At 64.6% G+C, this 57,671-nt stretch carries 50 protein-coding genes and 1 tRNA gene (1 of these 51 running past the window's edge); 25 read left to right on the forward strand and 26 right to left on the reverse strand.

All coding sequences use genetic code 11. The features are described from left to right. Positions 1–176: 176 nt before the first annotated feature. Together HWX76_RS03840 and HWX76_RS03845 are read right to left on the reverse strand one after the other, a co-directional pair. Positions 177–1,358, reverse strand: coding sequence for an enolase C-terminal domain-like protein (locus HWX76_RS03840; RefSeq protein ID WP_176015526.1), 1,182 nt, complete (start codon positions 1,356–1,358; stop codon positions 177–179). Between the two features lie 339 nt (positions 1,359–1,697). Continuing rightward, a complete protein-coding gene (locus HWX76_RS03845; protein ID WP_006496617.1) occupies positions 1,698–2,042 on the reverse strand; it encodes a cupin domain-containing protein in 345 nt (114 codons plus the stop codon). A gap of 200 nt (positions 2,043–2,242) precedes the next feature. Between HWX76_RS03845 and HWX76_RS03850 the strand changes: the two genes are divergently transcribed. Further along, positions 2,243–2,317 (forward strand) — tRNA-Gly (locus HWX76_RS03850). Between the two features lie 131 nt (positions 2,318–2,448). Further along, positions 2,449–3,234, forward strand: coding sequence for a tRNA (guanosine(46)-N7)-methyltransferase TrmB (trmB, locus tag HWX76_RS03855; RefSeq protein WP_050011635.1), 786 nt, complete (start codon positions 2,449–2,451; stop codon positions 3,232–3,234). Between the two features lie 93 nt (positions 3,235–3,327). Here trmB and HWX76_RS03860 read toward each other — a convergent pair whose 3' ends face one another. The 3 genes from HWX76_RS03860 to HWX76_RS03870 all read right to left on the reverse strand — a co-directional run bounded on the left by HWX76_RS03860 (position 3,328) and on the right by HWX76_RS03870 (position 5,133). After that, positions 3,328–4,158, reverse strand: a complete 831-nt coding sequence (locus HWX76_RS03860) for an undecaprenyl-diphosphate phosphatase (RefSeq protein WP_050011636.1) — start codon at positions 4,156–4,158, stop codon at positions 3,328–3,330. A 79-nt stretch (positions 4,159–4,237) separates the two neighbouring features. Then, on the reverse strand, positions 4,238–4,819 hold the full coding sequence (locus HWX76_RS03865; protein WP_089488226.1) for a DUF1439 domain-containing protein: 582 nt from the start codon (positions 4,817–4,819) through the stop codon (positions 4,238–4,240). Beyond that, on the reverse strand, positions 4,816–5,133 hold the full coding sequence (locus tag HWX76_RS03870; RefSeq protein ID WP_050011805.1) for a YkgJ family cysteine cluster protein: 318 nt from the start codon (positions 5,131–5,133) through the stop codon (positions 4,816–4,818). Before HWX76_RS03870 ends, HWX76_RS03865 begins: the two co-directional genes overlap by 4 nt. A 180-nt stretch (positions 5,134–5,313) precedes the next feature. Between HWX76_RS03870 and hemN the strand changes: the two genes are divergently transcribed. The 16 genes from hemN (at position 5,314) to ureG (ending at position 19,927) form a co-directional block, all read left to right on the forward strand. After that, positions 5,314–6,705, forward strand: coding sequence for an oxygen-independent coproporphyrinogen III oxidase (hemN, locus tag HWX76_RS03875; RefSeq protein WP_176015527.1), 1,392 nt, complete (start codon positions 5,314–5,316; stop codon positions 6,703–6,705). An 83-nt stretch (positions 6,706–6,788) separates the two neighbouring features. Continuing rightward, the gene (locus HWX76_RS03880) at positions 6,789–7,046 is read left to right on the forward strand and encodes a hypothetical protein (RefSeq protein ID WP_006488573.1); all 258 of its coding nucleotides are present in this window, start codon (positions 6,789–6,791) and stop codon (positions 7,044–7,046) included. A 104-nt stretch (positions 7,047–7,150) separates the two neighbouring features. After that, on the forward strand, positions 7,151–7,807 hold the full coding sequence (locus HWX76_RS03885; protein WP_050011639.1) for a protein-L-isoaspartate O-methyltransferase: 657 nt from the start codon (positions 7,151–7,153) through the stop codon (positions 7,805–7,807). Positions 7,808–7,821: 14 nt separating this feature from the next. Further along, the gene (locus tag HWX76_RS03890; RefSeq protein WP_006476692.1) at positions 7,822–8,145 is read left to right on the forward strand and encodes a rhodanese-like domain-containing protein; all 324 of its coding nucleotides are present in this window, start codon (positions 7,822–7,824) and stop codon (positions 8,143–8,145) included. A 357-nt stretch (positions 8,146–8,502) separates the two neighbouring features. Beyond that, positions 8,503–9,810 carry an urea ABC transporter substrate-binding protein gene (gene urtA, locus HWX76_RS03895; protein ID WP_089488223.1) on the forward strand — a complete coding sequence of 436 codons (1,308 nt, stop codon included), beginning with the start codon at positions 8,503–8,505 and terminating at the stop codon, positions 9,808–9,810. 148 nt (positions 9,811–9,958) lie between these two features. Then, positions 9,959–11,578 carry an urea ABC transporter permease subunit UrtB gene (gene urtB / locus HWX76_RS03900; RefSeq protein WP_050011641.1) on the forward strand — a complete coding sequence of 540 codons (1,620 nt, stop codon included), beginning with the start codon at positions 9,959–9,961 and terminating at the stop codon, positions 11,576–11,578. Position 11,579: 1 nt separating this feature from the next. Further along, positions 11,580–12,767 (forward strand): urea ABC transporter permease subunit UrtC, encoded by a 1,188-nt coding sequence (gene urtC / locus HWX76_RS03905; RefSeq protein WP_089488222.1) that lies wholly within the window; start codon positions 11,580–11,582, stop codon positions 12,765–12,767. After that, entirely contained in the window at positions 12,764–13,621 is an 858-nt protein-coding gene (gene urtD, locus HWX76_RS03910; protein ID WP_050011643.1) for an urea ABC transporter ATP-binding protein UrtD, read from the forward strand. The genes urtC and urtD overlap by 4 nt, the downstream gene beginning before the upstream one ends. Before the next feature lie 4 nt (positions 13,622–13,625). Beyond that, positions 13,626–14,318, forward strand: coding sequence for an urea ABC transporter ATP-binding subunit UrtE (gene urtE / locus HWX76_RS03915; protein ID WP_124638654.1), 693 nt, complete (start codon positions 13,626–13,628; stop codon positions 14,316–14,318). A 165-nt stretch (positions 14,319–14,483) separates the two neighbouring features. Continuing rightward, on the forward strand, positions 14,484–15,359 hold the full coding sequence (locus HWX76_RS03920) for an urease accessory protein UreD (RefSeq protein WP_176015528.1): 876 nt from the start codon (positions 14,484–14,486) through the stop codon (positions 15,357–15,359). Positions 15,360–15,594: 235 nt separating this feature from the next. After that, complete coding sequence (ureA, locus tag HWX76_RS03925) at positions 15,595–15,897, forward strand: urease subunit gamma (protein WP_006406310.1); 303 nt, start codon at positions 15,595–15,597, stop codon at positions 15,895–15,897. Between the two features lie 8 nt (positions 15,898–15,905). Then, positions 15,906–16,211, forward strand: coding sequence for an urease subunit beta (locus HWX76_RS03930; RefSeq protein ID WP_050011646.1), 306 nt, complete (start codon positions 15,906–15,908; stop codon positions 16,209–16,211). Between the two features lie 27 nt (positions 16,212–16,238). Then, positions 16,239–17,945, forward strand: a complete 1,707-nt coding sequence (ureC, locus tag HWX76_RS03935; RefSeq protein ID WP_050011647.1) for an urease subunit alpha — start codon at positions 16,239–16,241, stop codon at positions 17,943–17,945. An 18-nt stretch (positions 17,946–17,963) separates the two neighbouring features. Then, entirely contained in the window at positions 17,964–18,596 is a 633-nt protein-coding gene (ureE, locus tag HWX76_RS03940) for an urease accessory protein UreE (protein ID WP_124630646.1), read from the forward strand. Beyond that, positions 18,583–19,263: an urease accessory UreF family protein gene (locus HWX76_RS03945; protein WP_089488219.1), complete on the forward strand. Its 681-nt coding sequence runs from the start codon at positions 18,583–18,585 to the stop codon at positions 19,261–19,263. The genes ureE and HWX76_RS03945 overlap by 14 nt, the downstream gene beginning before the upstream one ends. A 16-nt stretch (positions 19,264–19,279) precedes the next feature. Next, positions 19,280–19,927: an urease accessory protein UreG gene (ureG, locus tag HWX76_RS03950; RefSeq protein WP_050011650.1), complete on the forward strand. Its 648-nt coding sequence runs from the start codon at positions 19,280–19,282 to the stop codon at positions 19,925–19,927. Positions 19,928–19,988: 61 nt separating this feature from the next. Here the strand turns inward: ureG and waaA are convergent, their stop codons facing one another. From waaA to HWX76_RS03970, 4 genes are all read right to left on the reverse strand, one after another. Further along, the gene (gene waaA / locus HWX76_RS03955) at positions 19,989–21,350 is read right to left on the reverse strand and encodes a lipid IV(A) 3-deoxy-D-manno-octulosonic acid transferase (RefSeq protein ID WP_176015529.1); all 1,362 of its coding nucleotides are present in this window, start codon (positions 21,348–21,350) and stop codon (positions 19,989–19,991) included. Between the two features lie 37 nt (positions 21,351–21,387). Further along, the gene (locus HWX76_RS03960; RefSeq protein WP_006485119.1) at positions 21,388–22,272 is read right to left on the reverse strand and encodes a Kdo hydroxylase family protein; all 885 of its coding nucleotides are present in this window, start codon (positions 22,270–22,272) and stop codon (positions 21,388–21,390) included. 23 nt (positions 22,273–22,295) lie between these two features. Further along, positions 22,296–23,339 (reverse strand): lipopolysaccharide heptosyltransferase I, encoded by a 1,044-nt coding sequence (waaC, locus tag HWX76_RS03965; protein ID WP_306427004.1) that lies wholly within the window; start codon positions 23,337–23,339, stop codon positions 22,296–22,298. Positions 23,340–23,466: 127 nt separating this feature from the next. After that, complete coding sequence (locus tag HWX76_RS03970; RefSeq protein WP_078040734.1) at positions 23,467–24,861, reverse strand: phosphomannomutase/phosphoglucomutase; 1,395 nt, start codon at positions 24,859–24,861, stop codon at positions 23,467–23,469. A 246-nt stretch (positions 24,862–25,107) separates the two neighbouring features. On the opposite strand from HWX76_RS03970, the gene HWX76_RS03975 reads away from it, so the two are divergent. The 6 genes from HWX76_RS03975 to glmS all read left to right on the forward strand — a co-directional run bounded on the left by HWX76_RS03975 (position 25,108) and on the right by glmS (position 32,622). Continuing rightward, entirely contained in the window at positions 25,108–26,364 is a 1,257-nt protein-coding gene (locus HWX76_RS03975; protein ID WP_124630642.1) for an oligosaccharide flippase family protein, read from the forward strand. Next, a complete protein-coding gene (locus tag HWX76_RS03980; protein ID WP_176015530.1) occupies positions 26,361–27,185 on the forward strand; it encodes a glycosyltransferase in 825 nt (274 codons plus the stop codon). The genes HWX76_RS03975 and HWX76_RS03980 overlap by 4 nt, the downstream gene beginning before the upstream one ends. Positions 27,186–27,236: 51 nt before the next feature. Further along, positions 27,237–28,373, forward strand: coding sequence for a glycosyltransferase family 4 protein (locus tag HWX76_RS03985; RefSeq protein ID WP_176015531.1), 1,137 nt, complete (start codon positions 27,237–27,239; stop codon positions 28,371–28,373). A 15-nt stretch (positions 28,374–28,388) separates the two neighbouring features. Continuing rightward, positions 28,389–29,411 (forward strand): UDP-glucose 4-epimerase GalE, encoded by a 1,023-nt coding sequence (gene galE / locus HWX76_RS03990; protein ID WP_176015532.1) that lies wholly within the window; start codon positions 28,389–28,391, stop codon positions 29,409–29,411. A gap of 27 nt (positions 29,412–29,438) precedes the next feature. Next, on the forward strand, positions 29,439–30,545 hold the full coding sequence (locus HWX76_RS03995) for a glycosyltransferase (RefSeq protein ID WP_176015533.1): 1,107 nt from the start codon (positions 29,439–29,441) through the stop codon (positions 30,543–30,545). Positions 30,546–30,804: 259 nt separating this feature from the next. Beyond that, positions 30,805–32,622, forward strand: coding sequence for a glutamine--fructose-6-phosphate transaminase (isomerizing) (gene glmS / locus HWX76_RS04000; RefSeq protein ID WP_176015534.1), 1,818 nt, complete (start codon positions 30,805–30,807; stop codon positions 32,620–32,622). A gap of 135 nt (positions 32,623–32,757) precedes the next feature. Here glmS and HWX76_RS04005 read toward each other — a convergent pair whose 3' ends face one another. From HWX76_RS04005 to HWX76_RS04060, 12 genes are all read right to left on the reverse strand, one after another. Continuing rightward, entirely contained in the window at positions 32,758–34,644 is a 1,887-nt protein-coding gene (locus tag HWX76_RS04005; protein WP_176015535.1) for a nucleoside-diphosphate sugar epimerase/dehydratase, read from the reverse strand. Positions 34,645–34,656: 12 nt separating this feature from the next. Then, positions 34,657–35,673 (reverse strand): glycosyltransferase family 4 protein, encoded by a 1,017-nt coding sequence (locus HWX76_RS04010; RefSeq protein ID WP_244137941.1) that lies wholly within the window; start codon positions 35,671–35,673, stop codon positions 34,657–34,659. Positions 35,674–35,678: 5 nt separating this feature from the next. Then, complete coding sequence (locus tag HWX76_RS04015) at positions 35,679–36,644, reverse strand: SDR family oxidoreductase (protein WP_176015537.1); 966 nt, start codon at positions 36,642–36,644, stop codon at positions 35,679–35,681. Then, positions 36,641–37,486, reverse strand: coding sequence for a glycosyltransferase family 2 protein (locus tag HWX76_RS04020; protein WP_176015606.1), 846 nt, complete (start codon positions 37,484–37,486; stop codon positions 36,641–36,643). Before HWX76_RS04020 ends, HWX76_RS04015 begins: the two co-directional genes overlap by 4 nt. 234 nt (positions 37,487–37,720) lie before the next feature. Further along, positions 37,721–38,494 carry a glycosyltransferase family A protein gene (locus tag HWX76_RS04025; protein ID WP_176015538.1) on the reverse strand — a complete coding sequence of 258 codons (774 nt, stop codon included), beginning with the start codon at positions 38,492–38,494 and terminating at the stop codon, positions 37,721–37,723. Between the two features lie 2 nt (positions 38,495–38,496). Beyond that, complete coding sequence (locus tag HWX76_RS04030; protein WP_176015539.1) at positions 38,497–41,703, reverse strand: glycosyltransferase; 3,207 nt, start codon at positions 41,701–41,703, stop codon at positions 38,497–38,499. Between the two features lie 9 nt (positions 41,704–41,712). Next, on the reverse strand, positions 41,713–42,660 hold the full coding sequence (locus tag HWX76_RS04035) for an NAD-dependent epimerase/dehydratase family protein (protein WP_176015540.1): 948 nt from the start codon (positions 42,658–42,660) through the stop codon (positions 41,713–41,715). 790 nt (positions 42,661–43,450) lie between these two features. Then, the gene (locus tag HWX76_RS04040) at positions 43,451–45,625 is read right to left on the reverse strand and encodes a glycosyltransferase (protein ID WP_176015541.1); all 2,175 of its coding nucleotides are present in this window, start codon (positions 45,623–45,625) and stop codon (positions 43,451–43,453) included. Positions 45,626–45,638: 13 nt separating this feature from the next. Next, a complete protein-coding gene (locus tag HWX76_RS04045; RefSeq protein WP_176015542.1) occupies positions 45,639–47,693 on the reverse strand; it encodes a methyltransferase domain-containing protein in 2,055 nt (684 codons plus the stop codon). 12 nt (positions 47,694–47,705) lie between these two features. Then, positions 47,706–50,045: a glycosyltransferase gene (locus HWX76_RS04050; RefSeq protein WP_244137942.1), complete on the reverse strand. Its 2,340-nt coding sequence runs from the start codon at positions 50,043–50,045 to the stop codon at positions 47,706–47,708. A 63-nt stretch (positions 50,046–50,108) separates the two neighbouring features. Continuing rightward, positions 50,109–50,822 carry an ABC transporter ATP-binding protein gene (locus tag HWX76_RS04055; protein ID WP_065494192.1) on the reverse strand — a complete coding sequence of 238 codons (714 nt, stop codon included), beginning with the start codon at positions 50,820–50,822 and terminating at the stop codon, positions 50,109–50,111. A gap of 3 nt (positions 50,823–50,825) precedes the next feature. Further along, positions 50,826–51,581 (reverse strand): ABC transporter permease, encoded by a 756-nt coding sequence (locus HWX76_RS04060; protein WP_244137943.1) that lies wholly within the window; start codon positions 51,579–51,581, stop codon positions 50,826–50,828. A gap of 463 nt (positions 51,582–52,044) precedes the next feature. On the opposite strand from HWX76_RS04060, the gene HWX76_RS04065 reads away from it, so the two are divergent. Then, positions 52,045–54,210: a glycosyltransferase family 2 protein gene (locus HWX76_RS04065; RefSeq protein ID WP_176015544.1), complete on the forward strand. Its 2,166-nt coding sequence runs from the start codon at positions 52,045–52,047 to the stop codon at positions 54,208–54,210. Positions 54,211–54,245: 35 nt separating this feature from the next. Here the strand turns inward: HWX76_RS04065 and HWX76_RS04070 are convergent, their stop codons facing one another. The 5 genes in view from HWX76_RS04070 to rfbB are tightly spaced (at most 21 nt apart) and all read right to left on the reverse strand, a layout consistent with a single transcriptional unit that may run on beyond the window. After that, positions 54,246–55,148 carry a glycosyltransferase family 2 protein gene (locus tag HWX76_RS04070; RefSeq protein ID WP_176015545.1) on the reverse strand — a complete coding sequence of 301 codons (903 nt, stop codon included), beginning with the start codon at positions 55,146–55,148 and terminating at the stop codon, positions 54,246–54,248. Continuing rightward, a complete protein-coding gene (gene rfbD / locus HWX76_RS04075) occupies positions 55,142–56,047 on the reverse strand; it encodes a dTDP-4-dehydrorhamnose reductase (protein ID WP_176015608.1) in 906 nt (301 codons plus the stop codon). Before rfbD ends, HWX76_RS04070 begins: the two co-directional genes overlap by 7 nt. 21 nt (positions 56,048–56,068) lie before the next feature. Beyond that, positions 56,069–56,620, reverse strand: coding sequence for a dTDP-4-dehydrorhamnose 3,5-epimerase (gene rfbC, locus HWX76_RS04080; RefSeq protein WP_176015546.1), 552 nt, complete (start codon positions 56,618–56,620; stop codon positions 56,069–56,071). Next, positions 56,605–57,498 carry a glucose-1-phosphate thymidylyltransferase RfbA gene (rfbA, locus tag HWX76_RS04085; RefSeq protein WP_176015547.1) on the reverse strand — a complete coding sequence of 298 codons (894 nt, stop codon included), beginning with the start codon at positions 57,496–57,498 and terminating at the stop codon, positions 56,605–56,607. The genes rfbC and rfbA overlap by 16 nt, the downstream gene beginning before the upstream one ends. Before the next feature lie 11 nt (positions 57,499–57,509). Next, on the reverse strand, positions 57,510–57,671 hold the 3' end of the coding sequence (rfbB, locus tag HWX76_RS04090) for a dTDP-glucose 4,6-dehydratase (protein WP_176015548.1). The gene runs 900 nt beyond the window's last position; the window shows 162 of its 1,062 coding nt (coding positions 901–1,062); its start codon lies off the right edge, out of view; it ends in the stop codon at positions 57,510–57,512.

Consider the following 57,671-nt stretch of genomic DNA (forward strand, 5'->3'; position numbering starts at 1 on the left):
GCAAGGAGCGGTGCAATGAGCCGCCCAAGCGCGGCCGTCGTACGGCAACGCGCCGGCTGGATCGCTCGCGAACGGTCCAGCTTCGGCGATTCGTTGGCAACTCGGCAGCCAAGCGCATACGAAATCCTTTTAAACAGTGCCCCAGTCATCAAAGCGAGGCGCTTTTCAACAGCCTGCTAGACGCCGCGAAACACCGGCACCGATTCCGATATCGCGCGGAACGCGTCGTGCGCGTGGGCATGCAGCTCGAATCCGATGCCCGGCGCCTGCGGTACGCGTGCGTGTCCCGCGTCAACGTTTTCGCCATCGGCCAGTCCGCTGAACGGATGGAATGCGAACGGGCTGACTTCCGCCCCGCCGAGCCCGAGCGCCGCGACGACGTGCAGCGAGAACAGATGACCGGCGTGCGGCCAGAACGCGTCGCGCCGCCAGCCGCGCGACACGAAGTGATCGACGATCTGCAGATAGCCCGACAGCCCGTAGCTGTGCACGGGATCGAACACCAGCACGTCGCGGTCGGCACGCAGGCCGCCGTAACGGTCGAGCAGCTTCGCTTCCGCGAGCGAGAACAGCGCTTCGCCTGCCGCGATCGGCGATGCGTATCGCGTGGCGACGTCTGCCTGGAGCGGCAGGTCGAGCGGATCGCAGATGTCCTCGAACCACCAGAGATCGAACGGCGCAAGCATGTTCGCCGCCTCGTAGGCCGTCGTCGCGTCGTACGTGTTCATCGCGTCGACTGCGAGATGCGAAGGGCTGGCGAGCTGTGCGGCCGCGGCGTCGATGCGGCGCCGGTCCTGCTCGAAATCCGCGCCGCCGATCTTGATCTTCGCGTGCGTGTAGCCGAGATCGACGATCCGGCGCATCTCGTCCGACAGGCGCGCGAGATCGTCATGCGGATAGCGGTAGCCGCCACCCGCGTAGACGCGCACGCGCGACTGCGGCGTGCGTCCGAGACGATCGGCGAGGAAGCGATGCAGCGGCAGGTCTGCGATCTTCGCGGCGGCGTCCCAGATCGCCATGTCCAGCGTGCCGACCGCGACGCAGCGTTCGCCGTGCCCGCCCGGCTTCTCGCCGGCCATCATCGCGCGCCATGCGGGGAACGGGTCGAGGTTCGTGCCGGCTTCGTCGGCGAGTGAGTCGGCGGCAGCCAGCAGGCGCGGCGCGAACCGTTCGCGGATCAGGCCGCCCTGCGCGAAGCGGCCGATCGACGCGTAGCCGTAGCCCGTCACCGGGCGGCCGTCGCGCACGACGTCGGTCACGACCGCGACGACGCTCGTCGTCAGGCCGCCGGACGGAATCGCCGGATCGGCATAGCGGGATACGGGAATCGCGCGTTCGTGGATCGCGGTGATGCGCATGGTCGGGGCTCCGGAGGGGCGTCCGGCGCAGGCGGAAGGTTCATGCGCGGCAGCGGAAGCGGTGGGCGGATCGCTGCATCTTAGGGGTTTGCGTGACGGTGTGCAGGACCGGTGGCGAGCGTCATCGTGTCGTCGCCGGACAACCGTGCGTTCAATTCGTCATGGATTGCGGCTGGATAACGAAGCGCGCCAAGCCTGTGGCTGCCCTCAGCGCGCTGTTTCCGAACCCGGGACGACTTTTATTGAACCGGAATCCTCGCTCGCCCCTCCCGGCTTCGTGAACCGCGAAGACGTGGGGCGATGACGGTATGCAGGGGTTGGATAGAATCGACCGCCCGCTCAGGCGAAGACGAAGTACTTGCGCACGGTCTCCACCACTTCCCACGTCCCTTTCATGCCGGGTTCGATCACGAACACGTCGCCGGCTTTCAGGTGCTGCGGCTCCTCACCTTCCGGCGTGATGATGCAGTAACCATCGAGGAAGTGGCAGTACTCCCATTTTTCGTAATTCACCTCGAACTTGCCCGGCGTGCAGATCCACGTGCCCATGATCTTGCTGCCGTCCTTCGAGACGTACGCGTTGAGGTTCACGGTGTGCGGATCGCCGCCAATGCGCTTCCACTTGGTCGCATCGAGAACAGGCGTCGGGCAGGTTTTGCGCAGAACGGTGATGAAATCGGACATGTCGGCTCCAGACTGACGATCGTATGAGAGGCCTGTCACGTTAGTTCGAAAGCTTTACCAGGGCTTGTACGCTTCCGACACCGACTCGTCCATTTTCGACATTGGCTGGCAGGCCAGTCGGGCCGCAGCAGTTTCGATACCGGCGGCCCAGACGCCCCGCTTGCCATCCCCACCCAAACCCCTGTAGAATTGCGCGTTCTGCGGGCGTCGTATAATGGCCATTACCTCAGCTTCCCAAGCTGATGACGTGGGTTCGATTCCCATCGCCCGCTCCACTTTCCGGCTGCACGACAGCCTGCGCATGAGCCGCCTCGTCGAAGGCGGCTTTTTTGTACCATGCGCCGAATCGCCCGGCAGCATTGCTGCGCAACGGGCCCTCGCCCGAACCGAGCCTTTCTCTGTACCGATGATGCACGACGATCCGAACGAAGCCGGCCTTCCGCCGCACGACGACGCCATTCCCGACGAAGCCGACCAAGCCGGCGAAGCCACGGAAGGCGCCGACGAAGTCAACCCGCTGCACCGCCGCCGCATCCGCAGCTTCGTGACGCGCGCCGGCCGCGTGTCGACCGGCCAGCGCCGCGCGCTCGACGAATTCGGCCCGCGCTTCGTCGTCCCGTATGCGCCGGAACTGCCCGACTGGAACGCGATCTTCGGCCGCAGTGCACCGCGCATCCTCGAGATCGGTTTCGGGATGGGCGCGTCGACCGCGGAAATCGCCGCGCACCGCCCGGGCGATGACTTCCTCGGCGTCGAGGTGCACGAGCCGGGCGTCGGCGCGCTGCTGAAGCTGATCGGCGAGCAGGATCTATCGAACATCCGCATCATCCAGCACGACGCGGTCGAGGTGCTCGAGCACATGATCGCGCCGGAAAGCCTCGACGGCGTCCACATCTTCTTTCCCGATCCGTGGCACAAGGCGCGTCACCACAAGCGCCGGCTGATCCAGCCGCCGCTCGTCGCGCATCTCGCGTCGCGCCTGAAGCCCGGTGCGTACATTCACTGCGCGACCGACTGGCAGAACTACGCGGAGCAGATGCTGGAAGTGCTCGGCGCGGAACCGACGCTCGAAAACACGGCCGCCGATTACGCGCCGCGCCCCGACTACCGCCCGGTGACGAAGTTCGAACGGCGCGGGCTGCGGCTCGGCCACGGCGTGTGGGACCTGGTGTTCCGCAAGCGCGCAAGCTGAGCGTCCCACCCTGCGCAGCATAAAAAATCCCGACCGGCGTCTCGCGCCGGTCGGGATTTTTTCATCGAGCGGCGCATCGACCGCTCGCCAGCCTCACGCCCAGTTTAGCCAGCCGCTGTAACCCACCAGCAACACGAACAGTCCGAACGCGATCCGGTACCACGCGAACACCGTGAAATCGTGCGTCGCGACGTAGCGCAACAGCCAGCGCACGCACACGAACGCGCTGACGAACGCCGACACGAGCCCGAGCGCGAACAGGCCGAGCGAATCGACGGTAAACGCCTGCCAGTCCTTCACGGTTTCGTAGAGCGTCGCGCCGAAGATGATCGGAATCGCGAGGAAGAACGAGAATTCGGTGGCCACGCGTCGGTCGAGACCGAACAGCATCCCGCCGATGATCGTCGAGCCCGAGCGCGACATGCCGGGCACCAGCGCGAAGCACTGCGCGAGTCCGACCTTGAGCGCGTCGAGCGGCGTCAGCGCGTCGACCGACATCACGCGCGGCGGCTCGCCGCGTTCGCGCTGCCGCGCCTCGGCCCACAGGATGATCGCGCCGCCCACGACGAGCGCGAACGCGACGGGCACCGGCGAGAACAGCACGGCCTTGATCTTCTTCTCGAACAGGAGGCCGAGCGCGATCGCGGGAATCGTCGCGATCACGACGTTCAGCGTGAAGCGCTGCGCATCGGGCCGGCTCGGCAGCCCGGACACGACGGACACGATCCGCTGCCGGTATTCCCAGCAGACCGCGAGGATCGCGCCGAACTGGATCACGACGTCGAACGTCTTCGCGTGCGAATCGTTGAAATTCAGGAAGCTGCCCGCGACGATCAGGTGACCGGTGCTCGACACCGGCAGGAATTCCGTCAGCCCCTCGACGACGCCGAGGATCAATGCCTTGCAGATCAGGATCCAGTCCATCCGTGGCCCAACTCCGAAATGGTCGAAAGAAAAGGCCACTCTTGCGCGCGCGGCCCACCCGGCCGTGCGCGCCCCGTCGTCACTTTTCGACGATCGCCACGCGTATGCCGTTTGTAAGGATCGTAATTGTACCGGGTTCGTAGTTCACTCCGGCAAATTGCAGTTGTTCCGGCTTGAACGTGTAGATCGGATAGTTGGTCAGCAGCTGCGTCGCGAGCAGGCCGGCGGCCGCGCCCACCTGCTGCGCGTACATCTGCGCGTCGCCGTCGAGCGCGAGGCTGTCGACGGCCGGCGCCTTCAGCACGACCGAGCGGCTCGGCGCGTCGTACGCGAGCTGGCCCGACACGGTGAACTTGCCGCTGACGGGCCCGCGCAGGAACGGGCTCACGAAGTTCGCGTCGAGCTGCACGGCGACGCGGTTCTGGTCCGGCAGCAGGTTGACGGCCGGATTCGCGAGCGACACGTCGACGACCTGGGCGACCGTCTTCTGGTAAGGAAACTTCCGCGCGACGGCCTTCTGCACGTCGCCGCGCGAGAACGTGTAGTGATCGGGGATGAACGGGAACGTCGACGCGCACGCGGCAAGCGATACGCACACGCCGACGGCGCCAATGGCGGCAGCGAGAAAACGGCGCCGGCCGGGCGCGCGAGGGACGGTCATGCTGATTTCTCTCCTGGATGCGCCGGCCGCGTCGCGGCCTCGAGGCGCGTGAGCCACGCGAGCGCGTCGTCGCGCGACGCGCCGCACATGTCGGCGGACGGCTGCAGCCCGGCACAGCACGCGGGGCGCTCGGGCCGGCCGAAGATCATGCAGCGCAGGTCGTCGCCGAGCTGCACGCAGCGCACGCCCGCCGGCTTGCCGTCGGGCATGCCCGGAATCGGGCTGGAAATCGACGGCGCGATGCAGCACGCGCCGCAGCCCTCGCGGCACGCATGCGGCGGCGGGACGTCGGCGGGCGCCGCGCGGACAGGCATTTCGACGGACACTCGGCTCTCTCGACGAACAACGAACAACCCAAAACGATGCGGCAACCGGACGCGGCGTCCGGCAGCCCCACCCCGCATTGTGCCATCGCCGGCTGCGACGTTATTACACAATGCAGCCCGACCGCGTGTTCCTATACTCGAAACCATCTAAAAAAGCGCGAGACCGCCATGCGTTCTGGATCTGTCGACCCGGTGTTCCGTCCCGATTTGCTCACGAAATACGGCGTGAACGGGCCGCGCTATACGTCGTACCCGACCGCGCTGCAGTTCCGCGAGGATTTCGATCCGGCCGACTACGTCCGCGCGGCCGGCGACCCCGGCGCCTCGTCGAGCGACCTGTCGCTGTACTTCCACATCCCGTTCTGCAACACCGCGTGCTTCTACTGCGGCTGCAACAAGATCGCGACCAACAACCGCCGCCGTGCGCGCCCGTATCTCGACCAGCTCAAGCGCGAAATGGCGCTGCAGGCCGCGCTGTTCGATCCGTCGCGCCCCGTCACGCAACTGCACTGGGGCGGCGGCACGCCGACCTTCCTGTCCGACGACGAAACGGCCGAGCTGATGGCGGCCACGCGCGAGCATTTCGCGCTCGCGCCGGACGCCGACGCCGAGTTCTCGATCGAGATCGATCCGCGCACGGTCACGCCGGCGACGCTCGTCCATCTGCGCACGATCGGCTTCAATCGGCTGAGCCTCGGCGTGCAGGATTTCGACCCGGTCGTGCAGCAGGCGATCAACCGCATCCAGCCGCGCGCGATGACGGCCGACCTGCTCGCCGCCGCACGCGCGACAGGCTTCCATTCGGTGAGCGTCGACCTGATCTACGGGCTGCCGCACCAGACGGTCGCCGTGTTCGCACGCACACTGGAGACGATCATCGAGCTCGCGCCCGATCGCCTGTCGGTGTTCGGTTACGCGCACATGCCGCACCTGTTCAAGATGCAGCGGCAGATCGACGATGCGACGCTGCCGCCGCCGGAAGCGCGCATCGCGCTGCTCGGCCTCGCGATCGACATGCTGACGTCGGCCGGCTACGTGTACATCGGGATGGACCACTTCGCGCGGCCGTCCGACGAACTCGTGCGCGCGCAGCGCAACGGCACGCTGCAGCGCAATTTCCAGGGCTACAGCACGCGCGCGGATACCGACCTGATCGGCTTCGGCGTGTCGTCGATCGGCAAGGTCGGCGACGTCTACGCGCAGAACGCGAAGGACCTGCCCGCGTACGGCGCCGCACTCGACGCGGGCCGGCTGCCGATCGCGCGCGGCGTCCGCCTCACGCCGGACGACCGGCTGCGCCGCGACGTGATCACGCAACTGATGTGCAACCTCGAACTGCCGTTCTCGCACGTCGAGGCCGCGCACGGCATCCGCTTCGCCGATCATTTCGCGCGCGAGCTCGACGCGCTGCGCCCGTTCGAGCGCGACGGGCTGCTGACGATCGCGCACGACCGGTTGACGATCCATCCGGCCGGCCGGATGGTCGTGCGCAACATCGCGATGGCGTTCGACGCGTACCTCGGCCAGACGTCGCGGCAGCGCTACTCGCGCACGGTTTAGGGCGGTTCACGCGGGCGCCGGCCGCACGCGGGCGACCGGTTTGATACAGTGTGAGGCTTACATCCGCTTCGCCAGCCCCCAAGATGCGCACCACCAAAGCGACCCACGCGGTCGAACGCCTGAAGACCCGCTCCGGCAACCCGCAATTCGCGGCCGTCGCGATGGCGGGCGGTCTGTTCTATCTCGTCGACCGCTCGGGCGGCACTGCCGAGAAGCGCTGCGAGCCGCTGCCGCTCGACGAATTCGTCAAGTTCGTCGACGAATTTGGCCCCAAAAAACCGCGCAAGGCGAGCAAGCTCGACCTCGCGTTCGAGGCGCAGATCAAGAAGAGCAAAGGGTAAAGGTCTGTTGCAGGCCGCCTGAAGGCTTCGCGGCCGTGCCGTTTGGTACAATCACGAAGTTTCTCTATCCCCGCTGATGGCCGACCTGGCTGCGTGACCACACCATGAATATCGAAAACGCGCGTTTCAACATGATCGAACAGCAGATCCGTCCGTGGGACGTGCTGGATCTGGATGTCCTGGGCCTGCTGTCGATCGTCAAGCGTGAAAACTACGTGCCGGCCCAATACCGCGATCTCGCGTTCGCCGATCTCGAACTGCCGCTGCCGGGCGGCGCGAGCAAGATGCTGTTCCCGCGCGTCGAAGCGCGCGTGCTGCAGGAGCTGGCGGTCAAGAAGCACGAGAACGTGCTCGTGATCGGCGCGGGCTCGGGCTACCTGGCCGCGCTGTTCGCGCATCGCGCGCAGCACGTGACGGCCGTCGAGATCGATCCGGCGATCGCGAAGTTCGCGGAAGACAACCTGCGCAACGACGGCGTGACCAACGCCGAAGTCGTGCTCGGCGACGGCTCGCGCGGCTGGGCGGCCAAGGCGCCGTACGACGTGATCTGCGTCGCGGGCGGCCTGCCGGTCGTGCCGCAGGACATGCTCGAACAGCTGAAGGTCGGCGGCCGCCTGGCGGCGTTCGTCGGCGGCCGTCCGGTGATGAAGGCGCAGATCATCACGCGCATCGACGACAAGCAGTACCGCGTCGCCGACGTGTTCGAAACGTACATCGACCACCTCGTCAACGCGATCGAGCCGTCGCGCTTCAAGTTCTGAGCGGCGGAGCCTCCATGCAGATCCTGACGCCCGCGATGCTCGCGGAATGGCTCGGCGACACGGCGCGCCCCGCGCCGGTCGTGCTCGACGTGCGCGAGCCGTGGGAAATCGCGACCGCGCAGATCGCCGGCAGCGTGGCGATTCCGATGCAGCAGATTCCCGCGCGCAGCGAAGAGCTCGACGACGAAGCGGAAATCGTCTGCGTGTGCCATCACGGGATGCGCAGCGCGCAGGTCGCGATGTTCCTCGAATCGCGCGGCTTCACGAAGCTGTACAACCTGCAAGGCGGGATCGACGCGTGGTCGCGCGACGTCGATCCGTCCGTGCCGCGCTACTGATCGATCCTTCCCGCGGCGCATCATGCGCCGCCGCGCCGCCCGGCACCCCGCCGCCGGCCGCACCGATCCGCCGAACGGGCGCGCACTGCGCGCCCGTTTCTCTTTTCCTCCCCCGGTTTCCCTGCGTTTCGACGCCGCCGCACCGTCGTGCACCATTTGTGCCCGTGCGTCTGCACCGCAACGGACCGCGCATGCTGCACGGCGCGTCATCCGCACCGCGCCGATGCCCGCTGGTGCCCGCCCGTGCCCCGCGCAGGCACGCCGGGCGTGCATCCGCGCGACTGGCACATGCCTTGCGTTACACGATGGCCGGCGCCGCCACGGCGCACGCGCATCCAACACGACAAGGGGATCCCGATGAAACGTCGCAGTCTGTTGAAGTTCGGTTCGATGGCCGGCGCGCTCGCGCTGGCGGGCAAGAGCCCGTTCGTGCACGCGGCCGATGCGGGCACCGGCCCGATCAAGGTCGGCATCCTGCATTCGCTGTCGGGCACGATGGCGATCTCGGAGACGTCGCTGAAGGACACCGCGCTGATGACGATCGCCGACATCAACAAGAGCGGCGGCGTGATGGGTCGCAAGCTCGAACCGGTGGTGGTCGACCCGGCGTCGAACTGGCCGCTGTTCGCCGAGAAGGCGCGCCAGCTGCTCACGCAGGACAAGGTCGCCTGCGTGTTCGGCTGCTGGACGTCGGTGTCACGCAAGTCCGTGCTGCCGGTGTTCGAGGAGCTGAACGGGCTGCTCTACTACCCGGTGCAGTATGAAGGCGAGGAAATGTCGCGCAACGTGTTCTACACGGGCGCCGCGCCGAACCAGCAGGCGATTCCGGCCGTCGAGTACCTGATGGGTGCGGAAGGCGGCGGCGCGAAGCGCTTCTTCCTGCTCGGCACCGACTACGTGTATCCGCGCACGACCAACAAGATCCTGCGCGCGTTCCTGAAATCGAAGGGCGTGAAGGACGCCGACATTCAGGAGGTCTACACGCCGTTCGGCCACAGCGATTACCAGACCATCGTCGCGAACATCAAGACCTTCGCGCAGGGCGGCAAGACGACCGTGATCTCGACGATCAACGGCGATTCCAACGTGCCGTTCTACAAGGAACTCGGCAACCAGGGCATCAAGGCGACCGACGTGCCGGTCGTCGCGTTCTCGGTCGGCGAGGAAGAGCTGCGCGGGATCGATACGAAGCCGCTCGTCGGCCACCTCGCCGCGTGGAACTATTTCATGTCGGTGAAGAACCCGACCAACACGAAGTTCAAGGACCAGTTCGCCGCATGGGTGAAGGCGAACAACCTGCCGGGCGGCGCGAAGCGCGTGACCAACGATCCGATGGAAGCGACCTACGTCGGCATCCACATGTGGAAGCAGGCCGTCGAGAAGGCGAAGAGCACCGACGTCGACAAGGTGCGCGTCGCGATGATCGGCCAGACGGTGGCCGCGCCGTCGGGCTTCACGCTCGCGATGGACGGCAACCATCACCTGCACAAGCCGGTGATGATCGGCGAGATCCGCGGCGACGGACAGTTCAACGTCGTGTGGAAAACGAAGACGGCCGTGCGCGCGCAGCCGTGGAGCCCGTTCATCGCGGGCAACCAGGGCAAGCCGGACGTCGTCAGCTCGATCCCGGCGTTCCTGCGCCGGCAGCGCGCGGCGCTGGCGTGATGCCGTGCGGCGCGTCGCGCTTCGTGTGCGACGTGCCGCACGCTTGCCCGCCCGCTGCCGATGCGCCGGCCGCGCTTGCCGTGACGAATCGCCCGCGCCGACGCAGCGTCGCACCGCTCCGCTCCCCCACGCCCGACAGGATTTCCCGATGCCTACACGCTTTCGCCGAGCCGCCCGCGCGATCGCGGCATGCGCCGCCCTCGCGGGCCTGCTGCCGCACGCCGCGTTCGCGCTGACGGCGGCCGACACCGCCGCGCTCGCCGGCGACGACTTCGACGCGAAGACGGCCGCGATCGAACGGCTCGCCGCCGACACCGATCCGCGCGCCGTTGCGGTGCTCAACGCGCTGTCGAGCGGCGATGCGCTCGCGACCGGCGACGGCCACCTGCTGATCCAGTCCGGCGACACCGCATACGACGCGCTCACGCAGGCCGCGACGCCGGCCGGCGATGCGCAGCCGGTGATGCTGAACAACCTGCTGCGCACGAAGATCGCCGGCGCGCTGTCGGGCCTCGCGCTCGCGTCGCCCGACGTGGCCACGCGCCGCGACGCGATCGACGCGCTGCTGAAGTCGCCCGACCCGGCGCTCAAGCCGATGATCGATCGCGCGCGCGCAAAGGAAACCGATCCGGCGTTGAAGCGCCGTCTCGATGCACTGTGGGCGATCGCCGCGCTGCACGATGCCGATCCGGCGAAACGCCTCGAAGCCGCGCAGGTGGTGGCCGCGCGCAGCGATCTCGACATGATCGAACAACTGCGCCCGCTCGTCGCGAAGAACGCCGACGGCAGCTTCGCCGAACCCGACGCGCGCGTGCGCGACGCCGCGCAACAAGGGCTCGATACGTTGCACGCGCTGCAGCGCCGCGGCGAGATCGTCGGCACGGTGTTCGCCGGCCTGTCGCTCGGCAGCGTGCTGCTGCTCGCCGCGCTCGGCCTCGCGATCACGTACGGGCTGATCGGCGTGATCAACATGGCGCACGGCGAATTCCTGATGATCGGTGCGTACGCAACCTATGTCGTGCAGACGCTGATCCAGCGCTACGCGCCCGGCGCATTCGACTGGTATCCGCTCGTCGCCGTGCCGGTGTCGTTCGCGGTGGCCGCGCTCGTCGGCATCGTGCTCGAGCGGCTCGTGCTGCGGCACCTGTACGGTCGCCCGCTCGAAACGCTGCTCGCGACCTTCGGCGTGAGCCTGATCCTGATCCAGGCCACCCGCATGCTGTTCGGCGCGCAGAACGTGCAGGTCGTGAACCCGTCGTGGATGAGCGGCGGCGTGACGGTGATGCAGAACCTGATCCTGCCGTACAACCGGCTCGCGATCCTCGCGTTCGCGCTCGCGGTGGTGTTCGTCGCGTGGGCCGTGCTGACGAAGACGCGGCTCGGTCTGTTCGTGCGCGCGGTCACGCAGAACCGCCGGATGGCCGCGTGCGTCGGCGTGAAGACCGCCCGCGTCGACGCGTATGCGTTCGCATTCGGCGCGGGCATCGCGGGCCTCGGCGGCTGCGCGCTGTCGCAGATCGGCAACGTGGGCCCCGATCTCGGCCAGAACTACATCATCGATTCGTTCATGGCCGTCGTGCTCGGCGGCGTCGGGCAGATCGCCGGCACCGTGCTCGGCGGTTTCGGGCTTGGCCTCGCGAGCAAGGCGATCGAACCGTTCTGGGGCGCCGTGCTCGCGAAGATCGCGGTGCTCGTGATGATCGTGCTGTTCATCCAGAAACGCCCGCAGGGCATGTTCGCGCCGAAGGGCCGCAGCGCGGAGGCTTGACGTGACTTCATACACCGATTCGATGTCGAACCCGGTCGCCGACACGTCGAAGCCCGCTGCCGGCGCGCGCGCGGCGGACGGCTTCGCGCTCGGCCTGCCGCCCCGCCCCGCGCTGCTCTCGCGTCGCGCGTGGCTCGCGCTCGTCGCGCTATGCGTGGCGATCGGCGTCGGCGTGCCGCTCGCCGCGCTCGTCGCGCCGGAAGCCAGCGCGTTCCATCTGTCCGCGTACACGATGACGCTCGCCGGCAAGCTGATGTGCTACGCGATCGCCGCGCTCGCGCTCGATCTCGTGTGGGGCTACTGCGGGATCCTGAGCCTGGGCCACGGCTTGTTCTTCGCGCTCGGCGGCTATGCGATCGGCATGTACCTGATGCGCGAGATCGGCCGCGAAGGCAAGTACGGCAGCGACCTGCCCGACTTCATGGTGTTCCTCGACTGGCACCAGTTGCCGTGGTACTGGAGCGGCACGCAGCATCTCGCGTGGGCGCTCGCGCTCGTCGTGCTCGTGCCGGCCGTGCTCGCGTGGGTATTCGGCTTCTTCACGTTCCGCTCGCGCGTGAAGGGCGTGTACCTGTCGATCATCACGCAGGCCATGACGTTCGCCGCGATGCTGCTGTTCTATCGCAACGAGACGGGCTTCGGCGGCAACAACGGCTTCACCGATTTCAAGCGCATCGCCGGCTTCTCGATCACGTCGCCGGGCACGCGCACGGTGCTGTTGCTGCTGACCTTCGCGACGCTCGTGCTCGCGTTCGTCGCCGCGCGCGCGATCGTCACGAGCAAGCTCGGACGCGTGGTGACCGCGGTGCGCGACGGCGAGACGCGGCTGATGTTCCTCGGCTACAGCCCGCTCGCGTACAAGCTGTTCGTGTGGACCGTGTCGGCCGTGCTGTGCGGCATCGCCGGCGCGCTGTACGTGCCGCAGGTCGGCATCATCAATCCCGGCGAGATGTCGCCCGGCAACTCGATCGAGATGGCGATCTGGGTCGCGGTGGGCGGGCGCGGCACGCTGATCGGGCCGATCGTCGGCGCGTTCGCGGTGAACGGCGCGAAAAGTTTCTTCACCGCGTACTTCGCCGAATACTGGCTGTTCTTCCTCGGCCTGATCTTCGTGCTCGTGCCGCTCTTGCTGCCGCGCGGGATCATGGGCCTCGTCGAAACCGTGCTCGCGAAGGGGAAACGCGCATGAACGGAACGGCTCTCTATCAGTTCACGCCGCCGCCCGAGGACGAGCTGCTCGCCGTCAGCGGCAGCGCGTCGATGGGGCGCGTCGTGCCGGCCGGCATCGACACGTCGCACGGCACGATCCTCTATCTCGAGGATATCGAGGTGAGCTTCGACGGGTTTCGTGCGCTCAAGAAATTGTCGCTCGCGATCGACGCGGGCGAGCTGCGCTGCGTGATCGGACCGAACGGCGCGGGCAAGACGACGATGATGGACGTCATCACCGGCAAGACGCGGCCCGATGCGGGCAAGGTGTTTCTCGGCCAGACGATCGATCTCGCGCGGATGAACGAACCCGAGATCGCGCGGGCGGGCATCGGCCGCAAGTTCCAGAAGCCGACCGTGTTCGAACAGCATCCGGTGTGGGAAAACCTCGAACTCGCGATGCAGACCGACAAGGGCTGGCTCGCGTCGCTGCGCGCGCGGCTCGACCGTACCGCGCAGGCGAAGATCGAGGAGACGCTCGCGCTGATCGGCCTCGAAAGCCAAGCGTATCGCGCGGCCGGCGAGCTGTCGCACGGGCAGAAGCAGCGGCTCGAAATCGGCATGCTGCTGATGCAGCGTCCCGCGCTGCTGCTGCTCGACGAGCCGGCGGCCGGGATGACCGACCACGAGACGATGGAACTCGCCGAGCTGCTGAACACGCTGCGCGGCACCTGCTCGATGATGGTCGTCGAGCACGACATGGAGTTCGTCGCGGCGCTCGCGGGCGACACGGGGCGCGTGACGGTGATGGCCGAAGGCGCGGTGCTCGCGCACGGCACGCTCGACCAGGTCAAGCGCGACGACGCGGTGATCGAGTCTTACCTCGGACGATGATGCGATGCTGAAAATCGAAGCGCTGAACCAGTACTACGGCGGCAGCCATATCCTGCGCAACGTGAACCTCGCCGCCGACGACGGCAAGCTCACCGTGCTGCTCGGCCGCAATGGCGTGGGCAAGAGCACGCTGCTGCGCTGCCTGATGGGGGTCGTCGCCGCGAAAAGCGGCAGCGTGTCGTGGCGCGGCACCGCGCTCGGCGCACTGCCGCCGTATGCGCGCGTCGCGGCCGGGCTCGCGTACGTGCCGCAGGGCCGCGACATCTTTCCGCGGCTCACCGTCGAGGAGAACCTGCTCGTGGGCGCGGCGAGCCGCAAGGCGCCGTCGAAAGTGCCCGATCGCATCTACGACCTGTTCCCGGTGCTGAAGGACATGCGTGCGCGGCGCGGCGGCGACCTGTCGGGCGGTCAGCAGCAACAGCTCGCGATCGGCCGCGCGCTGATGAGCGAGCCGCAGCTGCTGATCCTCGACGAGCCGACCGAAGGCATCCAGCCGTCGATCATCCAGGACATCGGGCGCACGCTGCGCCAGCTCGTCGACGAATCGAAGATGACCGTGCTGCTCGTCGAACAGTATTACGATTTCGCGCGATCGATCGCCGATCGATATTGGGTGATGAGCCGCGGTGAGATTGTCGCGGGAGGGGACGCGCGGGACATGGAGGCGAACGGCGTGCGCGAGTTGATCGCGGTGTGACGGTAGGCACGGCGGTAGGCACGGCGGTAGGCACGGCGGGGAACACGTACGGCCGACTCGCGGGACGCCCGCACGCGGCACTTCCTGCGAACGCGGCATCTGCATTATTGTTCCGGTAGCATCCACGTTCTTCGCACCCGCTTCCTCGTTTCCCGTTCGCCGCCGATGTCCGCCCCCGATTCGCACGCCCCGCTGTCCCGCCCCGCCGTCGCCAAGTCGTGGCGCGGCCGCCTCGAACTCGGCTTCGAGCGGCACGGTGCGCGCACGACGCTCGCGCACCGGCTGCACGACGGCCCGTTGCGCGTGCAGCGGCCGCTGTACCCGGAAGGCGACGCGGTCTGCCACGCGGTGATCGTGCACCCACCGGGCGGCGTCGCGGGCGGCGACCGGCTCGACATCGACATCGCGCTCGGCGACGGCACGCACGCGGTGCTGACGACGCCCGGCGCGACCAAGTGGTACAAGTCGAACGGGCTCGACGCGACGCAGCGCATCGGCATCGCGGTCGGCGCGCACGCGAAACTCGACTGGCTGCCGCAGAACAACCTGTTCTTCGACGCGGCGCACGCCGCACTCGACTTCACGGTGACGCTCGGCGCAGGCGCGAGCGCAATCGGCTGGGACGCGACGCAACTGGGCCGGCAGGCGGCCGGCGAAACCTGGTCGGCGGGACGCATCGTGTCGACATCGGCGCTCGTCGATGCCGACGGCCGACCGCTGTGGACCGAGCGCGCGCTGCTCGACGCGCACGATCCGCTGCGCGGCGCGCTGCAGGGCCTCGCCGGTTTTCCCGTGTACGGCACGCTGTGGGCGGCCGGCGCCGCGTGCGATGCCGCGCTCGCCGAATCGCTCGCCGCGCACATGCCGTTCGACGACACGCTGCGCGCGGGCGCCACTTGCGTGACGCCCGGCGTCGTACTCGTGCGCGCGCTGGCGACGTCGATGGAAGCGCTGCAGCGCCACTTCACCGACTCCTGGCTGCAGTTGCGACCGATCGTGCACGGCGTCGACGCGCGGCCGCTGCGTCTCTGGCAAACCTGATCGCGGTCGCGCCACGCACCGTTTCGGCGCAACGCCACCCCACACCGCGCACCCTGTACATGCATCGCGCACCATGAATGCGCACGACAGCACGCCGGATGCACATGGCACGGCCCTTGCTGCTTACATAAGCGATACACGACGCACGCCAAACAGCGCGGTGCTACGATGATCCGCCTCCTGCCCGGTTGCGTGCGCACCGATAAAAATTACGTTTTCCTGAACGCCTGCCTTCATGAAACTGACTCCCCGCGAAAAGGACAAGCTGCTGATCTTCACGGCGGCGTTGCTTGCCGAACGCCGCCGCGCGCGCGGCCTGAAGCTCAACTATCCGGAGGCGGTGGCCTTCATCACCGCGGCGCTGATGGAAGCCGCGCGCGACGGCAAGACCGTGGCCGAGGTAATGCATTACGGCACGACGCTGCTCACGCGCGACGACGTGATGGACGGCGTGCCGGAAATGATTCCCGACATCCAGGTCGAAGCGACCTTCCCCGACGGCACGAAGCTCGTGACCGTCCACCACCCGATTCCGTGAGGCCCCGCATGATCCCCGGCGAAATCCTCACCGACGACGGCGAACACGAATTGAACGCGGGCCGCGCGACGCTGTCGCTCGTCGTCGCGAACACCGGCGATCGCCCGGTGCAGGTCGGCTCGCACTACCACTTCTTCGAAGTCAACGACGCGCTGTCGTTCGATCGCGTGGCCGCGCGCGGCTTTCGCCTGAACATTGCGGCCGGCACCGCCGTGCGCTTCGAGCCGGGCCAGACGCGCACCGTCGAGCTGGTCGCACTCGCGGGCGATCGCGCCGTCTACGGTTTTCAGGGCAAGGTGATGGGGCCGCTGTAAGCCGCCCCGCTCTTCAGGAACAGCAACATGACACTACGCTTGAGCCGCCGCGCGTACGCGGAAATGTTCGGGCCGACGACGGGCGACCGCGTGCGGCTCGCCGATACCGAACTGCTGATCGAGATCGAACGCGACTTCACTACTTACGGCGAGGAAGTGAAATTCGGCGGCGGGAAAGTGATCCGCGACGGGATGGGCCAGTCGCAGCGCGTGGCCGCCGACGTGCCCGATACCGTCATCACGAACGCGGTGATCCTCGATCACTGGGGCATCGTGAAGGCCGACATCGCGATCAAGCACGGCCGCATCGCCGCGATCGGCAAGGCCGGGAACCCCGACATCCAGCCGGGCGTGACGATCGCGATCGGCGCCGCGACCGAAGTGATCGCCGGCGAAGGGCTGATCGTGACGGCGGGCGGCATCGACACGCACATTCACTTCATCAGCCCGCAGCAGATCGACGAGGCGCTGGCCTCGGGCGTCACGACGATGCTCGGCGGCGGCACGGGGCCGGCCACCGGCACCAACGCGACGACCTGCACGCCGGGCCCGTGGCACATGGAGCGGATGCTGCAGGCGGCCGACGGCTGGCCGATCAACCTCGGCTTCCTCGGCAAGGGCAATGCGAGCCTGCCGCAGCCGCTCGTCGAGCAGATCGCGGCCGGCGCGATCGGCCTGAAGCTGCACGAGGACTGGGGCACGACGCCCGCTGCGATCGACAACTGCCTGTCGGTCGCCGACGACACCGACACGCAGGTCGCGATCCACACCGACACGCTGAACGAGGCCGGCTTCGTCGAATCGACGGTCGCCGCGTTCAAGGGCCGTACGATCCACACGTACCACACCGAAGGCGCGGGCGGCGGCCATGCGCCCGACATCCTGAAGGTGTGCGGCGAGATGAACGTGCTGCCGTCGTCGACCAATCCGACGCGCCCGTACACGATCAACACGCTCGACGAGCATCTCGACATGCTGATGGTGTGCCATCACCTCGATCCGTCAATCGCCGAGGATCTCGCGTTCGCCGAATCGCGCATTCGCCGCGAGACGATCGCGGCCGAGGACATCCTGCACGATCTCGGCGCGCTGTCGATGCTGTCGTCCGATTCGCAGGCGATGGGCCGCGTCGGCGAAGTGATCATCCGCACGTGGCAGACCGCGCACAAGATGAAGGTGCAGCGCGGCGCACTGCCGGAGGACGGCGCGCGCAACGACAACTTCCGCGCGAAACGCTACGTCGCGAAGTACACGATCAACCCGGCGCTCACGCACGGCATCGCGCATGAAGTCGGCTCGATCGAGCCCGGCAAGTGGGCCGACCTCGTGCTGTGGGAGCCCGCGTTCTTCGGGATCAAGCCGTCGATGATCCTGAAGGGCGGGATGATCGCGCTCGCGCAGATGGGCGACCCGAACGCGTCGATCCCGACGCCGCAGCCGGTCCACTACCGCGAGATGTTCGCGACGCGCGGCGGCGCGCTCGCGCGCACGTCGCTGACCTTCGTGTCGCAGATGGCGGCCGATGCGGGCATCGCGGAGCGCTACGGCCTCGCGAAGCGGATCGTGCCGGTGCGCAACTGCCGCAACGTGACGAAGGCCGACATGATCCACAACGCATGGCGTCCGTCGATCAGCGTCGACCCGGAAACCTACGACGTGATCGCCGACGGCCAGTTGCTCACCTGCGAACCGGCAACGGTGCTGCCGATGGCGCAGCGCTATTTCCTGTTCTGATCCGGAATCCTCAGTGTCATGCGCACCCTCGACAAACGCATTGCCCCGAACGTGAAACTCGCCGCGTCGCTCGTCGCGCGCGCGCCGACGCTCACGCTCGCCTATGACGCCCGCTGCAAGAGCCGCCTCGCGGCGACGCTCGACACCGGCGAGGACGTCGCGGTCCTGCTGCCGCGCGGCACCGTGCTGCGCGACGGCGACGTGCTCGTCGCCGACGACGGCGCGCTCGTGCGTATCGCCGCGGCATCCGAAACGGTGCTGCTCGTGCGCGCCGCCGATCCGCTCACGCTGATGCGCGCCGCCTACCATCTCGGCAACCGCCATACGCCGGTCGAGATCGGCGACGGCTACCTGAAGCTCGAAGCCGATCCGGTGCTCGCGGACATGCTGCGCCGACTCGGCACGCAGGTCGAAGAGGCGCGCGCGCCGTTCCAGCCGGAAGCCGGCGCGTACGGCGGCGGCCACAAGCACGGGCACGACGCGACGTTCGCCGAGGACTATGCGCTGGCGCAGCAGGTGTTCGGCGAACACCATGGACATTCGCATTCGCACGATCACGATCACGATCACGATCACGACCACGATCACGATCACGGCCATCAGCATGGTCCCGGCTGCACGCACGGCCACCACGGTCATGACCACCACTGAACTCGTCGCGCTGCTGCACCTCGCGTCGCCCGCACTACCGATCGGCGCGTACAGCTATTCGCAGGGCCTTGAAGCCGCGCTCGACGCGAACCTGATCCGCGACGCCGATTCCGCGCGCGACTGGATCGCGAGCGGCCTGACCGACGTGCTCGCGCACGGCGAATTGCCGTTCCTCGCGCACCAGCTCGCCCGCTGGCAGGCGCACGACACGCACGCGCTCGCCGCCGACAACGCGTGGTTCGTCGCGAGCCGCGAATCGGCCGAACTGCGCCGCGAAACCGAACAGATGGGCTGGTCGCTCGCGCAACTGTGCGCGTCGCTCGAATGGGGCGACGCCGCACGCCGCGCGACGCTCGCGTCGCTGTCGCCGATCGCACTGCCGACCGCGTTCGCGTACGCGGCCGCCGCACACGACGCCAGTGCCGACGCGACGCTCGCCGCGTATGCATTCGGCTGGGTCGAGAACCAGACGTCCGCCGCGCTGAAAGCCGTGCCGCTCGGGCAGCTCGCCGGACAACGCATCATCGTCGCGCTGCGCGGCGCGATCGACGCCGCCGTGCGCCGCGCGCTCGCGACGCCGCCCGACGCCGTCAACACGTTCGCGCCGCAGCTCGGCATCCTGTCCGCGCGGCACGAAACCCAGTATTCGCGGTTGTTCCGCTCCTGAACCTCTTCGCCCGACCATGAACGCACCTGCTCCCTCCTCCGCCCGCCGCACGAAGAAACTGCCGCCGCTGCGCGTCGGCATCGGCGGCCCCGTCGGCTCCGGCAAGACCACGCTGCTCGAAATGCTGTGCAAGGCGATGCGCGACAAGTACGACCTCGTCGCGATCACGAACGACATCTATACGAAGGAAGACCAGCGGCTGCTGACGGTCGCGGGCGCGCTGCCCGAGGAACGCATCATGGGCGTCGAGACGGGCGGCTGCCCGCACACGGCGATCCGCGAGGATGCGTCGATCAACCTCGAAGCCGTCGACCGGATGCTGTCGCGCTTCCCAGATGCCGACATCGTGTTCATCGAGTCCGGCGGCGACAATCTCGCGGCGACCTTCAGCCCCGAGCTGTCGGACCTGACGATCTACGTGATCGACGTGGCCGGCGGCGAGAAGATTCCGCGCAAGGGCGGCCCCGGCATCACGAAGTCCGACCTGCTCGTGATCAACAAGACCGACCTCGCGCCGCTGGTCGGCGCGAATCTCGACGTGATGGCGTCCGACACGCGGAAGATGCGCGGCGAGCGGCCTTACGTGATGACGAACCTGAAGGCGCTCGACGGCGTCGCGGACGTGATCGCGTTCATCGAGAAGAAGGGTTTGCTGACGGTGTGAGCGGCATGGCGGCGGCTCACGTCGCCGCCATGCGTGCGGGCGGCATCGCGCCGCCCTTCGTCTATTCGTCTTCGGAAGAGGCGTCCTGCCCACCCGGCAGCGCACGCGCACCGGCTTCGCCGGCCGGCAGCAACGCGGCGAGCACGTCGACCGTGCGCGCGGTCGCGCCACGGTGACGCGACGCGAACGCCGCGCCGGCCGCGCCCATCGCGATGCGCCGCGCCTTGTCGGCGAACAGCGCATCGAGCACGTGCGCGAGATCGAGCGGATCCGCGACCTGCATCGCCGCACCGGCCGCGACCGCATCGGCGGTCGCCTGCGTGAAGTTGAACACGTGCGGCCCGATCAGCACCGGCACGCCGACCGCGCACGCTTCGATCAGGTTCTGCCCGCCGAGCGGCAGCAGGCTGCCGCCGATGAACGCGATGTCGGCCGCCGCGTAGTACGCGCCGAGCTCGCCCATCGAATCGCCGAGCAGCACCGTCACGTCGCCGGCCAACGGTTCGGCGGCCGGCCGGCCGGCCGCGAGCGCGGCCGCATCGGCCGCCCAGGCGGAGCGCCGCACGCACTTGAGCCCGCTGCGCGGGACGAGCGCCTCGACTTCGGCGAAACGCTGCGGATGACGCGGCACGAGCACCAGCAACGCGCCGGGCGTGCGCATTTCCGCGAACGCCTGCAGCACCAGCGCTTCCTCGTTCTCGCGCGTGCTGGCCGCGACCCACACCGGCCGCGCGCCGATCGCGTCGCGCCATGCATGGCCGCGTGCCGCAAGCTCCGGCGGCGTCGTCATGTCGAATTTCAGGTTGCCGAGCACGGTCACGTTGCGGGCGCCGAGCGACGTCAGCCGCTCCGCATCGGCCGGGCTCTGCGCGAGCACGCGCGAGAAGCCGCCGAACACGTCGCGCGTCGCCGTGCCGAACTTCGCCGCGCGCCGGAACGAACGCGCGGACATCCGCGCATTGGTCAGCACGAGCGGCACGTCCGCGCGGCGGCACTCGTCGATCAGCGTCGGCCACACCTCGGTTTCCATCACGAGGCCGAGCGTCGGCCGCCATGCGCGCAGGAAGCGCCGCACCGCGCCCGGCATGTCGTACGGCAGGTAGCAGCGCAGCACGCGATCGCCGAAGATCTGTTCGCCCGTCGCCCGGCCGCTCGGCGTCATGTGCGTGAGCAGGATGCGCGCATCGGGGCGCGCGTGCATCAGCGCATCGATCAGCGGCTGCGCGGCGCGCGTCTCGCCGACCGACACCGCATGCACCCAGATCAGCGGCGCGCGATCGTCCGGCGAACGGCCCGCGACGTGGCCGAAGCGCTCGCCGATATGCTCGCGATAGCCGCGCTCCTTGCGCGAACGCACATAGAGCCGGATCACGGCGGCCGGCGCGACGAGCCACCACAGCGCGCGATAGATCGCCCTCAGCATGCGGCCGCCCTCGAGTGACGTCGAAGCAGGTGCGCGCTCAAACCAGCGCCCTGCCCGTCAGGCGTTCGAGAATGCCGAGCGGCGCGCACTCGCGGCGCACCATCGCATCGACCGGCAGGAAGAAGGTCTGCTCGAGCATGAACTGGCCGGACATCACAGCGTGCGAAGTCTGATCGGAGAAACATATCCACACGCTGCCCGGCGGAAACGGCATCGTTTGCTGTGGACACGTCTTCTGGTAATCGAGGTCGGCCTTCATCCCGTCGTGCAGGTTCAGCATCAGGTGGTCGTATGCGCTGCGCGGCGACTTCGTCACGTGCAGCAGGTTCAGCAACCACGCCGAGCCCGGGAACTGCGGCCGGATCTTCGGCAGGAAGCGCTTCGCGACGTCCTCGAACGGCTCGCCGACGCGCCACACGCGCGGCGCGCCGGCCGGGTTCACGTTCGTGAACACGCGCAGGATCCGCTCGCCGTAGTTCGGCCGCGACGGGAATGCGTCGACGTGCAGGCGGCTGTCGTCCTTGCGCCACGACGTCTGGCGCGTCTCGACCTGCATCAGCCGCAGGCTCGTCGGCGCGACGCGCAGCTTGCCGCGATATTCGGGAAAGAGGCCGTCGACGAGCGTGCCGGCCTGCTGCTGGAAGCGCGCGACGAGCGCGCGCACGGCCGACTGCGTGACGCTGTCGCCGAGCACGCCGGCGAGCGCGCCGCCGTTCGGCGCGAGGCTGATGTTCTTGCGTTTCGGATCGGCGAGCGCCGGATCGAGCAGCGCTTCCTCGCCGCCTTCGATCGCGAAGCGCAGGTGCGGGAAATACAGCACCTTGCCTTCCTCGACCGCGGCGAGCAACTGCTCGCGCGGCGCCGACAGGTTGTGTCCGCTCCAGTCGGCGGACGGGACTTCGATGATCTGGGATTCGCTCATGATCGGTTCGCGTGTGGACAGCGTTACAGGAGACCGAAGCCCGCGAGCGTCGACTTCACCTGCGCGATCGACGGGGGCTGCCCCGCCGTGCCGAGATTGACGACGTTCGGCGACCAGTAGCCGCCGGTCCGCCAGGCCGTCGCGAAATTGTACAGTTCGACCGTCGGACGCTTCAGCGCGGCCGCGATGTGAACCAGACCTGTATCAACCCCGACCGTCGCGGCCGCGCCGTCGATCAGCCCGACCACGGCCGGCAGCGACAGCTTCGGCGGCACGATCGCCGCCGCGCCGAATTCCTTCGCGAGCCGCTCGCTGGTCGCGCGTTCCGCGTCGTTGCCCCACGGCAGCACGAGCGACGCGCCGCGCCGCACGAGCGCCTGGCCGAGCTCGATCCATGCGGCGTCCGGCCACTGCTTGTCGGCGCGCGACGTCGCGTGGACGAACACGACGTACGGCACCGGCAGGTTCAGGCCGAGCGCGGCCACCGCGAGCGCCGCCGCCCGCGTGTCGAGGCCGAATTCGACCGGATCGGCCGGGGTCGGCGCCGGGTCGTCCAGCGCGGCCGCGACGAGCTGACGCGAGCGCTCGACCACGTGCGTGCGCGGCGCGATCGGCACGCGCTTGCGGTAGAAGAAGCGCACCGGCCATTCGTAGCCGGCGCCGTCGGTCCGGTTGCCGAGCCCGACGAGCGGGCCGCGCGCCCAGCTCGCGACCCACGCCGTCTTGATGAGGCCCTGGCAGTCGATCACGAGGTCGTACTGCTCGGCGGCGAGGCGCCGGCGAAACGCGCGGATCTCGCGCCACGTCGCGCCCGAGAACGGCTTCTTGCGCCAGCGGCGCAGCGAGAACGGCAGCACGTTGCGCACGCCGTCGACGAGCCGCACGAGGTCGACGAAGCTTTCCTCGACGAGCCAGTCGATCTGCGCATCGGGGTGGCGGCGCCGGATATCGGCGATCACCGGCATGTTGTGCACGACGTCGCCCAGCGACGACACGCGCACGATCAGGATCTTTTGCACGCTGAAAAAACGCCGGCTGACAGCCGGCGACAGACATAAAGGGGGGATTTTATCCCGGCCGAAGGGCCGGACAGACAAAAAGCGGCCGCGCGCCTGGGGCGCGCGCCGCTTTTCGGGACCAGCACGGCCGAGGAACGGGCCGTCGCATGAGAGGCGGCCCGCCGGCCGCCAACGCTCAGAACGGCAGTTTGACGTCCGGCTTCGCGGCCGTCAGCACGCGGCGGAAGTCTTCCTGGATACGCTTGAGCCCTTCCTGCGTCTCGGCTTCGAAGCGCATCACGACGACCGGCGTCGTGTTCGACGAACGCGCGAGACCGAAGCCGTCCGGGTACTCGACACGCAGGCCGTCGATCGTCACGACTTCGTCGGCGCCGTCGAACTTCGCCTCTTTCTGCAACTGCTCGATCAGGCGGAAATTCTCGCCTTCGTCGAGCCAGAGCTGCAGTTCGGGCGTGCTCATCGCGTCCGGCAGGCTGTTGAGCAGCGCGCTCGGATCGGCCGTCTTCGCGAGAATCTCGAGCAGGCGCGCGCCGGTGTACAGGCCGTCGTCGAAGCCGTACCAGCGATCCTTGAAGAACACGTGGCCGCTCATTTCGCCGGCGAGCGGCGCACCCGTCTCGCGCAGCTTCGCCTTCACGAGCGAGTGCCCCGTCTTCCACATCAGCGGCTCGCCGCCCTTCGACTTCACCCACTGCGCGAGGTGGCGCGTGCACTTCACGTCGTAGATGATCTGGGCGCCCGGGTTGCGCGACAGCACTTCTTCCGCGAACAGCATCAGCTGGCGGTCCGGATAGATGATCTGGCCGTCCTTCGTGACGACGCCCAGGCGGTCGCCGTCGCCGTCGAACGCGAAGCCGAGCTCCGCATCGGTGTCCTTCAGCGCCTGGATCACGTCCTGCAGGTTTTCCGGGTGGGCGGGATCGGGGTGGTGGTTCGGGAACGTGCCGTCGATGTCGGTGAAGCGCTCGACGAGCTCGCAGCCGAGCGCCTTGAACAGGCGCGTCGCGAGCGGGCCGGCGACGCCGTTGCCGGCGTCGACCACGAGCTTCAGCGGCCGCGCGAGCTTCACGTCGCCGACGATGCGCGCGATGTATTGATCGGCGACGTCGATTTCCTCATAGGTGCCGCTGCCCGTCTCGAACCGCTCGTCGACGATGCGGCGATACAGCGCCTGGATCTGCTCGCCGTAGATCGCGGCGCCGCGCAGCACCATCTTGAAGCCGTTGTAGTCGGGCGGGTTGTGGCTGCCCGTGACGACGATGCACGAATCGACGCGGCGCTCGCCGCCCTTCAGCGCGAGCGGCACGTTCGCCGCGAAATAGCCGACCGGCGTCGGCACCATGCCGACGTCGACGACGTCGACACCGGCCGCCCGCAGGCCGTCGGCCAGCGCGCCGACGAGTTCCGGCCCGGACAGGCGGCCGTCGCGCGCGACGACGACCGCATCGCCGCCCTGCGCACGCACTTCGCTGCCGAATGCGCGGCCGATCCCGCGCGCCGTGTCGACGTCGAGTGTCTTGCCGACCACGCCACGGATGTCATATGCCTTGAAGATGGATTGGGAGATCATCGATTCTCTTCTCTCTCAGTTGCGTGCATGGAAAATTGTCTGGCTTGGCTGGCCGCCTCTCGCCGGTGCCGCGCATGATACAGGCGGCCCCGCAAAACAAGGAACGGAACGGCTGGAGCGGTCGCGATCCCACTTATAATCGCGGGTTTTGATGACGCGCATACCGCCTATTTTAATGCCTAGCCGTCCCGCCGCCGCCCACCCGCCGCTTTCGGCCGCCCCCCGCGCGCGCCGTCGCTGCCGCGCATGCTGAAGCGCTTCGGCAACCCGGACGTCGCGAAAGCCGTCGCGAACCTCGTCTGGCTGGGCCTCGAACGGCTCACGCAGATCGGCGTCGCGATCGCGATCAGCGGCCTGCTGGCCCGTTATTTCGGGCCAGATGTGTTCGGCAAATGGCAGTATGCGAATACGCTTCTCCTGGTACTGGCGCCGCTCACCTGGGTGTGCGGCGCGGAAATCCTCGTCCCGACCATCGTCCAGCGCCCGCCCGCCCAGCTCGGCGCGGTGCTCGGCAGCGCGTTCGTGCTGCGCATCGCCGTGTCGGTCGCCGCGCTCGCCGCGACCTGGATCGCGATCGCCGCGGGCGCCTTCGACCCGCTGGTCGGCGCGATGCTCGCGGGCCTCGCGGTCACGATGGTGTTTCGCGAGCCGTTCGTCGGCGTGATCAACGCGTGGCTACAGAGCATGACCTACAGCAAGCCGCAGCTCGTCGCCAGCATGGTCACCGCGCTCGCCAAGGCGCTGCTCGTGTGGCTGCTGGTGCGCGCGGCCGCCGGCCCCGCCCGCTTCGCGTGGCTGTGGGCGCTGGAAGCCGCCGCGATCGGCCTCGCGCTGCTGCTGTACTACCGCCATCGTAACGGCGGCGCGCTCGGCTGGAGGTTCGACACATCGCTGTTCCGGCACTTTGCCACGGCCGGCACCGTGTTCTGGCTCGGCCTCATCTGCATGTACCTGTTCCTGAAACTCGACCGCCTGATGCTCGAGCGCCACGTGTCGTTCGCCGATCTCGGCCGCTATTCGGCCGCGCAGCAACTCAACGAGAACTGGATCACGCTCGCGCTGATGCTCGCGCAGACCATCGCACCCGCGTTCGTGTACCGCGTGCAGGACGTCGCGCGGCTGCGCCGCAACATCGTCCGGCTGATCGCGATGACGGCCGGCCTGATGACGGCCGGCGCGCTCGTGCTCGACGCGGCCGCCCCGCTGATCGTCGGCAAGGTGTTCGGCCGCGGCTACGAGGCGTCGGTCGACATCTTCCGCTGGGCCGTCTGGCTGTCCGTGCCGGCCGGCATCGAGGCGATAGGCAATCTTATCGTTCTCAAATATCAAGCAAAATTCGTGTTGCTGTCGAAATGGCTGCTCGCGCTGGCGATCGCCGTGCTCGTCAACCTGTTCGCGATCCCGCGGCTCGGCCTGTACGGCGCGCTCGTCGGGCTGGCGGCCGGCTACCTGGCTGCTGCCGCCGTCAACTTTTATTACATCCGTTTCAAGCTGCGAACATGACGTCCCCTGATTGCCCGCCCCCGCTCGACGACGTGGCCGTGCTGATGCCGGCCTACAACGGGCACGACGATGTCGCCCGGACCCTCGCGTCGTTTCGCGAGGATGCACCCGTGCACGTGCTGATCGTCGACGACGGCAGCACGCCGCCGATCGTCGCGCCCGACCTGCCAGGCCTGTCGATCGACGTGCTGCGCATGCCGCGCAACGGCGGCATCGAACGCGCGCTGGCGGCCGGCATCGACGCGCTCGCCGCGCGCGGCTTCCGCTATGCGGCCCGCATCGATGCGGGCGATCTGGCCACGCCGCAGCGCCTGGCGAAAGAACGCGCGTATCTCGGCGCCCACCCGCGCGTGGCCTGCGTCGGCATGTGGACGCAGGTCGTGTCGCGCGCCGGCGAGCCGCGCTTCATGCTGACGCCGCCCGCCGACCCGCGCACGCTGCGCCGCACGCGCTTCCTGCGCTCGCCGCTCGTGCATCCGTCGGTCATGTTGCGCATCGACGCCGTGCGCGAAGTGGGCAACTATCGGGCGAAGTACCGCGCGGCCGAGGATCTCGATCTTTTTTTACGGTTAATGCAACGCTACGATTGCGCGAACCTGCCGGAACTCGGCCTGTATTACGAGCTTAACGAGGGCGGGATCAGTGCGACCAAACGCCGGCGCCAGCTGGTGTCGACGCTCACGCTGCTGCTGCGCCACTTCAACGTGCTGAACCCGTACGACTGGGCCGGCCTCGCCAAGAACCTGCTGCATTTCGTGACGCCGTACCGTACGCTGCAGCGCATCAAGCAGACGCTGTTCGCCGCGCGGCCGTCCGCCTGACGCGCATCCGGCCCGTCCGGCAATTACGACGCTTTATTTTTTCTTTTTTTCATGTCCACCACGTCCCCGCTGCGCATCGCGCTCGTCTGCAACACGGCCTGGGCGATCCATACGTATCGCCACGGGCTGATCCGTGCGCTCGTCGCGCGCGGCGCCGAGGTCGTCGTGATCGCGCCGCACGACCGCACGGTGCCGCTGCTCGAGCAGATGGGCTGCCGTTACGTCGCGCTTGCCGTCGCGTCGAAAGGCACGAGCCCGCGCGAGGATCTCGGCACGCTCGCCGCGCTCGCGCACCACTACCGCGCGCTGCGGCCCGATCTCGTGTTCCACTACACGATCAAGCCGAACATCTACGGCTCGGTGGCCGCGTGGCTCGCGCGCGTGCCGTCGATCGCGGTGACGACGGGCCTCGGCTACGTGTTCATCCAGAAGAGCCGCGCGGCGAGCGTCGCGAAGCGCCTGTACCGGTTCGCGTTCCGCTTCCCGCGCGAGGTGTGGTTCCTCAATCGCGACGATCTCGCGACCTTCACCGACGAGCGCTTGCTCGCGCATCCCGAGCGCGCGCGGCTGCTGCACGGCGAAGGCGTCGATCTCGAACAGTTCTCGCCCGTGCCGCTGCCGGGCGGCGACGCGCCCGTCTTCATCCTGATCGGCCGGCTGCTGTGGGACAAGGGCGTACGCGAATACGTCGAGGCCGCGCGTCTCGTGCGCGAACGCTTTCCGAACGCGCGCTTCCAGCTGCTCGGGCCGCTCGGCGTCGACAATCCGAGCGCGATCGGTCGCGCGGACGTCGACGCGTGGGTCGACGAAGGCATCGTCGAGTATCTCGGCGAAGCGCACGACGTGCGCCCGCACATCGCGGCGGCCGATTGCGTCGTGCTGCCGTCGTACCGAGAGGGTGTGCCGCGCACGTTGATGGAAGCATCGGCGATGGGCCGCCCGATCGTCGCGACCGACGTGCCGGGTTGCCGCGACGTCGTCGCCGACGGCGAAACGGGCTTCCTGTGCCGCGCGCGGGACAGCGCGAGCCTCGCGGAGCAGCTGATCCGCATGATCGAGCTGGGTACCGCCGGACGCGACGCGATGGGTGCGCGCGGGCGCCGCAAGGTGGCCGCCGAATTCGACGAGCAAACGGTCGTCGAACGTTACCGGCGTACCATCCATACGTTTACCGGATTCACATTTTGAAGGAGCACGTAAGCAATGAGCGCTAAAGGCACCATCCTCGTCACCGGCGGTGCGGGCTACATCGGTTCGCATACGACAGTCGAACTGCTCGACAACGGCTATGAAGTCGTAATCGTCGACAACCTCGTCAACAGTAAAGTCGAGTCAGTGCGCCGGATCGAGCGCATCACCGGCAAGACGCCAGCATTCCACCAGGTCGACGTTTGTGACGAAGCCGCGCTCGCCGCGGTGTTCGATGCGCATCCGATCACCGGTACGATCCACTTTGCGGCACTCAAGGCCGTCGGCGAATCGGTAGAGAAACCGCTCGAGTACTACCACAACAACCTCGGCGGCCTGCTGACCGTATTGAAAGTAATGCGCGAGCGCAAGATCAAACAATTCGTGTTCAGTTCGTCCGCCACCGTGTACGGCGTGCCCGAGCGCTCGCCGATCGACGAATCGTTCCCGCTGTCCGCGACGAACCCGTACGGCCAGTCGAAGCTGATCGCCGAGCAGATCCTGCGCGATCTCGAAGTGTCGGACCCGTCGTGGCGCATCGCGACGCTGCGCTACTTCAACCCGGTGGGCGCGCATGCGAGCGGGCTGATCGGCGAGGATCCGGCCGGCATCCCGAACAACCTGATGCCGTACGTCGCGCAGGTCGCGGTCGGCAAGCTGGAAAAGCTGCGCGTGTTCGGTTCGGATTACCCGACGCCGGACGGCACCGGCGTGCGCGACTACATCCACGTCGTCGATCTCGCGAAGGGGCACATCGCCGCGCTCGACGCGCTGGCGAAGCGCGACGCGAGCTTCGTCGTGAACCTCGGCACCGGGCAAGGCTACAGCGTGCTGGAAGTCGTGCGCGCGTTCGAGAAGGCGTCGGGCCGGCCGGTGCCGTACGAACTCGTCGCGCGCCGCCCGGGCGACATCGCCGAGTGCTATGCGAACCCGCAGGCCGCTGCCGACATCATCGGCTGGCGTGCGACGCTCGGCATCGAGGAAATGTGTGCCGACCACTGGCGATGGCAGGAGGGCAACCCGCGCGGTTTTGTATAATCCGCTGTCCATTTTTCGAGCGACCCCATGCTCAGCTTCGCGTCCGGCTTCATCGTCTCCTTGCTCGTCACGCTGTTCATCGTGCGCTACGCGCACCTTCACGAGAAATTCTCGATCGACAGCGACCTGGCCGGCGTGCAGAAATTCCACGTGCGGCCCGTGCCGCGCGTCGGGGGCATCGGGATCCTCGCCGGAGTCGTCGTGGCCGCGCTGCTCGTGTCGCGGCGCTATCCGACGATCGCCGGCAGCATTCTCGGGATCGTCGCCTGCGGGATGCCGGCGTTCCTGTCGGGCCTCGTCGAAGACCTGACCAAGCGCGTGTCGCCGCGCGCACGGCTGCTCTGCACGATGGGCGCGGCCGCGCTGGCGTTCTGGCTGCTGGGCATCGCGGTCAAGCGCATCAGCGTGCCGCCGCTCGATTTCCTGCTCGGCTACGTGGCCATCTCGGCGTTCATCACCGTGCTCGCGGTCGCGGCGCTCGCGAACGCGATCAACATCATCGACGGGTTCAACGGGCTCGCGTCGATGGTCAGCTTCATGATGTTCGCGTCGCTCGCGTATGTCGCGTTCCATGTGAACGACCCGGTCGTGATGTCCGCGTCGATCATCATGATGGGCGCGGTGCTCGGCTTCTTCCTGTGGAATTTCCCGGCGGGGCTGATCTTTCTTGGCGACGGCGGCGCGTATTTCATCGGCTTCATGCTCGCGGAGCTCGCGATCATGCTCGTGATGCGCAACCGCGAGGTGTCCGCGTGGTATCCGGTGCTGCTGTTCATGTATCCGATCTTCGAGACGTGCTTCTCGATTTATCGGAAGAAGTTCATCCGCGGGATGTCGCCGGGGATTCCGGACGGCGTGCATCTGCATATGCTCGTGTACAAGCGGCTGATGAGATGGGCCGTGGGGACGAAACACGCGCATGATCTGACGCGGCGGAATTCGTTAACTTCACCTTATTTGTGGCTGCTGTGCCTCGTCGCGGTGATTCCGGCGACGCTGTTCTGGCGGCATACCGTGCATCTGTTCGTGTTTGTTGTGCTGTTCGCTCTGACTTATGTCTGGCTTTATCTCAGCATCGTGCGGTTCAGGGTGCCGAAGTGGATGGTGGTGAGGAAGGAGCACCAGCGGCATTGATCGGACCAGGGCCAACAGCAACTCTGGGACCGTGCTCGAATGCGATATATTCGTCAGGTCGGAAACGCGATTTCTCGCGCCAGTTCGCCCATCGCTGCGGCTTGATGACCGCGCAATGTGGCAAGTGATGTCACCGATGGCGTGTTCCCACCAACGACAAGACGGAGACCGCAAAGGCGGCTCCGCGCCCAGGAAATATAGCTAAACCTTTTGCGGGCGCCCGCGCGGCGCCCGCTTCGACTGACAGGATTGACCATTCATGTGCGGCATTGTCGGCGCAGTTGCGCAGCGTAATATCGTTCCGGTGCTGATCGAAGGATTGCGGCGCCTCGAATACCGTGGCTACGATTCGTGCGGCGTCGCCGTGCTCGAACCGGGCGCGCCGAAGCGCGCGCGCAGCGTCGCGCGCGTCGCCGATCTCGATGCGCAGGTGCGCGACACGCACCTCGAAGGCACGACCGGCGTCGCGCACACGCGCTGGGCCACGCACGGCGCGCCGGTCACGCACAACGCGCACCCGATCTTCTCGTCGAACGCGCTCGCGCTCGTGCACAACGGCATCATTGAGAACTTCGAGACGCTGCGCGAAACGCTGCGCGCAAAGGGCTACGAATTCGTGTCGCAGACCGACACCGAAGTGATCGCGCACCTCGTGCACAGCCTGTATCGCGGCAACCTGTTCGACGCCGTGCGCGAAGCCGTGCAGCAACTGCACGGCGCGTATGCGATCGCCGTGACGCACAAGGACCAGCCGCACACCGTCGTCGGCGCGCGCCAGGGTTCGCCGCTCGTCGTCGGTCACGGCGACGGCGAGAACTTCCTCGCGTCCGACGCGCTGGCGCTGGCCGGCAGCACCGACCGTTTCACGTGCCTCGAGGAAGGCGACGTGTGCGAGCTGTCGCTCGACGGCGTGACGATCGTCGATCGTCACGGCGCCACCGTGCAGCGCGAGATCCGCGTGGTTAGTGCGTACAGCGGCGCGGTCGAACTTGGGCCCTATCGCCACTTCATGCAGAAGGAAATCTTCGAGCAGCCGCGCGCGATCGGCGACACCGTGCCGCAGACGGAAGCGTTCGACGCGACGCTGTTCGGCGACGCGGCCCCCGCCGCGTTCGCGGAGATCGACAGCCTGCTGATCCTTGCGTGCGGCACGAGCTACTACTCGGGCCTCACCGCGAAGTACTGGCTCGAATCGATCGCGAAGATCCCGACCCAGGTCGAGATCGCCAGCGAATACCGCTACCGCGAGTCGGTGCCGAACCCGCGCCAGCTCGTGCTCGTGATCTCGCAGTCGGGCGAGACGGCCGATACGCTCGCGGCGCTCAAGCACGCGCAGTCGCTCGGCCACACGCATACGCTTGCGGTGTGCAACGTCGCGACGAGCGCGATGGTGCGCCTGACCGAAATGCAGTTCCTGACGCACGCGGGCACCGAGATCGGCGTCGCGTCGACGAAGGCGTTCACGACGCAGCTCGTCGCGCTGTTCGTGCTGGCCGCGACGCTCGGCAAGCTGCGCGGGCACGTCGACGCCGCGCAGGAAGCGCAATTCCTGAAGGAGCTGCGCCACCTGCCGGCCGCGCTGAACAGCGTGCTCGCGCTCGAGCCGCAGATCATCGCGTGGTCGGAGGAATTCGCGCGCAAGGAAAACGCGCTGTTCCTCGGCCGCGGGCTGCACTATCCGATCGCGCTCGAAGGCGCGCTGAAGCTGAAGGAAATCTCGTACATCCACGCCGAGGCCTATCCGGCCGGCGAACTGAAGCACGGGCCGCTCGCGCTCGTCACGGAAGCGATGCCGGTCGTCACGGTCGCGCCGAACGACACGCTGCTCGAGAAGCTGAAGTCGAACATGCAGGAAGTGCGTGCGCGCGGCGGCGAGCTGTACGTGTTCGCGGATGCCGACACGCAGATCGTCAACGACGACGGCCTGCACGTGATCCGGATGCCGGAGCACTACGGGCAACTGTCGCCGATCCTGCACGTCGTGCCGCTGCAACTGCTCGCGTATCACACCGCGTGTGCGCGCGGCACCGACGTCGACAAGCCGCGCAACCTCGCGAAATCGGTGACGGTGGAGTAATGCCGACTTGCCGGGACGACAATCGACTTACCGTCCCGGCACCCTATCGATTCGAATCAGATCGTTCGGCCACGAGGCTGTCAGCTCTCGACTACACCACTCTGTTACCAGAACTGGCTCGACGGTAAACCAGGGTCATTCATTCGATACTGCTCGCATCCCAGCTGGCACGCTCTGCAGCACTGGCAAGACGGCCGTCTGATATTCCGGCACCCAACGTCGCAAATCCCGTCGAACCTCGTCGTCGCTAAGCACACGATGCTGCATTAGCCATGGCAACAATTCATCAAGCAGATGGTCTGGTACTTCCCGAGCGCGGGCTATCCGCAACTTGGGATGCGGCGTACGCGTGGTCGTCTCATCGTCCGCAAGCAGCTCCTCGTAGAGCTTCTCGCCCGGCCTCAGACCCGTGAACTCGATCCGAATCTGCCCTTCCGAGAATCCATATAAGCGAATCAGGTCACGCGCGAGATCGACGATCTTGACCGGCTCGCCCATGTCGAGAATGAAGATCTCGCCGCCGCGCCCCATGCTCGACGCCTGCAGCACGAGTTGCGACGCTTCCGGAATCGTCATGAAGAAGCGCGTGATCTCGGGATGCGTGACCGTCACCGGACCACCCTTCGCGATCTGCTGCTGGAACTTCGGAATCACGCTGCCGGCGCTACCAAGCACATTGCCGAAGCGCACCGTTTCGAACTGCGTGCGCCCGCTCGTCTGCTGCAATGCCTGGCACGCCATTTCGGCAAGGCGCTTGCTCGCACCCATCACATTGGTCGGATTGACGGCCTTGTCGGTCGAGATCAACACGAAGTGACGCACGTCGTGGCGAATCGCCGCGCGGGCCACGCGATAGGTTCCGAGCACGTTGTTGCGCAGCGCCTGCCACGCGTTGTGTTCTTCCATCAACGGCACGTGTTTGTACGCAGCCGCATGGAACACGATGTGCGGTGCGTGGCGCGACATCACCTGGTCGAGCAGCAGCGAATCCTTCGCATCGCCGATGATCGGCAGGACGGGCAGATCGGGGAAGCGCTCGCGCAATTCCTCGGTCAGCCGGTACATCGCGTATTCGGACAGGTCGAACGCGACGAGTTGCGCCGGAGCGAAGCGGAGGATCTGCCGGCACAGTTCCGAGCCGATCGAACCGCCCGCGCCCGTCACCATCACGACGCGGCCGCGCAGCAGGGCCTCGACATGCGGCGTGTCGATCGTCACCGCGTCGCGGCCGAGCAGATCCTCGAGATCGATGTTCCGTACCTGCGACAGAAAGCCCTGCCCCGGCATCAGTGCGGTCAGCGACGGCAGCACCATCGCCTTGATGCCGGCGCGCACGCATAGCGTCGCGACACGGCGCTGCGTTTCGACCGATGCCGACGGAATCGCGATGATCGCGTATTCCACCTTCAGCGCGTCGGTCCAGTGCTTCAGGTCGTTGAACGAGCCGAGCACCTTGTAGCCGTAGATTTCGCGGCCCTGCTTGGTCGGATCGTCATCGAGCAGGCCCACCAGACGCCATTCGCCCGAACGCGACAGCTCCCGCGCGAGGCTCGCGCCGGCCGTGCCGGCGCCGAGCACGAGCACCGGCTTGCCCTGCCCGACCAGCCCGCCGTACAGGTAGAACTCCTTCGTCGCGCGGTACAGCGCGCGGGCGCCCCCCATCGCGAGGAACAGCATCAGCGGCGACACGAGCAGCACCGAGCGCGGGATGATCGGGATCGGCTGGAACATCACCGCGCCGATCATCACGATCACGCCGCCGCCGATGACTGCCTTCGAGATCCGCATCAGATCGGGAAGGCTCGCGAACACCCACAGCCCGCGATACAGCCCAAACAAGTGGAACATCAGCGCGTAGACCGGCAACACCCAGACGAGCGCCGTCAGTGCGCCGCCCATGAAATCGGACGGAACGCTGCCGTTGAATCGGACAAGATAGGCGAACAACCACGCGGCGCTGACCGCCGTCAGGTCAAACAGGAAAGCGCTCAGCGAAAGCCATGATGCTTTGGATCGCAACATCGGCAGGAAACCTCAAGAGTTATTTTCGGCGGCGGACTGAAACCGGCGCCAACGCATGTCGATCAACAACCCGAACCATGCCAGGACGCCGTACCACGCGAAGAACGACAGCCACTGCTGCAGTTCCGGGCGGCCCGTTGCCCACACGGCGACGATTATGCCTGCGAGCATGATGAGGTACCAATAAAGAGCAGTCCGGCGGTGACCTACGCCCGCCCGGACCATCCTTTGATAATAGTGCTCCCGGTGCGCCTGCCAGAACTTTTCGCCACGTAACAGACGTCTCAAAAGTGTTACAGATGCGTCGGCAATAAAGGGCGCGAACACCAGCGCCGGAAACCAGATCGGCCACACGCCGCCGCGCCAGCCCCAGTAGCCGAGGGCGCCGGCCAGGAATCCGAGCGGAATCGAACCGGCATCGCCGAGAAACAGCCGGGCCGGGTGGAAATTCAGCAGAAGGAAGCCGAGCGCGGCGCCGGCGACGGCCGAGCCGGCCACGGCCAGATCCGGCGACGGCGTCGGGGCGGTCAGCGCCGCGACTGCGTACGCGCCGAAGCCGAACAGCGCCATGCCGCCCGCGAGGCCGTCGGCGCCGTCCATGAAGTTGTACAGGTTCGTCAGCCAGACCATCACGAAGCCGATGCCGACCAGCAGCCACCACGGTGCGTCGGCCGGAAACACGGCGATCAGCGCGACGACCGCCGCGAGGTGCGCCGAGAATCGCACGCGGGCCGGCAGCCCGCTCCGGTCGTCGATCTGGGACATCGCGGCAAGCCCGGCGGCGCCGATGGCGATCAGCCACAAGTGCGGCGCCAGCACGAGCAGCGCGACGACGCAGACCGGTACGATGCCCCACCCGCCGACGCGCGGCGTCGGCAGCGTGTGGAGCGAACGGTCGTTCGGAATATCGGTGGCAAGGCGCCATGCAAGGCCGGTCGCGAGCAGCATGCGCAGGATGGCCGTCGACGCGATGGCAGCAGCCAGCGCCACCGCGGCCGCGTCGGGCCAGGTGGATATCGGGAAATGCATGTCAGCTATTGTTGTGTATCGCGCGAACGATACCATGCGGCAGTCGCTTCGAGGCCCTGTCTCGTCGTATAGGGCGGATGCCAGCCAAGCACGCGCGTGATCCGGCCCGTATCCAGTTGGAGGCTGCCGGTCAGGCGGTCGATCGCCGCGCGGCGGCCGGTCAGCGTACCGAGCGCGCGCAGCACGGCGGACGGGACGGCGATCAGGCGGGCCGGCTTGCCGAGCGCGTCGCCGACCAGCCGTAGCAGGCCCGTGACCGACGGCGCATCGTCGTCGGCAACGTGGAAACATTCGCCGGCGGCACGCGGATCGATCGCGCATTGCAGGAGTGCGTCAGCCAGGTTGTCGACGTAGACGATGCTGCGACGAGCCGCGATCGAGCCGAGCGGCAGCGGCATCCCTCGCGCAACCGCGTCCATCATGCGCAGGAAGTTCGCGCGGACCGCCGGACCGTAGACCAGCGGTGGCCGAACGACCACGACGTCGAGCCCGTTCGACGCACCGAATTGCGCGAGTTCGCGCTCCGCACGCAGCTTCGAGCGACCGTAGGCGTCCTGCGGATCAGGACTCGCCGCTTCCGACAATGGCGCGCCGCCGTCGCTCTCGCCGACCGCCTTGATACTGCTCGCGTAGACGATGCGGCGCACGCCGTGCTGGCGTGCGGCTTTGGCGAGACGCAAGGTACCGGCGACGTTGGTCGCGTCGAACGCGGCGTCGGGATCCGGCGACTCGTCGCGCATCACGTGTACGCGAGCCGCGAGATGGATCACGCAGTCGGCTGCCAGATCCGTTGGCCATCCTTCGTCGAGGCCATCGAAATCGGCGGCGCCATGCACCCATTCACGCACGCCTTCGATGGATCCGCCCGGGCGCCGCACCATGGCGGTCACGGTATGTCCGGCCTCCAGCGCGCGGCGGCAGACCGCACGGCCGACGAAGCCGTTCGCGCCCGTGACGATGAGGTGGCTCACCACAGCCTCCAGCCGAAACGGTTGTAGAACTTGAAGGCCGACGCGGCGAACATGCGAATGTGGGCGAAGCCCTTGCGAGACGCGCCGCCGCCGTGGTGAATTACTCGTACTGCGGGAACGTAAGCGACGCGTGCGAGATCGTGCGTGCGAAGGCTCAGGTCATAGTCTTCGAAGTACAGAAAGTAGCGGGGATCGAATCCGCCCAGGCTTTTCAGGACATTGGTACGAAACAACATGAAGCAGCCGCTGACGATTGGGGGATCCCAGACGATGTCGCGGTCGTTGATGACATCGCGCATTTCGTAGCGCGCAAGGCGGTTCGTGAACGGCTGTCGGTACTGCGCCGGCAGGAAGCCACGCACGAGCAGGTCGATGATCGATGGATAGCGCCGGCAGAGATATTGCAGTTCGCCTGACTCGTCGCCGATACGGGGAGTGAGCGCACCTGCATCGGAATGCGAATCGAAGAACTGACGTGCGGCAACCAAGGCCTGAGCGTCTATATCGATATCCGGATTCAAGATCAGGTGGAGCGGACGCACCGATAGGTCGATCGCGAGATTGTGCCCGCGCCCGTAGCCGACATTGCCGTGCCCGGTCAGTATCCGGCATGTGACGCCCTGCGCGTCGAGCCGGTGTATCACGACGCTAACATCGCCCAACCCACCATTATCGACCAGATACAGGTCGATTGGACACCCGCGGGTTGCTTTGCGCAAGCGCGCGCACGCTGCGCCCAAGCTGACGAGCGTCTGCTCGAGTTGAGCGGCATCGGGACGATATACGACTACGGAAACCGACAGGCCGTCGGCATCTCGAGACTGCGCGCTTATTACATTCATCCGTGAGCAAAATCGTTGCGCGGCGATCGCGCGTGGCAAACCAGGCAGAGCGCCTAACTGCTAAATCTGTATGACGCGAAAAGCTCTGAACTCGATCGAAGATTGATGGGTGAGTCAGCAAATTTCTAACGACTCGCAGCGGCAGAATCGGCTGCAACAACGGTCGATACAGAGCAGTCCACCCTCCCGACTGAACTTACGATTATCGCAAAGGAGCGCGTTCACATAGCGCCACTAATCGGCTTGTTCTAGAAGGAGTCGCTCATCTTCCTTGGTCGCGCGGTTCCGGATCGCGTTGCGAAACAAATCGGACGGCCTCGGGATGCAGCCCGCAGCCGTCGTCTGCTTCACGAGGGACGTGTGCCGGGTCCGGATTGCATGCGACGTTTTTGGAACGATCTTATGGATGCCGCCACTATTAATGACGGAAATGTTCCACCCCCAGTCTTCATATCCGATGTGGTTCTTGAAGTCAGTGCCCGTATACGGCACGGACCTCAGGAAATCCTTGGATGTGAAGACGAGGGACGTCCACGCATTGGTAAATGCAAGCTGCGCGACATGGAAGCTGGGATCTTCCATGTCCACGTGCAGGAAGATGTTCGGCGTGGCGCCGAAACACACGTTCACTTCCGGATGCCAGGCGACGTTGCGAGGATCGGCCTCAGCGGCCTTGTACGCCGCGACGAGCCAGTCGGCACACCAGATGTCATCCGCGTCGAGAAACCCGATCCATTTCCCGTTTGCTTCGTCGGCCGCGGAATTTCGCGCATAGCCCAGGTCGCCATGCTCAACCCTCACGATTCGAAGATCTTCGCGCCGCGACGCGTATTCTTCGAAAATTTGCAGCGTCAGCGCATTCGGCTTGTCGAGAACGGCGAGCATTTCGACACGTAATCCGGCCGCAGCCGCAACGTCCGCGCTGCGCGAAAGACTGTTGAGCGAGGCATGCGCAAGCAACCCCTCGCCGTGGCCGTTGATAACAGCAGTGATATCGAACTTCGGCATAGTCAGTTGATAAACGACGGAGATACACGAAGGGTTGCGCAGAACTGCTCCCACGAGTGCTCGCTTTGCACCCAGTCAATCATGCGCTCTGCGCGCTGCCTTGCTTCATCGGGACGACGGATAATGTCCCGCAACGCGGCAACGTATGGATCGGCGTCCTTATACGACTGGATAAGCCAGCCTGTCCGCTCCGTCACGAGATCCGGAATTCCACCGACCGCGGACGCGACCATGGGAATGCCAGTGCACGCGATATCGGCCAGCGTGAGCGGCAAGCCATCCCAGAGGGACGTGTACAGGAACGCATTGTAATCACTGACCGGCAGGCTCGCCGTCGACGGGAAGGAGCCCTTGACCGTCAAATTGCCGAGCACACGTTCCGCCTCGGCCAGCTTCGTCGCATACGCGTCATCCCCATAGCCGTAAATGTCGAAGTGGAAGTCTGGCGCACGCCGGACGATCTCGATCAGGAGATCGACGTTCTTCTGCTTGCAGAAACGACCGGCCCACATCACCCGGTTGCCCGCTTGCGCCCCGCCCTTATACGTCCCGACCGCCACGTTGCTGACAGGCTGATGAAGCACGACCAGCCTCGATCGCATAATGGCCGGAACGCCGTAATCCGCAGCCAGCTCATCCATGAAACCGGCATTGTCGAAATAGACCTTCGTCAGGTACGGTACGCAGTCCCGAAAGTGTGTGTCGGCATAGCCAGCGGCGCGACCGTCCGGCGTATAGTCGCGACAGAACAGGCAGGCATACAACTCGGTCAACTTGCCCAACGCGGCGCCCTTCTTTGCGATGGCTTCCCAGCAAGCGCCACTATTGACGTTCATGACCGACTTCGGACGCAAGGCAAAGATCAGCGACTCCACTAACTGAACGCGATCCGCGCGTGTGAGCGATGGCTCAATTTCGGAGAGGATGCGCACATGAGTGCCGGCCGGTAGCCATTCGACTGCATCGCTACGATCATAATCGGTCAATACGATCAGCGTGGAGTCGATGCCGTTTTCCTGGATGCTCGCGCGAACGACATTTGCCGCGGCCAAGTCGGCACCTCCGCGCACCAGCCACGGAACGAACACGATATGCTCAAACGCGCACGGCAATGAATCGAAAAGCTGTTGCCAGGCACCGATTCCAGACCACGCCTGTCCGCCGTAACTGAGCGGGAGCAATGCCGGCTCGGCAAAAGCGGGGTCAAGCAGAATCGGGGATTCCAGTGCACCAGCTTCGGAGATCATTTTCTCGATCGTACCCAGCACGTGAGCGGGCAACCCACCGTGCCGCCCTTGCGGCCGGCCGATCATCATGTAGTGGACGAGCGGATGCAGGCCACTTGCTGCGACATCGGGATAGGCCCACGTGTACCAACGCCCGTCGAAGAACCGATGGGCACGCCGCCCCTCGAATCCTCCGTGCCTAACGTAGTGCTCGAGCGGGTCGGGCAGACTTGCGAGGTCGGGATTGAGCCGGCAATACAGTTCGAGGTCGAACAGACCAGACTGTTCGATGATCTGCCGGGTTTCGTCCGGGGAATCTTTCCTCGTGCCCGCGACCAACTGTTCCGCCACGTCGCAGGCGCTGGAATCGCACGGCTCGACATGGGAATCCGGTTGGGCCGCCGTGAGCGCCATCACAGGCGTGGCATGGCGCCCCTCTCGACTGCCGAATGTCAAGTAGTGGACAAGCGGATTGACGCCAGCGGCACGGACGTCAGGGTAGTCGTCAAGATAGCGGTTACCGTCGAACGACATGCTCGGCTGCCGGGCTTCCGCCCACCCGAACTGCAGGTAATGAACAACTGGATCGATGGCCGCATCCGCCACGTCGGGATAGGTCGCCAGGTAGTAAGCACCATCGAACAACGGCGATGTACGCAGCAATGCGGCTTCATCCACCGATACATCCGGCGATCCAGTGAACCGTTTTGCAATTCCCCCTACGCGTCGCCGCGCAGCCCGAAATAGATTAATTGGCATAGTTGATGTACTGCGCCCCGACTGTGCGGATCGATCCGAGACGGGCTCTGAGGCCAGCCTGATCTCTGCCTTTTGTTGCGCGAGCGATTCCTTCAGATTCCGGTTTTCCAGCTCGGTTGCAGCATTGATTTCGCGACATTCGCCCCACTTTTTCTCTAGCCATTCTTTCCCGGTAATAAGTTCATTGATGTCGCTTTTGAATTTCGTCACCATTGCTTCGAGCCGTTCAATCTCAGCTCGGTGGCCGGCAAGAGCTGAAATAAGATGTTGCTTGTCCTGCTCCAAGGCAACGTTGGCCGTCTTATAGTTGCTCCACTGCTGTTCCAACCATTGCTTGGCCTGCGTCAGCGATCCGGTATCGTCTTTGAGCCGGCGGGCAATCCCTTCGAGACGCTGAATTTCCTGTTCGTGCTCCTGCTGCGATTCGACCAAGCGCAATCGCTCCTGCCCGAGGGCGACATTCGTCGAATATATCTCTGCCGACGTCTGGATCAGCAATTGAATTGCGCCGGCCAATTGCTTGGGAAAGGCCGCCATGTTCTTGGCGAGCGTCGCCTCAGCCGTAGAGCGCATGTGCGCCGAATCCTTGCTCATCGACTGATCATGGAGCCGGTAGTAGCAGAGTCCTCGTGGCACGAATCGCGCCGTAAACCCGGACGCTGCGATCCGGATCCACAAGTCCCAATCACAACACCCCCCGAGCAACTTATCAAAGGTGCCCACCGTGTCGAGGGCGGACGCACGCACCATTACGCAGGCCGGCGGAAAATATCCGCCGAGTATGAGCGAGGGCAAGATATTTCCATTCAGTTCGGTTCGTGCATCCGCAACTTTGTGCGCATCCGCCACGTCCCCCTGCTCATTGACGCGGACGATATCGCAATAAGCCATACCGGCATCCGTGTCGTCGACAAGCACCTGTGACAACTCCTCTATCATCGTGGGTGCAAGCCAATCGTCGGCATCCAGGAATACCAGGAACTCTCCGCTGCTGGCCGCAATCGCGTTATTCCGCGCGATCGCCACACCCGCATTCGCTTGCTCGATCAACCTGATGCGAGGGTCGTCTAACGCACGCACGAGTTCCACAGGATCTTCAGCAGAGCCGTCGTTCACAAGCAGAACTTCGATGTCCTTAGATGTCTGCTTCAGGACACTCTCCAGGCACTGCCGGAGATACTTCAACTGATTGAAAAAGGGGACAATAACCGAAACGGTAGCCATCGAGGTCCTTCAGTCCGAACACAGCTGAAATGCCATGTTCTTGGAAAAACAAGCGATCGTCTCGCTCATACCGTCCCGGAAGGACGTCTTCGGCGCCCAACCAAGCACCTCTTTAGCACGCGATACGTCGAGAATGCTGACCGGCACGTCAAATGAACGCGCGGCCTCGTACTTGACGCACACTGGCGTACTTAGAATGTTGCCGATCGTCTCGACGATCTGCTTGAGCGACGTGCCCTCACCAGAGCCGATGTTGAAGATAGGGTCCGCGTTGCCGAACGCGGCGCTCCTCGCATTCATGGTCGCGACGAACGCATCTACCGCGTCTTCGATATACAGGTAATCGCGGACAACCGAACCGTCGCCCCATATCCGAATGTCAAGACCAGCAAGCGCACGCCAAGCGAAGATCGATGCGGCGCCTAACTGGCCATCGACGTTCTGTCCGGGGCCGAACGGATTACTGACTCGCAGAATTCGTGTGTCCACACTGAATTGGCGACGATAGAGCATCGCATAGCCTTCAACCGATGCCTTCGACGCGCCGTACACGCTGAGGGGCCGGAGCGGGTGGGATTCAGAGACTAGTGGGGCTTCGGGCACCCCGTAGACAGTCCCGCCCGAGGAAGCAAAGACGAAGGGAATGCCTGGGCGCTGGCGCATCGCCTCGAGCAGCGCAACAGTACCCATGACATTAGTGGCCACGTCGTCGAGTGGCGCACTATTCGCCGTTCGCGGCACGGTCGACCATGCCAGATGAAAAACACCATCGACGCCGTCAATGGCGTTGAGCCAGGTATCGACCGACGCACCAAGCGAGCACTCGACGTCGTTTGCGCCGTCCACAACCCGTCTCACTGCACGGCGCACGACATGACCGTTCCCTTGTAGCCGCTCGACGAGCGATCGACCGATAAACCCCGACGCACCGGTCACTAAATAAGTTTTCTTTTCCATTTACGTGCAGAAATCGCCCCCCGCGCTTGCAACTGTAGGTTTGGCCGCAAGTGCTGTCAATGCTGTCCAATACCTGCCCACATCGTTCAACGCCCACATCGTTCAACGATTTGCCGAACGCCGAATCGGTCCCGCAAGGACTTCGGCTCCTCGCGAATGGCGCAAATGTATTGCAGCGCCCGATCATGCCCCACTCCGTCTTGGGTCTGTTGACACTCTCACCGGGCGCCCAACGAAGCTGGCACGCGCCGAAGGCAAGATCGTGGCCAGCGAGCTTGTCGTATCAAGCTAGGGCGTGGTGAAAATGTCCGATACGATTGAAGAAACGTTGGGCAATGCTTTGGTTCGGTACAGCCCGCGGCGAAGGCGACGCCTGCACATCGAACGTTCAGTCTTACAAGTACAGTAAGAAAGTTATCGCGCAAGCATTGTAGCCGATGAATTTGACGCCCGGGTTCAAGCAAGGTCATATGTTTGACCCGTAGATGAAAATGGAAAGCATTGGCTGGGCAACCAGCTGCGTCGAACGCCTACCCCATGGATCCAGATCCGCATACGCGGGCAATTCCATGCTCATCCCGGAATATTGCGGGCTGGGCGAAGGCAATCGTGCAACCCGGTCATGACTTTGAAGGGTCGGAAGTCGAATTACTGGGCCGAGCACGCTCGCGCCGCGCGCATACGGAGCGATGATCTTGCGTCGGACTTCTTCCTCAAGTCCCGTGCCGCGCTCCCTACGTATTCCGACACGAACCAATTTCCCACTCCGACGCTGGGCAATTGACTGCTACTAGGAACGCAACCGCCTCCGTACCCGCCATGCGCTTTGCATCGCACGCCGCGTTAGATTGATCGCCCATGGCGCTTTGGTCCTAACGTACTCCACAATTTTCCGCGTCGCAAAAATGGCTCTGCTGTTCCGATAGAAGGCAAGCTCCTCTCGCAATGCATGAAGCTCCTCCTCCGATGTGCCGGGCGCCACATGCGCACCCTGTCCGCCCTCCAGCACATAGAGCGGGAGCTTCACCTGTCCGGCCTCGACCATCTTGCCCGTCAACAACGCGTGGTACAGCGCACGGTGGCGCGCGACACGCTCCGGCGTGTGATACATCGAATTCGCACGACGCCGATAGAAGAAATGGATGCCATTCGTCGCAATGAAGCGCTTTCCGGCGGCAAGCGCCCGAGCATAGAGATCCCAATCCTCATACGCTTCAAGTTCTTCTCGATACTTTAGCTCGCGCAAGACAGTCGTACGGGCCATGCACGTCGCGGTCGAAAAACGGTTCTCATACATGCCCAACGCCCGCGCTTCGCCATAGAACACCGCGTAATCGGCAAATGCAGCCTGTCGACCGATCTGCCCTTCCTCCCGATCTAGGAAGAATCCGGTTTGCGGCACGACGAAATCGAACGCAAGATTGCACTGCAATGCATTGACCGCGATTTCGATGAACTGCGGCTCAATGAGATCGTCGGCGTCGAGCGTGAGGATGAACTCGCCGCGTACATGCCGAAGTGCAACATTTCGGGTCGCCGCGAGCCCGATATTCATAGGGTTCCGAATGATCCGTATGCGCCCCCCCAACGTCTGAATACGTTCAATCGTGACGCAGCTCAGCGCGTCAGTCGAACAATCATCAACGATAACGATTTCGACGTTCTCGTATGTCGACGCCAGGATCGAATCCAGAGTGCGAGGCAAATATTCGCCAAGGTTGAAATGCGGTACGACTACCGATACGAGCGGGCGATTCTCGACCAGCTTCGGAGTTGGCCGCGCCTGCAGTACGTTACACGGCGACGGACCAGAAGGTGTTTTCACGACTTCCCGAACGCCACCGGCATAGGCAACGGCAAGCGCGGCAGCAAGTCCCTCCGCGGTACCGTCGAACTTGCAACAATTGATGCCATCGCGCCATGGCGAACTATCACCGAATGCGGGATTGTTGCCATTCAACACGCAAATGGCACCGGCGAGCGAAGCCTCATACGCGGACAAACAGAATGACTCGAACTGCGAAGCCGTCACGCTGATCGACCGGGACAGCAGATGTGCGCGCTCGACCGGGCTGGCATTTTCCAGAAAGACAAAGCGTCCTTTCAGATCCGGCGGAACCATCCGCTGCAGCCGCGCCATAGCATCCGGCGACGAATGCGCTACAAATACGATGTTTCCGCGATATTCCGGGTGGGCATGCAAGAATCCGCACGCCCCGCGAAGAAAGAGATCCGGCCGCTTCAGATGCTGGATCTTCGACGGGAATACGATCGGCGTATCCGCGCAAGGCGTGATCGATTCTTCCGCGCCCCCCCCGAAATCGAGGGTTACGGGAGGCGCGTGGACATGCATGCGAGGCAGCCATTCTTCATCGGAAAAGCCGAAGAATGCCTTGATCGCGTGTCCGACTTCCGGAATCTGAGCGATGACGTAATCACAATCAGCCAGCGCCTTGCGCTCAAGATCGTACGTCGCAAGCGCATGCTTGTCGACCAGCCGGCTATCGACGTCGGCAAGCAGGCTGTCCACCGTATGCAACCGGACCGCGACGACGCTGTCGTCGAATTCGCGGCCTAGCAGCTTTTCCTGTGTCGTCGCGAAGCCGAGTCCACCCCAGTCGGGAAATTCAATGTAGTCCAGTGTACCGACTTCACTTGCGAGCTTGCGGAGCCCCTGTAGAGCGCACACCGACCGCCAGTGCCATTCCGTGTCCGTGAACGCCCATTCCGGCGGATAGCAAACGCCGCTCGCATCGACAAGCTCATAATTTAATTTCGATGCAACTATGAGCTTGATCTGCGGATATACCGACGCAAATCGATTCGAATCGAGATTGTCGCCGACCCAAACAATGGCCGTGCGCGCCGCCTGCTCGGAATCGAACGACGACAACATGTTGGCGATGGCGCGACCAATGCCCCCGTGCGTAAACGGAAACAGCTCGGTGGTTACGAAAACTCTCATTGGTCCCTCGTCCTCAAATTGCCAGGAATTCGGCATAGCGTTGCGCCGACAGCTCGTGAAGCTGACGCTTGTAGTCATCCATCATGCCGATGAGCTCACTTTCATTCGTATCGAGCACCTCCCCGATACAGTGCGCGACATCTTCGACACTCATCGGATTGTCGACGGCAGTGAGACGCACGTACGGGTGGCTTTCAAGACCATCGAGAAACAGCGGCCCACGTACACACGGCGTGCCCACCGACATGGCCTCGAGGTCGACCATCGGATGGCAATCGATGGTCGTTACGTTCAATACGATGTCCATCGTCGCCATCAGTTCGAGCATGCTCGCGTGATCGCGATATCCCACCTTCTTCACTTTCGTGGAAATCCACTTCGGCAATTCGAAGTCCTTTGCAACTACATAGATGGAATCCACCGAGTTCACGGTGTGCGCAGCGAGAACGTTCGTTGCAAGATTCTTCCGTAAGTCATTCCATGACGGCGCGAGCGCGCTATAGCTCCCCGAGCGGGGCGGCCGCCGTCGCACCTGACCGTTGTTGACCCTGGGCGGCATGTTGACCAATTGCGGCGCGAAATTGCGCTGCCCGACGACCGGCCCAAGGCCGCGCCGAATTGCGCTGAAGCGTTTGACTCGACCTTCACGCGCCATGCGAATCGCCATCTGCGCGTAGCGCCGCTCGTCCTCCCACACCCATTGCGCCGTCGTACCGTGCCAGACGAGATACTGCTCGCCAAATCCGTTGGCTGCGAGCGCGTGCGTCAATGCGTACATGGAATCGGAAACGCCGTGCAGGACGATCTTCTCGATCCCGTGATCCTGCAATCGTTGCATGACGACTTCGATCTCGTGCACGGGGATTCCCGTCGATGACGGAATCGCAAGCTTGTAACCAGGTAGCGCACCGACAGCCGAACGGATACCCATCCAGTCGTTATGGAAGATATGGCATACACGGTCGAATCGCGTGTCTGCGTTGGCGTACATCGTATCGCGCGGCGCCTGCCATTCCGCAATCCGCACGTCGGGGAACGTGTTCGTGAAATTCGTCTGCGGGTCGTCGCTCGTCGCAACCGGCACCACATGAATCGGTGCGATTTCGCGATGCGCATCGGTCATGACACGATGCAGACGTTTGCGCAGGTCCTGCACTTCTCGCAGATCTGCGCATTCCTTGCGCAATCGTTCGATCTCGATCCGCTGGCTTTCCAATGTGCGCTGCTGTCTGTCGATGAGCCGCTGCTGGTTTTCGGTTGTTTCGGCAAAGTCGTGAAGTTTTCCTTCGAGCACCGCAACATCGCTCTGCTCCAACTCGCCCGCGAGTCCTTGAAGAGCGATCTTCAATCTGGGCAGGCTCATTCTCATTCGCTCGCACTCGTCCAGAGGCCGAACCTGGCCATCGGATTGCACGATCGAAACCCGACGGCCATTCGTGCCGACTGGCTCGATCTTGTAAACGTCGTGACTTTGAATGACATCGTGGAAAACCTGCACGTTGCTGTCGACGGCCAGATCACCGACGTAATCATGCACCCAGCAGCCGCCATGCCAATTGTTTTCTCGAAGATCAAACGGCACGAGTTGATTCTCGATCAGCAACAGATAGCCTTCCGCTTGCAGGAGACCCTTCATCTCCGCGAGCAGACGCGCAGCATCCTCGCGCGTGTTGTGAATCAGCACCGACACCGTGAAGACGACGTCGAATGTGGTTCCTGCAAACGCTTCCGTCACGCTTGGCGCGACACGGATGCGACTGCCTGCGTCCGGCAACGTCGCTGGCGGCTCGTCCAGCAACTGCCGGATCATCGTTTCAGAAAAATCGTAGCCGTAGTAGTCGATGAACGGGTACGCCGACAGAACGCGCGTCATGCGCCCGAAACCGCAGCCGAAGTCGAGCACGCGCACCCGCCGACCGAGTTGTTCACTGCGATCGCGCAGGTGCTCGATCAACCAGGCCTCCTGCGCTCGGTACGCGGCGCGCCCTTGCTCCGCGCGCCAGTTCTGCTGACGCTCGTAATCCGCGCCTGACTGATGCAGCCAATAGTTCTGATTTGCCTTTTCCATTGATGACCTCACCTACCTGTCGGCGCGTACGCCAATGATCTGCTCACGCCTTGCCCTTCTGGAAGGCATCATCCAGTACGCCACCCGTTTCAATCCTGCTCGCATCCAGCGCGGAAGCCGATTCAGACGAACCTGCAATGCCAGCGCTACCGCAACGGCAGCGCTCCCTTCGTACGCCGCGAGCTTCGCGCGCATTGTGTCGACGGACTCCCCGTGCACCGTGCCGCTAATTCCCTCGATTACATACATCGGCAGCGCCATGCTTCCAAATGTGACGCGTTTCTTGCGCAGAATGTCGTGGTAATACATTCCGATCCGGCGCGCCGCCGCGTCGGAATGTATCATCGACTGCGCACGCCGACGGTAATAAAAATGAACAGCGTTCGTGACAACGAAACGACTCTGCGCCATCACGGCCCGCATGTACAGATCCCAATCTTCGTAGGCGCTCAGTGATTCGTCATACCCCAACGACCGCAGCACTTCGGCGCGCCCCATCATGGTTGCCGTCGAGAAGCGGTTCTGGCACAACCCGGACGATCTCGCTTCGCCCACGAAGGTGATACATTGGGTCCACACGTCTGCCGCCGGGTCCGCATCGTGCCGATCGTCGAAATAGGCCGTTTGCGGCACGACGAACGACACGCCGGGGTTAAGCGTCAGGGCATCCACGCCGATCGACACAAACTGCCTATCAATCAAGTCATCGGCATCAAGCGTCAGCACGAACTCGCCGCGTGCGTGTGAAAGCGCCAGATTCCGCGTGGCGGCCAGCCCGCGATTCTGTGTCGACCAGACAATCCTTACCCGATCATCGTTTCTGGCCTGCAATCGCAGGAGGGCGTCACGGCTTTCGGGATCAGTCGACGCATCGTCAACGACAATCAGCTCGATATTCGGATACGCCGAGCCGAGCACGCTATCGACTGTCTCCTCGACGTAGCCGCCAAGGTTATGGTGCGGAATCAGAACGCTGACGAGCGCAACGCCCGACACCCGCTCAGGCGGGCGAGTGTCCTTCGCCAAGGTCCAGGGCCTTGGCCCCGCTGGAACGACAACAGGGTACAGCGCTCGCGGCACGGCGAACACCATGGACAACGCACGAGCCAAGCCGGCTGGCGATCCGTCGAACTTCGCGCAGTTGATGCCGTCCTGCCACGGCGAATCATTCCCGAATGCTGGATTCGAGTCCGCCAGTACGCACAACGCGCCGGAGAGGGACGCTTCATATGCCGCGAGACAGAATGACTCGAATGTTCCTGGAAAGACGCATACCGACTCGCTGATAATGCGATGACGTTCGGCCGCGTCGGCATCGGTCGCAAAGTGGAATCGATCGAGCAAATCGCCCGGGACAAGACGGCGCACTTCGGCCAGATAGTCCATATCCGTCGCCATCGCGATCAGACGAATCTGCCCGCAATAGCGCGGATTTAGCCGGAGAAAATCGCAGCATCCGCGCACAAAAATATCAGGACGCTTGATGCGTTGTATCTTCGACGAAAAGACGATCGGCGTATCCCACGTGACCGTGATCGACGCCTGCACCGGCGTGCCGTAATCCAGCACGACGGGCGGCGCATCGATATGTAATCGTGGCAACCATTGCGCATCGTCGAAATCGAAGATCTGCTGCATGGCGGCCGCCGTTCCCGACACCTGGCCGATGATCAGATCGCAATCAGCCAGTGCCTTGCGCTCCAGGTCGAGCAGGGAAAGCGCCGCCTGATCGACGGTGCGCGCCTCCATCGAGTTCAGCACGCTGTCCGACGTGTGCAAACGCACGGCGATCGTTGCGCCCTGAAAAGCAAGACCTAATTGCTTTTCTTGCATCGTCGCGAACGCGGCCGCGCCCCAATCCGGGAACTCGATGTAGTCCAGCGGACCATGTTCGCGTTCGAGCCGCCTGAGCGCTTGCATTGCCCTCACGGAGACGGCGTGCAACGGATGCGTCGTGTAAAGATCCGGATGAACGTAGCGAAAACCAGTATCGCTGTCGCGTTCGACATACGTTCGCGGCGTTGCATCAACAAACAGCACGCCTGGAAAGCGTGCGTTGAATCGCCCCTCGTCGAACGACTCGCCCGTGAAGACTACGGCCACCGCCGGTTTGTCTCGGCAATCGCCGGCGCCGGAAAGCTCCGGCAGGTCGAGCAGATTGGCAATGACGCGACCGATTCCACCATGCGTGAATGGAAAGAGTTCACTTGTAACGAAGACCTTTAGCAGCGACATGTGCTCCCCGCGCGCGCGGGTCTCCGCGCGACTGCCGAAAATCGCGCGAACCTTGCCACGCCGTTCCGTCTGGCAGTAGAACGACCGCAACCGGACGCGCGCGACGTTGCGTCGCATACAACGCGTTGCTGAAATGCAATGGCGACGTGAACCGAACTCACAGGATGCATGCCAGAAAACTCAAACCCGCCGTACTTCCTTGACAGCCCCGGCCTCCATCTCGACGATTACATTGCAAAGATCGTCGATGATGTTCCAGTTGTGCGACGCAAGCACAAGAATGTCGGCCTTGCCGACGAAATCCATCATGTGCTTCTCCGCCTTCTTCACGAAATCGGCGTCACCTACACTGAGCCACTCGTCCATCAACAGCACATCGGCATGCACGCTCGTCACGATCGCGAACGCCAATCGGAGCACCATACCGCTCGAGTAAGTCCGCACCGGCATGTTGAGGTAATCGCCTAGCTCCGAGAACTCGGCAATCTGCGGCGTGAGCCGTTGCATTTCAGCTTTGGATGAACCAAGAATCAGCCCGCGCAGCACGATGTTCTCGTACCCGGTCGCCTCGTAGTCCAGCCCGAGCGTCAGGTCTAGCAGACTGGTGACGCGCCCTTGACTACGGAATACGCCCGAAGTTGGCTCGTAAATACCGGCAAGCAGACGCAATAGCGTCGTCTTGCCTGCGCCGTTATGGCCGATGAGTCCAACGCGGTCCCCAGCACGAATGTCGAGGGACACACCGCGCAATGCTTCCACTACCGTCAACTTGTGGCTATCCGATGCGATCCGCCCGCCGGTCACGGACGACAGCATCATTTGCTTCAGCGAGCGGTTGCTTGCGCCATACACCGGCAAGTTGAGGCTGCAATTGTCGAGATTAAGAAATGCCATGACTCAGATCCAGAACGCGATACGGGAACGAAAACGGATGAACAGCGGAATCGCAAGCACAAACAGGATCACCGTCGTGATGATGGCACCCACGTAAACGGAAGCATCCGGCATCGTCCCGTACAGCGGTCCTCGCACGAGTTCGAGAAACATGTAAAGCGGGTTGTAGTGCGCAACGTATGCGCGGTGACCAAGCGCACTGGGCTTCCAGAAAATCGGCGTCAGAAAGAACGCGAGCTGGACAACGCTACCGACGATGGGCTGCATGTCGCGGAACCGCGCGCAGAAAATGCCGAGCAGGATTGATAGCGGCACGGCAGCGATCACGATAATCAGCAGGCCGGGAATGACCATCAGCCACTGCAGCGTCGGCACGATCTTCACGTACAGCATCACCGGCACAAACGCGAGTATGTTGTGCGCGAAGAACAGCACGTTCCGGTAGACCGAGCGGAATATATGCAGCGAGAGCGGAAGCCGTACCGAACGCACGATACTGTCCGAGCCGATGAACGCATTGCACGCGTCGAGGATCAGCGACGAGATCAGTCCCCACGTGATGATGCCGAGCGCGAGATAAGGAACGAACTCTTCCGTCTTGATGTTGAGCAACGCGCCGTAGAGCGGCCCCATGCCGGCGATCGTGACAACCATCGTGAGCGTGATCCAGAACGGCCCCAGCACCGAACGCCGATAACGCTGGCGAATATCCTGCCACGCGAGTGTCGTCCAGATCGGATACGCCTTGATCCCGTCCACCACGTCCCGTATCGCAAGCGTCGCTCTGCTTTCGCCGCCTCGTACTGCAGATAACTGTTGCATGTTTCGTGTGACCCTTTAATCTCAAAAAATAACAATCCACTCACGCTGGCGTGCGTGTATCCCGTCGCATCACCGGCATAACCGTTCCTCATCGCACGCCACGAAAGCAGACTGCATCGCAGGTAGCCGCCCCATGTCGCGGCGGCGCCCATGCCCTCCCGGTTTCGAGGCCGTATTGTAATGGCCCCAACCCCGAAGTTCCATCCTGCGCCGCTCAACAGGCCACATATACCGCTGAATTCATTGGATTTTTCTCGTTTCACGCCAATGTCCTGCACCCGTGCCAACCACGCCGCCCGGCGCGGCGTGGGCACATGCCTCCGCTATAATCGGTCGCCTAATACAGTGACCGCATGGCTGCACGGTCACGGTCCGTACTACCCGTCCAATTCTCACGATCATGCAAACTCCCAGCGATTCGCCCAACGCCGACCGAGAGACGGCATCCCCAAGCCCGGTCACCGTGGGAGGCCAGCATGCCGACGCGCGCATCGCCGAGCTCGAAGCGAACGTTGCCGATCTCCAGCGAAAGCTCGCCGCCGCGGAAACGCGCGCGCAATCGAGCGCGAACAAACAATCCATCATCGAACAGCTCTCGGCTGACCTTGCCGCCATTCACGCATCGGCATCGTGGCGCATCACCGCGCCATTGCGCGCCGGTGTCGATGCCGCGCGTCGCGCCGGACATTCGGCCCGCTCCGTTTCTGGCCATCTGCGCGCGCGCGGCGGCCTCGTCACCGCACTCCGCCACTACTACGCGATATGGCGCAAAGAGGGCGTGCAGGGCATCCGCCGTCGCGCCAACCGGATTCTCGCGCACGATACGTTCGAGGACAGCCCCGAGATCTACGCTCGCTGGATCGCGCAATACGACACCATCGACGAGAGCAAACGCGCCGAGCTGCGGACAGCCGTCTCGGAATTTGAGCGCCGTCCGCTAATCTCGATCGTCGTGCCCACCTACAACAGCGACATCGCACTACTGCAAGAGATGATCGAGTCGGTGCGAGCACAGATCTACCCCCAATGGGAGCTCTGCATCGCCGATGATGCGTCCACGATCGACGCGGTACGCAGCACACTTGCCGATTACGCATCGCGCGACGCCCGCATTAAGGTCGTGCTGCGCGATCGAAACGGCCATATCGCCGAAGCCAGCAACAGCGCACTCGCGTGCGCATCCGGAGAATACGTCGCGCTGCTCGATCACGACGACATCCTTCCGGAACATGCGCTATACATGGTCGCCAAGGCGATCAATGAACATCCCGGCGCTCGCCTCTTCTACAGTGACGAAGACAAGCTGACACCAGAAGGCCAGCGCATTGCCCCGTACTTCAAGAGCGACTGGAACCCGGAGCTGTTCCTCACACAAAACCTGTTCTCCCATCTCGGCGTCTACGAAGCGGCGCTCATTCGCGAGGTCGGTGGTTTCCGAAAGGGCTTCGAAGGAAGCCAGGATCATGACCTTGCAATGCGTTGCATCGAAAAGGCCGGACACGACGCGGTTCACCACATACCTCACATCCTCTACCACTGGCGCGTCGTTCCCGGCAGCACAGCGGCCTCCGGTGCGGAAAAGCCGTACGCGCTGACCGCCGGCATTCGCGCCGTCGAAGCGCACTTGCAGCGCGTCGGCGTCAAGGCCACCGTCTCGCAAACCGCGAGCGACATCGGTCTCATTCGCGTGCGCTACACAATGCCGGCACCCGCGCCGCTCGTTTCGATCGTGATTCCCACGCGCGACGGCGTCGAACTGCTTCGGCAATGCGTCGAGAGCATTTTCGACCGCAGCACATACCCGAACTTCGAGATCGTCATCGTCGACAACGGCAGCGTGAAGCCGGAAACGCTCGCGTACTTTGATTCGCTGCATCAACGCCCGAACGTTCGCGTGATACGCGACGACCGTCCATTCAACTTCTCGGCGCTCAACAACGTCGCAGTCAGCCAATCGCACGGCGAATACATCTGCCTGCTCAACAACGATATCGAGGTCATCACGCCCGACTGGCTCGAGGAAATGGTGTCCCTCGCGGCGCAGCCCGGCAACGGCGCCGTCGGCGCTTGCCTGTGGTACCCGAACGATACGCTCCAGCATGGTGGCGTGATACTTGGTGTCGGCGGCGTGGCGGGCCACAGCCATGCCAGGCTGCCACGCGGCGCATTCGGTTACTTCGGCAGAGCCGTGTCCACGCAGAACGTGTCAGCCGTCACTGCCGCCTGCCTGCTAATTCGTCGGTCGATCTACGATGAAGTGCACGGACTCGACGAGGAGCTCGCTGTCGCCTTCAACGACGTCGATTTCTGCATTCGCGTGCGCAATGCCGGCTATCGCAATGTCTGGACACCTCACGCCGAGCTGTACCATCACGAATCCGCGACGCGTGGCTCCGATCTTTCGCCAGAGAAGGCGCAACGTTTCCGGCGAGAAATCCTCTTCATGGAACAACGCTGGGGCGCGGCACTGTTCAACGATCCCGCCTACAATCCCAACCTCACGCTCGATGCGTCGAAGCATGCCTTTGCCCTTGCCGACGAGCCGCGCATTGGCCAATTCGATTGACGCGCACCCGCGTCGTTCTGCATTCTCACAATTCGTTACAGCATCCCCGTCCGGCCGGCCAACCCGTGCCGGATGCCACGCAGCGCCATCGTCAAATGCGCGCGCGCGTCCGGCGCATACAGCGCGTAAATGACCAACCGCACGGGAAGCTTGATCAGCTCCGTGGACTTCCACGTCCACGGGACATACCTTCGCTTCAGCAACGCCACGGCGTTGCGAAACAGATAGTAGTGACGTACCGGGCTGTGCATCGGATAACCGCGACCCAGCGCACGAATCGGCTCTTCGCCCAGTTCGTGTTGCATTCTCAGCCACGGTATGCCGACCACGCGGTAACCGCGTGAGCGCGCACGTATGCACCACTCGGTGTCGACGAAATCGATGAACAGCGAATCGTCCATGCGCCCCACGTCGCTCCAGCATCCGAGATTCACGCACGAACCCGACGTGATAAGGAAGTCCACGTCGATCGGCTCGTCGCCCAGCGGCGCGATTCGCTTCAGGCGAAAATAGCCGAATCGCACGAACGGCGCCACGCCCCGTAGCCGCGCATCTTCATAGGCCGGCCCAATCACTGCAACCGCCTCGCGCCGCGCAACGCATTCGCTCATCACGCGCACCAGCTCGCGCACCAGCACTTCGGTTGGCTCGCTGTCCTGATCAAACAGCAGCGCGTACTTGCGGCCCTCCGCAATGAGATGCTCCAGCCCCTGATTCAGCGCCGTCGCTATGCCGACGTTGCGCATATTCGCCAGATAGCCGACACGCGCATCGAGTGCACGCTCGACTTCCGCCGAATGGGCTTCCGCCGGCGTGTTGTCGACGACGACACAGCGGCACAGTTTCGCGATCCGATTGGCGCGCTCAATGCAGGCGCGGTCCGGGTTATAGAAAACCACAACTGCTCCGACTTCGTCGGGACCGATACCGCTCAACATGCGCCACCGAGACACAGATCGAGCGCATCACGCCAGTCCGGTGGCGTGATGCCGAACACCTCGGTCAGCTTCGACGTATCCAGTCGCGAATTCGCGGGACGCTTCGCCGGCAACGGATAGTCGGCCGCCGGGATCGGCACGACACGCGGCGCAGATGCCAGATCCGCACACTGGAAGATCGCTTCCGCGAATCCAGCCCACGACGTGCTGCCGGTGGCCGTCAGGTGGTACACGCTGCTTCGCGGCGCCGCCCACTCGTGCAATTCGCCCAATGCGCCGACACCCTGCGCCAACACGTGCGCGGTCAAGGTTGCAACGGTTGCCGACCAAGTCGGCGCGCCGATCTGGTCGGCAACCACACGCAGCTCGGGCCGCTGCTCGGCAAGACGCAGCATCGTCAGCAGAAAATTCTTGCCCCGCCGCCCATACACCCAGCTCGTGCGAAAAATGAAATACGCGCAATCCGCAGCCGCGATCGCCTGCTCACCTTCGAGCTTCGTCGCACCATATACGCTCTGCGGCCCGGTCGTATCGCCCTCGACATACGGCCCGGTCTTGTTACCGTCGAACACGTAGTCGGTCGAGTAATGAACGAATACCGCGCCCAGGCGCTTCGCCTCTTCGGCAAGTATGGCGGGAGCTTCGGCATTGATTTGCCGCGCCGTCACGGGATCCGTTTCCGCCTGGTCGACCGCAGTATACGCGGCCGGGTTGACGATGATCGACGGACGCGCTTCGCGCACGAGCGTCCGGATCGCATCGGGACGTCGTAGATCGAGTGCATTACGATCGATCGCGATCACGCTCCCCAGCCCCTGCAATGTGCGCAACAGTTCGAAACCAACTTGGCCGCTGACTCCCGTGACGAGAATCGTGCGATTACCGTTTTCGGCAACCATCATTCGCCCCTCTGTATTGGGTCACGCATACACGTCTGCATCGGCAAGGCGCTTGCCCGCCGCATCCTTCGCGGCCAGCACCGGCTCACCCTCGATCGGCCATGCGATTCCGATGTCTGGATCGTCCCAAACGATGCTGCGCTCATGCTCGGGAAACCAGTAGTCGGTCGTCTTGTAGAGAAATTGCGCCGATTCGGACAGCACGACGAAGCCGTGCGCGAACCCCGGCGGAACCCAGAGTTGCCGGTAGTTGTCGGCAGATAGATTCGCGCCGGCCCATCGGCCGAAATTCGGCGAACTGCGGCGCAAGTCGACCACGACATCGAACACCTCACCCTCGACTACGCGGACCAGCTTGCCCTGCGCATGCTGAATCTGATAATGCAGGCCGCGCAGCACGCCCTTCGCCGAACGCGAATGATTGTCCTGCACGAATTCGATACCGGGCGCGACAAGTTCGGCAAACTCACGCGCGTTGAAACTCTCGTAAAAGTAACCGCGGGCATCGCCGAACACCTTCGGCTCGATGATCTTGACTTCGGGCAGCGCCGTCGCCGTTACTTGGATGGCCATGCGACTTGATCCGTGAGAATGTTCTTCAGGTACTGACCGTATGCGTTCTTCGCGAGCGGCTGTGCCAGCTTCAGCACTTGCTCCGCGTCGATCCAGTTGCGGCGATAGGCGATTTCTTCCGGACATGCGACCACGAGACCCTGCCGCTTCTGCAGCGTCGCGATGAAGCTGGCCGCCTCGATCAGCGAATCGTGCGTGCCGGTATCGAGCCACGCATAGCCACGCCCCATGATCTCGACGTTGAGCGCGCCATCCTTCAGGTACCGCGAATTGACGTCGGTGATTTCCAGCTCGCCTCGCGGCGACGGCTTGATGTCGGCCGCGATGTCGCACACGCGGTTGTCGTAGAAGTACAGGCCCGTCACCGCGTAATTCGAACGCGGCTTCGCGGGCTTTTCCTCGATCGACAACGCGCGGAACGACTTGTCGAATTCGACGACGCCGTAACGTTCCGGATCATGTACGTGATACGCGAACACGGTCGCGCCGACTTCCTGCGCATGCGCGCGCTCGAGTTGCTTCGCGAGATCGTGGCCGTAGAAGATGTTGTCGCCGAGGATCAGCGCGGACGGATCATTGCCGACGAATTCCTTGCCGATGATGAACGCCTGCGCGAGACCGTCGGGCGACGGCTGCACCGCGTACTGGATGTTCATCCCCCACTGGCTGCCGTCGCCGAGCATCGACTCGAAGCGCGGCGTGTCTTGCGGCGTCGAGATGATCAACACGTCGCGAATGCCCGCGATCATCAGCGTCGACAGCGGGTAGTAGATCATCGGCTTGTCGTACACCGGCAGCAGCTGCTTCGAGACGACGTGCGTGATCGGGTACAGCCGCGTACCCGAACCGCCAGCAAGGATGATGCCTTTACGTGCCATCGCGTGTCTCCTCAAGCGCGCTTCGCGTAGTTCGTCTCGACCCACTTGCGGTACTCGCCCGACGCGACTTCGTCGGCCCACACCTGGTTATTGAGATACCAGTCGACGGTCTTCGCGAGGCCGGTCTCGAACGTCTCCGCCGGCTTCCAGCCAAGCTCGCGTTCGAGCTTGCG

The sequence above is a fragment of the Burkholderia sp. BCC0398 genome, from assembly GCF_902833245.1.
In the GTDB taxonomy this organism is placed as follows: domain Bacteria; phylum Pseudomonadota; class Gammaproteobacteria; order Burkholderiales; family Burkholderiaceae; genus Burkholderia; species Burkholderia sola.

Excerpts from the sequence above, each read along its gene's own strand:
- HWX76_RS04030 (WP_176015539.1), bottom strand. The coding sequence starts at position 41,703 with ATGGCTACCGTTTCGGTTATTGTCCCCTTTTTCAATCAGTTGAAGTAT.
- ureA (WP_006406310.1), top strand. The coding sequence starts at position 15,595 with ATGAAACTGACTCCCCGCGAAAAGGACAAGCTGCTGATCTTCACGGCG.
- HWX76_RS03840 (WP_176015526.1), bottom strand. The coding sequence starts at position 1,358 with ATGCGCATCACCGCGATCCACGAACGCGCGATTCCCGTATCCCGCTAT.
- ureE (WP_124630646.1), top strand. The coding sequence starts at position 17,964 with ATGCGCACCCTCGACAAACGCATTGCCCCGAACGTGAAACTCGCCGCG.
- HWX76_RS03930 (WP_050011646.1), top strand. The coding sequence starts at position 15,906 with ATGATCCCCGGCGAAATCCTCACCGACGACGGCGAACACGAATTGAAC.
- trmB (WP_050011635.1), top strand. The coding sequence starts at position 2,449 with ATGATGCACGACGATCCGAACGAAGCCGGCCTTCCGCCGCACGACGAC.
- HWX76_RS04040 (WP_176015541.1), bottom strand. The coding sequence starts at position 45,625 with ATGAGAGTTTTCGTAACCACCGAGCTGTTTCCGTTTACGCACGGGGGC.
- HWX76_RS03845 (WP_006496617.1), bottom strand. The coding sequence starts at position 2,042 with ATGTCCGATTTCATCACCGTTCTGCGCAAAACCTGCCCGACGCCTGTT.
- urtD (WP_050011643.1), top strand. The coding sequence starts at position 12,764 with ATGAACGGAACGGCTCTCTATCAGTTCACGCCGCCGCCCGAGGACGAG.
- HWX76_RS03865 (WP_089488226.1), bottom strand. The coding sequence starts at position 4,819 with ATGACCGTCCCTCGCGCGCCCGGCCGGCGCCGTTTTCTCGCTGCCGCC.
- ureC (WP_050011647.1), top strand. The coding sequence starts at position 16,239 with ATGACACTACGCTTGAGCCGCCGCGCGTACGCGGAAATGTTCGGGCCG.
- HWX76_RS03945 (WP_089488219.1), top strand. The coding sequence starts at position 18,583 with ATGACCACCACTGAACTCGTCGCGCTGCTGCACCTCGCGTCGCCCGCA.
- rfbC (WP_176015546.1), bottom strand. The coding sequence starts at position 56,620 with ATGGCCATCCAAGTAACGGCGACGGCGCTGCCCGAAGTCAAGATCATC.
- galE (WP_176015532.1), top strand. The coding sequence starts at position 28,389 with ATGAGCGCTAAAGGCACCATCCTCGTCACCGGCGGTGCGGGCTACATC.
- HWX76_RS03890 (WP_006476692.1), top strand. The coding sequence starts at position 7,822 with ATGCAGATCCTGACGCCCGCGATGCTCGCGGAATGGCTCGGCGACACG.
- HWX76_RS04025 (WP_176015538.1), bottom strand. The coding sequence starts at position 38,494 with ATGCCGAAGTTCGATATCACTGCTGTTATCAACGGCCACGGCGAGGGG.
- HWX76_RS03960 (WP_006485119.1), bottom strand. The coding sequence starts at position 22,272 with ATGAGCGAATCCCAGATCATCGAAGTCCCGTCCGCCGACTGGAGCGGA.
- HWX76_RS04050 (WP_244137942.1), bottom strand. The coding sequence starts at position 50,045 with ATGCGACGCAACGTCGCGCGCGTCCGGTTGCGGTCGTTCTACTGCCAG.
- HWX76_RS03860 (WP_050011636.1), bottom strand. The coding sequence starts at position 4,158 with ATGGACTGGATCCTGATCTGCAAGGCATTGATCCTCGGCGTCGTCGAG.
- HWX76_RS04005 (WP_176015535.1), bottom strand. The coding sequence starts at position 34,644 with ATGTTGCGATCCAAAGCATCATGGCTTTCGCTGAGCGCTTTCCTGTTT.
- HWX76_RS03970 (WP_078040734.1), bottom strand. The coding sequence starts at position 24,861 with ATGATCTCCCAATCCATCTTCAAGGCATATGACATCCGTGGCGTGGTC.
- HWX76_RS03985 (WP_176015531.1), top strand. The coding sequence starts at position 27,237 with ATGTCCACCACGTCCCCGCTGCGCATCGCGCTCGTCTGCAACACGGCC.
- HWX76_RS03885 (WP_050011639.1), top strand. The coding sequence starts at position 7,151 with ATGAATATCGAAAACGCGCGTTTCAACATGATCGAACAGCAGATCCGT.
- HWX76_RS03995 (WP_176015533.1), top strand. The coding sequence starts at position 29,439 with ATGCTCAGCTTCGCGTCCGGCTTCATCGTCTCCTTGCTCGTCACGCTG.
- HWX76_RS03980 (WP_176015530.1), top strand. The coding sequence starts at position 26,361 with ATGACGTCCCCTGATTGCCCGCCCCCGCTCGACGACGTGGCCGTGCTG.
- HWX76_RS03920 (WP_176015528.1), top strand. The coding sequence starts at position 14,484 with ATGTCCGCCCCCGATTCGCACGCCCCGCTGTCCCGCCCCGCCGTCGCC.
- HWX76_RS04020 (WP_176015606.1), bottom strand. The coding sequence starts at position 37,486 with ATGAATGTAATAAGCGCGCAGTCTCGAGATGCCGACGGCCTGTCGGTT.
- HWX76_RS04045 (WP_176015542.1), bottom strand. The coding sequence starts at position 47,693 with ATGGAAAAGGCAAATCAGAACTATTGGCTGCATCAGTCAGGCGCGGAT.
- hemN (WP_176015527.1), top strand. The coding sequence starts at position 5,314 with ATGCGTTCTGGATCTGTCGACCCGGTGTTCCGTCCCGATTTGCTCACG.
- HWX76_RS03870 (WP_050011805.1), bottom strand. The coding sequence starts at position 5,133 with ATGCCTGTCCGCGCGGCGCCCGCCGACGTCCCGCCGCCGCATGCGTGC.
- HWX76_RS04010 (WP_244137941.1), bottom strand. The coding sequence starts at position 35,673 with ATGCATTTCCCGATATCCACCTGGCCCGACGCGGCCGCGGTGGCGCTG.
- rfbD (WP_176015608.1), bottom strand. The coding sequence starts at position 56,047 with ATGGTTGCCGAAAACGGTAATCGCACGATTCTCGTCACGGGAGTCAGC.
- waaA (WP_176015529.1), bottom strand. The coding sequence starts at position 21,350 with ATGCTGAGGGCGATCTATCGCGCGCTGTGGTGGCTCGTCGCGCCGGCC.
- HWX76_RS04065 (WP_176015544.1), top strand. The coding sequence starts at position 52,045 with ATGCAAACTCCCAGCGATTCGCCCAACGCCGACCGAGAGACGGCATCC.
- urtB (WP_050011641.1), top strand. The coding sequence starts at position 9,959 with ATGCCTACACGCTTTCGCCGAGCCGCCCGCGCGATCGCGGCATGCGCC.
- HWX76_RS04055 (WP_065494192.1), bottom strand. The coding sequence starts at position 50,822 with ATGGCATTTCTTAATCTCGACAATTGCAGCCTCAACTTGCCGGTGTAT.
- rfbA (WP_176015547.1), bottom strand. The coding sequence starts at position 57,498 with ATGGCACGTAAAGGCATCATCCTTGCTGGCGGTTCGGGTACGCGGCTG.
- urtE (WP_124638654.1), top strand. The coding sequence starts at position 13,626 with ATGCTGAAAATCGAAGCGCTGAACCAGTACTACGGCGGCAGCCATATC.
- HWX76_RS04035 (WP_176015540.1), bottom strand. The coding sequence starts at position 42,660 with ATGGAAAAGAAAACTTATTTAGTGACCGGTGCGTCGGGGTTTATCGGT.
- urtA (WP_089488223.1), top strand. The coding sequence starts at position 8,503 with ATGAAACGTCGCAGTCTGTTGAAGTTCGGTTCGATGGCCGGCGCGCTC.
- glmS (WP_176015534.1), top strand. The coding sequence starts at position 30,805 with ATGTGCGGCATTGTCGGCGCAGTTGCGCAGCGTAATATCGTTCCGGTG.
- HWX76_RS04070 (WP_176015545.1), bottom strand. The coding sequence starts at position 55,148 with ATGTTGAGCGGTATCGGTCCCGACGAAGTCGGAGCAGTTGTGGTTTTC.
- HWX76_RS03880 (WP_006488573.1), top strand. The coding sequence starts at position 6,789 with ATGCGCACCACCAAAGCGACCCACGCGGTCGAACGCCTGAAGACCCGC.
- ureG (WP_050011650.1), top strand. The coding sequence starts at position 19,280 with ATGAACGCACCTGCTCCCTCCTCCGCCCGCCGCACGAAGAAACTGCCG.
- HWX76_RS03975 (WP_124630642.1), top strand. The coding sequence starts at position 25,108 with ATGCTGAAGCGCTTCGGCAACCCGGACGTCGCGAAAGCCGTCGCGAAC.